The organism is Nonomuraea sp. B1E8, from assembly GCF_039871515.1.
Lineage (GTDB): Bacteria > Actinomycetota > Actinomycetes > Streptosporangiales > Streptosporangiaceae > Nonomuraea.
Genome location: NZ_JBDPLS010000005.1, coordinates 508,310 through 564,574, shown reverse-complemented (window position 1 = coordinate 564,574; position 56,265 = coordinate 508,310). Strand labels below are relative to the sequence as shown.

At 70.0% G+C, this 56,265-nt stretch carries 50 protein-coding genes (2 of these 50 only partly in view); 26 read left to right on the top strand and 24 right to left on the bottom strand.

What is annotated here, in order from left to right; all coding sequences use genetic code 11:
* Together ABGA98_RS20540 and ABGA98_RS20535 are read right to left on the bottom strand one after the other, a co-directional pair.
* A protein-coding gene (locus ABGA98_RS20540; protein ID WP_347619946.1) for a serine hydrolase domain-containing protein crosses the window boundary here: on the bottom strand, positions 1 to 638 show its 5' portion. 499 nt of this gene lie to the left of the window's left edge; the window shows 638 of its 1,137 coding nt (coding positions 1–638); the start codon lies at positions 636 to 638; its stop codon lies off the left edge, out of view.
* Between the two features lie 184 nt (positions 639 to 822).
* On the bottom strand, positions 823 to 1,521 hold the full coding sequence (locus ABGA98_RS20535) for a class I SAM-dependent methyltransferase (protein ID WP_347619945.1): 699 nt from the start codon (positions 1,519 to 1,521) through the stop codon (positions 823 to 825).
* A 253-nt stretch (positions 1,522 to 1,774) separates the two neighbouring features.
* On the opposite strand from ABGA98_RS20535, the gene ABGA98_RS20530 reads away from it, so the two are divergent.
* From ABGA98_RS20530 to ABGA98_RS20500, 7 genes are all read left to right on the top strand, one after another.
* Positions 1,775 to 2,584 carry a sugar phosphate isomerase/epimerase gene (locus ABGA98_RS20530; protein WP_347619944.1) on the top strand — a complete coding sequence of 270 codons (810 nt, stop codon included), beginning with the start codon at positions 1,775 to 1,777 and terminating at the stop codon, positions 2,582 to 2,584.
* Positions 2,581 to 3,354, top strand: a complete 774-nt coding sequence (locus ABGA98_RS20525; protein ID WP_347619943.1) for a class I SAM-dependent methyltransferase — start codon at positions 2,581 to 2,583, stop codon at positions 3,352 to 3,354. Before ABGA98_RS20530 ends, ABGA98_RS20525 begins: the two co-directional genes overlap by 4 nt.
* Entirely contained in the window at positions 3,351 to 3,959 is a 609-nt protein-coding gene (locus ABGA98_RS20520) for a TetR family transcriptional regulator (protein ID WP_347619942.1), read from the top strand. The genes ABGA98_RS20525 and ABGA98_RS20520 overlap by 4 nt, the downstream gene beginning before the upstream one ends.
* A 138-nt stretch (positions 3,960 to 4,097) precedes the next feature.
* On the top strand, positions 4,098 to 6,200 hold the full coding sequence (locus tag ABGA98_RS20515; RefSeq protein ID WP_347619941.1) for a (Fe-S)-binding protein: 2,103 nt from the start codon (positions 4,098 to 4,100) through the stop codon (positions 6,198 to 6,200).
* Positions 6,201 to 6,349: 149 nt separating this feature from the next.
* Positions 6,350 to 7,159, top strand: a complete 810-nt coding sequence (locus ABGA98_RS20510; RefSeq protein WP_347619991.1) for a hypothetical protein — start codon at positions 6,350 to 6,352, stop codon at positions 7,157 to 7,159.
* Entirely contained in the window at positions 7,156 to 8,223 is a 1,068-nt protein-coding gene (locus ABGA98_RS20505) for a glycosyltransferase (RefSeq protein WP_347619940.1), read from the top strand. The genes ABGA98_RS20510 and ABGA98_RS20505 overlap by 4 nt, the downstream gene beginning before the upstream one ends.
* Positions 8,224 to 8,271: 48 nt before the next feature.
* Positions 8,272 to 8,553, top strand: coding sequence for a metal-sensitive transcriptional regulator (locus ABGA98_RS20500; protein WP_132334374.1), 282 nt, complete (start codon positions 8,272 to 8,274; stop codon positions 8,551 to 8,553).
* A gap of 158 nt (positions 8,554 to 8,711) precedes the next feature.
* On the opposite strand, the gene ABGA98_RS20495 is transcribed toward ABGA98_RS20500, so the two are convergent.
* Positions 8,712 to 8,873: a hypothetical protein gene (locus ABGA98_RS20495; protein ID WP_165959714.1), complete on the bottom strand. Its 162-nt coding sequence runs from the start codon at positions 8,871 to 8,873 to the stop codon at positions 8,712 to 8,714.
* 214 nt (positions 8,874 to 9,087) lie between these two features.
* Positions 9,088 to 10,422, bottom strand: a complete 1,335-nt coding sequence (locus ABGA98_RS20490; RefSeq protein ID WP_347619939.1) for a hypothetical protein — start codon at positions 10,420 to 10,422, stop codon at positions 9,088 to 9,090.
* A gap of 54 nt (positions 10,423 to 10,476) precedes the next feature.
* Between ABGA98_RS20490 and ABGA98_RS20485 the strand changes: the two genes are divergently transcribed.
* Positions 10,477 to 11,379, top strand: a complete 903-nt coding sequence (locus ABGA98_RS20485) for a hypothetical protein (RefSeq protein WP_347619938.1) — start codon at positions 10,477 to 10,479, stop codon at positions 11,377 to 11,379.
* On the opposite strand, the gene ABGA98_RS20480 is transcribed toward ABGA98_RS20485, so the two are convergent.
* Positions 11,351 to 11,872, bottom strand: a complete 522-nt coding sequence (locus tag ABGA98_RS20480; protein WP_347619937.1) for a gamma carbonic anhydrase family protein — start codon at positions 11,870 to 11,872, stop codon at positions 11,351 to 11,353. The two genes, ABGA98_RS20485 and ABGA98_RS20480, sit on opposite strands and share 29 nt — an antisense overlap.
* A 150-nt stretch (positions 11,873 to 12,022) precedes the next feature.
* Here ABGA98_RS20480 and ABGA98_RS20475 point away from each other — a divergent pair, with 150 nt between their 5' ends.
* Positions 12,023 to 13,042, top strand: a complete 1,020-nt coding sequence (locus ABGA98_RS20475) for a hypothetical protein (protein ID WP_347619936.1) — start codon at positions 12,023 to 12,025, stop codon at positions 13,040 to 13,042.
* Positions 13,043 to 13,585: 543 nt separating this feature from the next.
* Here ABGA98_RS20475 and ABGA98_RS20470 read toward each other — a convergent pair.
* Both ABGA98_RS20470 and ABGA98_RS20465 read right to left on the bottom strand, forming a co-directional pair.
* Positions 13,586 to 14,338: a GntR family transcriptional regulator gene (locus tag ABGA98_RS20470; RefSeq protein ID WP_347619935.1), complete on the bottom strand. Its 753-nt coding sequence runs from the start codon at positions 14,336 to 14,338 to the stop codon at positions 13,586 to 13,588.
* Between the two features lie 152 nt (positions 14,339 to 14,490).
* A complete protein-coding gene (locus ABGA98_RS20465; protein ID WP_347619934.1) occupies positions 14,491 to 15,033 on the bottom strand; it encodes a VanZ family protein in 543 nt (180 codons plus the stop codon).
* A 101-nt stretch (positions 15,034 to 15,134) separates the two neighbouring features.
* Between ABGA98_RS20465 and ABGA98_RS20460 the strand changes: the two genes are divergently transcribed.
* Genes ABGA98_RS20460 through kynU form a run of 3 tightly spaced genes read left to right on the top strand, consistent with a single transcriptional unit; the run spans position 15,135 to position 18,560 of the window.
* Entirely contained in the window at positions 15,135 to 16,544 is a 1,410-nt protein-coding gene (locus ABGA98_RS20460) for an aldehyde dehydrogenase family protein (protein ID WP_347619932.1), read from the top strand.
* Positions 16,537 to 17,334 (top strand): fumarylacetoacetate hydrolase family protein, encoded by a 798-nt coding sequence (locus ABGA98_RS20455; protein WP_347619931.1) that lies wholly within the window; start codon positions 16,537 to 16,539, stop codon positions 17,332 to 17,334. The genes ABGA98_RS20460 and ABGA98_RS20455 overlap by 8 nt, the downstream gene beginning before the upstream one ends.
* Positions 17,331 to 18,560 carry a kynureninase gene (kynU, locus tag ABGA98_RS20450; protein WP_347619930.1) on the top strand — a complete coding sequence of 410 codons (1,230 nt, stop codon included), beginning with the start codon at positions 17,331 to 17,333 and terminating at the stop codon, positions 18,558 to 18,560. The genes ABGA98_RS20455 and kynU overlap by 4 nt, the downstream gene beginning before the upstream one ends.
* Here kynU and ABGA98_RS20445 read toward each other — a convergent pair.
* The gene (locus ABGA98_RS20445) at positions 18,553 to 18,927 is read right to left on the bottom strand and encodes an MmcQ/YjbR family DNA-binding protein (protein WP_347619929.1); all 375 of its coding nucleotides are present in this window, start codon (positions 18,925 to 18,927) and stop codon (positions 18,553 to 18,555) included. The two genes, kynU and ABGA98_RS20445, sit on opposite strands and share 8 nt — an antisense overlap.
* The gene (locus tag ABGA98_RS20440) at positions 18,924 to 19,991 is read right to left on the bottom strand and encodes a DUF2293 domain-containing protein (protein WP_347619928.1); all 1,068 of its coding nucleotides are present in this window, start codon (positions 19,989 to 19,991) and stop codon (positions 18,924 to 18,926) included. Before ABGA98_RS20440 ends, ABGA98_RS20445 begins: the two co-directional genes overlap by 4 nt.
* A 105-nt stretch (positions 19,992 to 20,096) precedes the next feature.
* Here ABGA98_RS20440 and ABGA98_RS20435 point away from each other — a divergent pair, with 105 nt between their 5' ends.
* Complete coding sequence (locus ABGA98_RS20435) at positions 20,097 to 20,900, top strand: FKBP-type peptidyl-prolyl cis-trans isomerase (protein WP_347619927.1); 804 nt, start codon at positions 20,097 to 20,099, stop codon at positions 20,898 to 20,900.
* 42 nt (positions 20,901 to 20,942) lie between these two features.
* Here ABGA98_RS20435 and ABGA98_RS20430 read toward each other — a convergent pair whose 3' ends face one another.
* Positions 20,943 to 21,851, bottom strand: a complete 909-nt coding sequence (locus ABGA98_RS20430; protein ID WP_347619926.1) for a M23 family metallopeptidase — start codon at positions 21,849 to 21,851, stop codon at positions 20,943 to 20,945.
* A 111-nt stretch (positions 21,852 to 21,962) separates the two neighbouring features.
* On the opposite strand from ABGA98_RS20430, the gene ABGA98_RS20425 reads away from it, so the two are divergent.
* A complete protein-coding gene (locus ABGA98_RS20425; RefSeq protein WP_347619925.1) occupies positions 21,963 to 24,662 on the top strand; it encodes a BTAD domain-containing putative transcriptional regulator in 2,700 nt (899 codons plus the stop codon).
* A gap of 52 nt (positions 24,663 to 24,714) precedes the next feature.
* Here ABGA98_RS20425 and ABGA98_RS20420 read toward each other — a convergent pair whose 3' ends face one another.
* Positions 24,715 to 26,061: an NERD domain-containing protein kinase family protein gene (locus ABGA98_RS20420; protein WP_347619924.1), complete on the bottom strand. Its 1,347-nt coding sequence runs from the start codon at positions 26,059 to 26,061 to the stop codon at positions 24,715 to 24,717.
* A 61-nt stretch (positions 26,062 to 26,122) separates the two neighbouring features.
* Between ABGA98_RS20420 and ABGA98_RS20415 the strand changes: the two genes are divergently transcribed.
* On the top strand, positions 26,123 to 26,737 hold the full coding sequence (locus tag ABGA98_RS20415; RefSeq protein WP_347619923.1) for a type 1 glutamine amidotransferase family protein: 615 nt from the start codon (positions 26,123 to 26,125) through the stop codon (positions 26,735 to 26,737).
* A complete protein-coding gene (locus tag ABGA98_RS20410) occupies positions 26,734 to 27,180 on the top strand; it encodes a helix-turn-helix domain-containing protein (protein ID WP_347619922.1) in 447 nt (148 codons plus the stop codon). The genes ABGA98_RS20415 and ABGA98_RS20410 overlap by 4 nt, the downstream gene beginning before the upstream one ends.
* A 94-nt stretch (positions 27,181 to 27,274) precedes the next feature.
* Here ABGA98_RS20410 and ABGA98_RS20405 read toward each other — a convergent pair whose 3' ends face one another.
* The gene (locus ABGA98_RS20405) at positions 27,275 to 27,715 is read right to left on the bottom strand and encodes a hypothetical protein (protein ID WP_347619921.1); all 441 of its coding nucleotides are present in this window, start codon (positions 27,713 to 27,715) and stop codon (positions 27,275 to 27,277) included.
* A gap of 455 nt (positions 27,716 to 28,170) precedes the next feature.
* Between ABGA98_RS20405 and ABGA98_RS20400 the strand changes: the two genes are divergently transcribed.
* Positions 28,171 to 28,434: a hypothetical protein gene (locus ABGA98_RS20400; RefSeq protein WP_347619920.1), complete on the top strand. Its 264-nt coding sequence runs from the start codon at positions 28,171 to 28,173 to the stop codon at positions 28,432 to 28,434.
* 219 nt (positions 28,435 to 28,653) lie between these two features.
* On the opposite strand, the gene ABGA98_RS20395 is transcribed toward ABGA98_RS20400, so the two are convergent.
* A complete protein-coding gene (locus tag ABGA98_RS20395; protein WP_347619919.1) occupies positions 28,654 to 29,247 on the bottom strand; it encodes a C40 family peptidase in 594 nt (197 codons plus the stop codon).
* Positions 29,248 to 29,607: 360 nt separating this feature from the next.
* Here ABGA98_RS20395 and ABGA98_RS20390 point away from each other — a divergent pair, with 360 nt between their 5' ends.
* Positions 29,608 to 29,868, top strand: a complete 261-nt coding sequence (locus ABGA98_RS20390; protein WP_347619918.1) for a hypothetical protein — start codon at positions 29,608 to 29,610, stop codon at positions 29,866 to 29,868.
* 373 nt (positions 29,869 to 30,241) lie between these two features.
* On the top strand, positions 30,242 to 30,583 hold the full coding sequence (locus ABGA98_RS20385; protein ID WP_347619917.1) for an STAS domain-containing protein: 342 nt from the start codon (positions 30,242 to 30,244) through the stop codon (positions 30,581 to 30,583).
* Here the strand turns inward: ABGA98_RS20385 and ABGA98_RS20380 are convergent.
* Genes ABGA98_RS20380 through ABGA98_RS20360 form a run of 5 tightly spaced genes read right to left on the bottom strand, consistent with a single transcriptional unit; the run spans position 30,580 to position 37,605 of the window.
* Complete coding sequence (locus ABGA98_RS20380) at positions 30,580 to 32,757, bottom strand: terpene synthase family protein (protein ID WP_347619916.1); 2,178 nt, start codon at positions 32,755 to 32,757, stop codon at positions 30,580 to 30,582. The genes ABGA98_RS20385 and ABGA98_RS20380 overlap by 4 nt on opposite strands.
* A gap of 13 nt (positions 32,758 to 32,770) precedes the next feature.
* Positions 32,771 to 34,132 carry a family 2B encapsulin nanocompartment shell protein gene (locus ABGA98_RS20375; RefSeq protein ID WP_347619990.1) on the bottom strand — a complete coding sequence of 454 codons (1,362 nt, stop codon included), beginning with the start codon at positions 34,130 to 34,132 and terminating at the stop codon, positions 32,771 to 32,773.
* A gap of 35 nt (positions 34,133 to 34,167) precedes the next feature.
* The gene (locus ABGA98_RS20370; RefSeq protein WP_347619915.1) at positions 34,168 to 35,577 is read right to left on the bottom strand and encodes a family 2B encapsulin nanocompartment shell protein; all 1,410 of its coding nucleotides are present in this window, start codon (positions 35,575 to 35,577) and stop codon (positions 34,168 to 34,170) included.
* Between the two features lie 19 nt (positions 35,578 to 35,596).
* Positions 35,597 to 36,535, bottom strand: a complete 939-nt coding sequence (locus ABGA98_RS20365) for a 4-hydroxy-3-methylbut-2-enyl diphosphate reductase (RefSeq protein WP_347619914.1) — start codon at positions 36,533 to 36,535, stop codon at positions 35,597 to 35,599.
* 20 nt (positions 36,536 to 36,555) lie between these two features.
* The gene (locus tag ABGA98_RS20360; RefSeq protein WP_347619913.1) at positions 36,556 to 37,605 is read right to left on the bottom strand and encodes a polyprenyl synthetase family protein; all 1,050 of its coding nucleotides are present in this window, start codon (positions 37,603 to 37,605) and stop codon (positions 36,556 to 36,558) included.
* A 232-nt stretch (positions 37,606 to 37,837) separates the two neighbouring features.
* Between ABGA98_RS20360 and ABGA98_RS20355 the strand changes: the two genes are divergently transcribed.
* The 4 genes from ABGA98_RS20355 (at position 37,838) to ABGA98_RS20340 (ending at position 40,844) form a co-directional block, all read left to right on the top strand.
* The gene (locus ABGA98_RS20355; protein ID WP_347619912.1) at positions 37,838 to 38,887 is read left to right on the top strand and encodes an NAD-dependent epimerase/dehydratase family protein; all 1,050 of its coding nucleotides are present in this window, start codon (positions 37,838 to 37,840) and stop codon (positions 38,885 to 38,887) included.
* A gap of 101 nt (positions 38,888 to 38,988) precedes the next feature.
* A complete protein-coding gene (locus ABGA98_RS20350; protein ID WP_347619911.1) occupies positions 38,989 to 39,450 on the top strand; it encodes an ATP-binding protein in 462 nt (153 codons plus the stop codon).
* A gap of 74 nt (positions 39,451 to 39,524) precedes the next feature.
* Positions 39,525 to 40,424, top strand: coding sequence for a dihydropteroate synthase (folP, locus tag ABGA98_RS20345; protein ID WP_347619910.1), 900 nt, complete (start codon positions 39,525 to 39,527; stop codon positions 40,422 to 40,424).
* A gap of 12 nt (positions 40,425 to 40,436) precedes the next feature.
* Positions 40,437 to 40,844: a DUF1992 domain-containing protein gene (locus tag ABGA98_RS20340; protein ID WP_347619909.1), complete on the top strand. Its 408-nt coding sequence runs from the start codon at positions 40,437 to 40,439 to the stop codon at positions 40,842 to 40,844.
* A gap of 103 nt (positions 40,845 to 40,947) precedes the next feature.
* Here ABGA98_RS20340 and ABGA98_RS20335 read toward each other — a convergent pair whose 3' ends face one another.
* The gene (locus ABGA98_RS20335) at positions 40,948 to 43,263 is read right to left on the bottom strand and encodes a glycoside hydrolase family 6 protein (protein WP_347619989.1); all 2,316 of its coding nucleotides are present in this window, start codon (positions 43,261 to 43,263) and stop codon (positions 40,948 to 40,950) included.
* Positions 43,264 to 43,621: 358 nt separating this feature from the next.
* Here ABGA98_RS20335 and ABGA98_RS20330 point away from each other — a divergent pair, with 358 nt between their 5' ends.
* Entirely contained in the window at positions 43,622 to 46,519 is a 2,898-nt protein-coding gene (locus ABGA98_RS20330) for a glycoside hydrolase family 48 protein (protein WP_347619908.1), read from the top strand.
* A gap of 23 nt (positions 46,520 to 46,542) precedes the next feature.
* Entirely contained in the window at positions 46,543 to 49,020 is a 2,478-nt protein-coding gene (locus ABGA98_RS20325) for a glycoside hydrolase family 9 protein (protein ID WP_347619907.1), read from the top strand.
* Between the two features lie 244 nt (positions 49,021 to 49,264).
* On the opposite strand, the gene ABGA98_RS20320 is transcribed toward ABGA98_RS20325, so the two are convergent.
* From ABGA98_RS20320 to ABGA98_RS20300, 5 genes are all read right to left on the bottom strand, one after another.
* Complete coding sequence (locus tag ABGA98_RS20320; protein WP_347619906.1) at positions 49,265 to 49,786, bottom strand: hypothetical protein; 522 nt, start codon at positions 49,784 to 49,786, stop codon at positions 49,265 to 49,267.
* Positions 49,783 to 50,847 (bottom strand): lytic polysaccharide monooxygenase, encoded by a 1,065-nt coding sequence (locus ABGA98_RS20315; RefSeq protein WP_347619905.1) that lies wholly within the window; start codon positions 50,845 to 50,847, stop codon positions 49,783 to 49,785. Before ABGA98_RS20315 ends, ABGA98_RS20320 begins: the two co-directional genes overlap by 4 nt.
* Positions 50,848 to 51,178: 331 nt before the next feature.
* Positions 51,179 to 52,399: a serine/threonine-protein kinase gene (locus tag ABGA98_RS20310; RefSeq protein ID WP_347619904.1), complete on the bottom strand. Its 1,221-nt coding sequence runs from the start codon at positions 52,397 to 52,399 to the stop codon at positions 51,179 to 51,181.
* Between the two features lie 10 nt (positions 52,400 to 52,409).
* Positions 52,410 to 53,381 carry a LacI family DNA-binding transcriptional regulator gene (locus tag ABGA98_RS20305; RefSeq protein ID WP_347619903.1) on the bottom strand — a complete coding sequence of 324 codons (972 nt, stop codon included), beginning with the start codon at positions 53,379 to 53,381 and terminating at the stop codon, positions 52,410 to 52,412.
* Positions 53,382 to 53,575: 194 nt separating this feature from the next.
* Entirely contained in the window at positions 53,576 to 55,732 is a 2,157-nt protein-coding gene (locus ABGA98_RS20300; RefSeq protein ID WP_347619902.1) for a transglycosylase domain-containing protein, read from the bottom strand.
* A 317-nt stretch (positions 55,733 to 56,049) separates the two neighbouring features.
* Between ABGA98_RS20300 and ABGA98_RS20295 the strand changes: the two genes are divergently transcribed.
* Positions 56,050 to 56,265, top strand: partial view of a hypothetical protein gene (locus ABGA98_RS20295; RefSeq protein ID WP_347619901.1) — the start only. Its footprint extends 996 nt past the window's final position; only the first 216 of its 1,212 coding nucleotides appear in the window; it begins with the start codon at positions 56,050 to 56,052; the stop codon falls past the right edge of the window.

The window sequence follows — 56,265 nt, the reverse complement described above, 5'->3', positions numbered from 1 at the left end:
TCGGCGGCCAGGCTGCGCTCCGTGAGCTCCTCGACGATCAGTCCGAGGAGGAAGTAGTTGGTGTTGGAGTAGGAGTAGCTCTGCCCCGGCTCTCCGGTGCGGGGCAGCGTCCGGGTCAACCCGATCATCTCCAGCGGGGAGTAGTTCGTGGTGAAGTCGAATGGGTCGAGCACCCCCGGCTTGAAATAGTTGGGGATGCCGGAGGTGTGATGGATCATCTGCTCCACGGTGATCTCATCGGCCCGGTCCACAAGATCTTTCTCGACCACGACGGGCAGCAGGTCGCCGAGCTTGTCGTCCAGGGCCAGCCTGCCCTCCCCGACCAGTTGCATGATGACGATCTGGATCATGGGCTTGGTCTGGGATCCGGCCCGGAAGCGGGCGTCGGCCGGGATCCTGCCGCCTGCGCCGTCGAGCAGGCGGGTGCCGGCCGTTCCCGTGTCGACCTTCTCGCCGTCGACGTAGAGCGCTCCGATCGTGCCCAGGACCTCGGGGCTTCTGGCCAGTTCCGAAAGGGCCTTCTGCACGTCGCCCAGCTCGGGTCTGGCTGCGTCGGCCGCGGTGGCGTGTGCCGGCGTGCCGAGGGCCAGCATCACGCATGCCAGGCCGGCCAGGCCGGCCTTTTTCGCACGATTCATTGGGAGAGTCCTTCTTACGTTGACGTGCTGAGCCAGGAGGATCTCCGCATCAGGCTCACGGAGCTCCTCCGCCTACGACGACCATGACTAGGCCTTGACCGGTTTCCTGGTCGTTTCCACCCGGATCGAACCGGCTCGCGCAGCCGTCAGGGACTCCCCGCCGTACGGGACGCGCCGGTCGGTTCTAGAAGTGGCGCCAGCGCAGCACGTTCGGATAGGGGATCTCCAGGCCAGGGGTCTCGGCGATGGCCTGCTCGGCCACGCCGGGCGCGAACTCGATGCGCAGCACCGCCTCCAGGTCCGCCCGGCGCTCGAAGGCCATCCTGAGGTCGAGCGGCCGCCGTTGCCAGCCGTGCCGGACCCAGAACGCCTCGACGTCGCGGGGCGAGTAGGTGGGTACGGTGTGCGAGAACCAGCGGCCGAACGACCCCCGCGTCGCGTCGAGGTCGAGCACGAAGGCCGCGCCGCCGCGGCGTACCACCCTGGACAGCTCGCGCAGCCCCGGCTCGCAGCCGGGGCCGAAGAAGTACGCCCAGCGCGCCATCGCCACGTCCACGCTCGCGTCGGGCAGCGGCAGGTCCTGGGCGGCGGCGGCGTGCACGGTCACGTTGGGGAGGCCGGCGCAGCGGCGGCGGGCCAGCGCGGCCAGGTCTCCGTGCGGCTCGACACCGATGACGCCGGACGCCGACGCGGCCAGGACCGGCAGGTGGTAGCCGGTGCCGCAGCCGATGTCGAGCACGGTCGCGCCGTCCCAGGGGCGCAGCTCGCGCATCGCCGCGTCGGCCGCGCCCTCGGGGTCGACGGCGCGGTTCTCCAGCTCGTAGACCTGCGGCGCGTTCCAGATGTTCGGGCTCGGGATCGCGCCTTTCGCTATCCGTGGCATGGTCCAACGCTAGGCGCATGAGCAACCTGCGGTGCGTGCCGCCGGGCGCGGCCCGCCGGAGGCGCCTTCGCGAACCGCCGGATCGGCCCGCCACAAGGGGTTCCGCGACCGGCTGGTCCGGCTCGCCGGAGGTGGTTCGCGCCCGGTGGTTCGGCTCGCCACAAGGGGTTTCGCGACCGCTGGACGCGGCTCGACATGGGCTCGTCCCGTCGGTGCGCGCGCCAGATCGGCGTGACCGGCTTAGGCTGGCAACGTGGCTGATGTCATCCGCGTGCCCAATGCGAAGATCGCATTGTCCACTGCTTCGGTATATCCGGAACGCACTCCAGACGCGTTCGAGCTGGCCGCGCGCCTGGGTTACGACGGCGTAGAGGTCATGGTCGGCGCCGACCCCGTGAGCCAGGACATCGACGTGATCGAGCGGCTCTCCGAGCACTACGAGCTGCCCGTCCTGGCCATCCACGCCCCCTGCCTGCTGGTCACGCAGCGGGTGTGGGGGCGCGACCCCTGGGCCAAGCTGGTCAAGGCGCAGAAGGCGGCCGAACGCCTGGGCGCCTCGACGGTCGTGGTCCATCCGCCGTTCCGATGGCAGCGCGACTACGCGCGCGACTTCGAGAACGGCCTGGCCAGGATGCGCGAGGAGACCGACGTCACCTTCGCGGTGGAGAACATGTTCCCGTTGCGCGCCAGGGGCAACGACGTGGTCCCCTACTCTCCCGACTGGAATCCGATCGACTACGCCTTCCCTCAGGTCACGCTCGACCTGTCGCACACGGCCGTGTCGGGTTCCGACGCCATGGAGATGGCCGTCAAGCTCGGCGACCGGCTCGCCCACCTGCACCTGGCCGACGGCGTCGGGATGACCAACAAGGACGAGCACCTGGTGCCGGGCAGGGGCAACCAGCCGTGCGCGCAGGTCCTCGAGCGCCTGGCGGGCAACGGCTACTCGGGGCTGGTCGTGCTCGAGATCAACACGCGCAAGGCGGCCAGCCGCACGGAGCGCATCGACGATCTCGCGGAGGCGCTGGCCTTCGCCCGGCTGCACCTGGCGGCCGCCACGTGAACACCGGGCCGATCAAGGATCTGGGCAGGGTGTTCGACCGGGTGGCCGACGCGTACGACGCGGGCAGGCCGTGCTATCCCGACGAGCTCTACCGCGCGCTCACCGAGGTGTCCGGCGTCGAGCTCGACGGTGCCACCACGGTCGACGTGGGCGCGGGCACCGGCATCATGACGCGGGCGCTCAGGGCGCGCGGCGCGCAGGTCATCGCGATCGACCTGGGCGCCGAGATGCTGGCCAGGCTGGTGTCGCGGGCGGGCGGCGAGGAGGGTGCGCCCGTCGCGGCCCTGCTGGCCGACGGCAACCGCCTGCCGCTGGCCGACGGCGTGGCCGACCTGGTCACGTTCGCCCAGTCGTGGCACTGGCTCGACCCGGTGGCGTCGATCGCCGAGGCGAGGCGGGTGCTGCGTCCCGGGGGCACGATCGCGGGCTGCTGGAACTTCGCCCACGCCGCGCAGGCCGGGTGGCTGGCCGCGTACGAAGCGCGGCTGGCGGAGGAGGTGCCCGCCTATTGGGGACCGGCGGTCGAGCGGTGGTCGGCGCCGCCCATCGCCGCCGCCTTCGAGGTGATCGAGGAGCGGTGGATTCCGTGGACGAGGCTGGTCGGCGTCGAGGACTTCCTGCTCGGCCTGCGCTCCCACTCCTACATGGCGGCGCTGTCGCCGCGGCGGGCCGATGAGCTGGTCGAGAGGCAGCGGGCCGAGTTGCGCGAGGTGTTCCCCGAGGGTGTGCTGTCGGTGCCGATGCGGGTCTACCTGGCGGTGGGCCGGTGACGCGGGGGAATGCCTCGGAGGAGTCGACGGCCAGGCGCCGTCCTGGACGCAGGCCGGGCTCGGCCGACACGCGGGGCGAGATCCTGGCGGCGGCGCGGAAGGTGTTCGCGGAGAAGGGGTTCGACAAGGCGACCGTGCGCGGCATCGCCAGGGAGGCGAAGGTCGATCCCGCTCTGGTGCACCACTATTTCGACACCAAGGAGGGCATGTTCGCGGCGGCCATGCAGTTGCCGATCACGCCGGAGATCGTCGTCCCCGTGCTGGTCGCCGGGCCGCGCGAGGAGCTCGGTGAGCGGCTCGTCCGGATGATCCTCGAGGTCACGGCCGAGCCGGAGACGCGCGAGCCGATGGTGGCGCTCATGCGCTCGGCCATGACCAACGAGCGTGCGGTCGTGATGTTCCGTGAGTTCATCTCGAACGCGCTGCTCTTCCAGGTGGCCGACCGGCTGCGGGTGCCGCATCTGCGGATCGAGGCGGCGTTCGCCCAGATGTTCGGCGTGATCATGGGGCGCTATGTGATCGGGCTGGAGCCGCTGGCGAGCGCGAGCCATGACGAGCTGGTCGAGTTGCTGGCGCCGACGATCCAGAGGTACTTCACAGGGTAGAGCATTGTTCTGTCAGCGGCGGTGACCATAGGGTATGTCGCGTACCCCGGCAATGTTACCCGTGGGTAGGATCGCAGTGGAGGGCTGCGAAGCGGGTGACCGTACGCTGACAGCCAACGTCGTCTGTGGGAGGACCCCGTGCTCTGGGTAGCCATCATCGGGCTTGTCATGACCGTCCTGGCGGTGGCCGTCGCCGGCCGCCGGGTGCTGTTCCTGTACAAGCTCGCGACCGTGGGGCCGCCTGCGCCCGAGCGCGTCGAGTACGCCAGGACACACGTGGCCGACGAGGTCAAGACGCAGCTCGTCGAGGTGTTCGGGCAGAAGAAACTGCTCAAGTGGACCGCGTCGGGCGTCGCGCACTTCTTCGTCATGTGGGCGTTCTTCATCCTGCTGACCGTCTACGTCGAGGCGTACGGCGCGATCATCCAGGGGGCGATCACCGGCACGCCCGACTTCCACATCCCGCTCATCGGCACCTGGGGCGTGCTCGGATTCGTGCAGGACTTCATCGCGGTGGCCTGCCTGCTCGGCCTGGTCGCCTTCGCGGTCATCAGGGTCAGGAACTCTCCCAAGGCGCTCGGCCGCGACTCCCGCTTCTCCGGCTCCCACCTCGGCGGCGCGTGGCTCGTCCTCTTCATGATCTTCAACATCATCTGGACGCTCTTCCTGGCCCGCGGCGCGGCCGCCGCCAACGGCAACTTCCCCTACTCCTCGGGGGCGTTCGTCTCGCTCGCGCTCGGCGACGTGCTGCCGGCGAGCACCCTGCTGGAGGAGATCGCGCTGCTCCTGCACATCGGCTTCATGCTGGTGTTCCTGGTCATCGTGGTGAACTCCAAGCACCTGCACATCTTCACCGCGCCGCTCAACGTGCTCTTCTCCCGCCGCCCCGACGGCATGGGGGCGGCGGTCGAGATGCGCGTCGACGGCAAGCCGGTCGACTTCGAGGACGAGGACCTCGACCCCGAGCGGCTCGGCCGCGGCAAGATCGCCGACACCACGTGGAAGGGTTTCCTCGACTTCTACTCCTGTACGGAGTGCGGTCGTTGCCAGTCGCAGTGCCCGGCCTGGAACACCGACAAGCCGCTGTCGCCGAAGATGCTGATCCTCGACCAGCGCGACCACGCCTTCGCGGTGGCCCCCTACCTGATGGCGGCGGAGGCCGAGCAGCACAAGGACACCGACGTGCTCGCGCTGCTGGAAAAGCCGCTGGTGGGCGAGGAGGGCGTGATCCACCCCGACGTGCTCTGGTCGTGCACCAACTGCGGCGCCTGCGTCGAGCAGTGCCCCGTGGACATCGAGCACATCGACCACATCCTCGACATGCGCCGCTACCAGGTGATGGTGGAGTCGTCGTTCCCGTCCGAGGCGGGAGTGATGGTGAAAAATTTGGAGAACAAGGGCAACCCGTGGGGTATGTCCGAGATGAAGCGGGCCGACTGGATCGAGGAGCTCGATTTCGAGGTCGAGGTGGTCGAGGACAAGATGCCCGCCGACGCCGAATATCTGTTCTGGGTGGGCTGCGCGGGCGCGCTCGAAGACCGGGCCAAGAAGACCACCAGGGCCGTGGCGGAACTGCTGCACATCGCGGGCGTGAAGTTCGCGGTGCTCGGCCCGATGGAGGCGTGCACCGGCGACCCCGCCCGGCGCCTCGGCATGGAATATCTGTTCAACATGCTCGCCCAGCAGAACATCGAGACGCTCAACGACGCGGGCGTGAAGAAGATCGTGGCGACCTGCCCCCACTGCTTCAACACCCTGGCCAACGAATATCCGCAACTGGGCGGCACGTACGAAGTCGTGCACCACACGCAACTGCTGGCGAAGCTGGTGGACGAGGGCCTGCTCACCCCGGTCACGCCGATCGAGGAGAAGATCACCTATCACGACCCCTGCTTCCTCGGCCGCCACAACAAGGTCTATTCCCAGCCCCGCGACATCATGGCGAAGGTGCCGGGCGTCAAGACCCAGGAGATGCACCGGCACAAGGACCGCGGCTTCTGCTGCGGCGCCGGCGGCGCCCGCATGTGGATGGAGGAGCGCATCGGCAAGCGCATCAACACCGAGCGCGTCGACGAGGCTCTGACCACCGATCCCGACACCGTCTCGACGGCTTGCCCGTTCTGCATGGTGATGCTCGGCGACGCCATCAGCGAGAAGAAGAACAGTGGTGAAGCCAAGGAGTCGCTCGAAGTCGTGGACGTGGCACAGCTGTTGATCAAATCGGTCAAAGGCGCGTCCTGACCAACCCAAGTCGGACTCCTCCACAGGCCATGTGGAGGAGTTCTGCACGTCAATAGGGGTGAGGAACAGCAAATCTGGCATCCACATAACGGGAAAATCACGGTAACCTCAACGTCGCATGGCTCTATTCGACGGGGAGGGGGCTCGTGATGGGCGTCGTGGTGACGGACGCCGAAGTCACTCTGGCCGACGTTCTCTCCCTCCGGCTCGCCATCGACGAACCACTGGAAGACGGCACCGAACTGGTGTTGAGGCACCGCACCACGGGGGTCGAACGCGACGTGCTGCTCGGCACGCCAGGCGCGCGGGCACGCGAGGCCACGCTCGCGGTCTCGCTCGCGCCGCTGGAGCTCAGCGCCGGACGATGGGACGCCTATCTACGCCGCGACGGCAAGCGAGTCAGGCTCCGCAGCGTCGATCCCGGCTTCTCGCTCGACCATCTCGACGCGTACGCGCTGTGCAGGCGCTCCCTCGCCTACCGCTCCTACCGCACCCGCAACGGCTACCTGGCGCTGAAGATCTCCGAAGCGGAGCCCGTGGCCGAGGTGCGGGCCATCTGGTTCAGGGAGGGCCGCTTCGAGGTGATGGGCCTGCTGGCCTACACCGGGCTGGAGGACGACGACTGCCGCCACGAGGCCACGCTGACCCTCGATCGCCGGCAGACGAGCGCCCGGGTGTCGGCCACGGCCACCGTGCAGGGCGTGCGCTTCCACGCGGCCGTCTCGCTCGTCGACGTCCTGGCGGCCGACCACGACGACGGTGCGAGCCACGCGAACGGCACCTGGGAGCCGGCGCTCCAGGTGGAGGGCGTGGCCACACCGATGAAGCTGGGCGCGCGGCTCGACGACGTCGACGGCAAACGACGCCGGCTGCACTATCCGTCGGCGACGGTCGACGGCGTGCCGATCAGACCCTGCTACACCTCCGACGACGAGTTGCGCATCGAGGTGGGCGGATGAAGGTCAGCCTGGTCCTCACGTCCGCCTACGGCATGCGCGGCGACGTGCGCGCCACGCTGAACCTCGCCACCGCCCTCGCCGAGCGCCACGACGTCGAGGTGATCAGCGTCAGGCGGCACAAGGAGAAACCGTTCTTCCCCGTGGACCCGGGCGTGTCCATGCGCAGCGTGATCGACGCCAGGCCGGGGGTCAGGCACCTGCTGCCGCACGGGCAGGTGCGCACCGAGGTGGCGCTCTGGCGGGTGCTGCGCAACCTCAAGACCGACATCCTGATCACCACCAGGCCGGGGCTCAGCGTCCAGGCGGCCAGGCACGCGCCGCGCGAGATCCTCAAGATCGCCAGGGAGTGGGGCCGGCCCGCCGTGCCGGGTCCCGTCAAACGCTTCTACCCGCGCCTGAACGCCGTTGTGACGGCCACGGACTCCGCCCAGGAGGAATGGGCCAGGCTCCTGCCCGGCGGGCCTCCTGTGCACGCCCTGCTGGACGCGCTGCCCGCGGGGCCGTGGCCGCGCTCGCGGATGGACAACAGGATCGTCGCGGCCGGCGGGCGGCTGGTGGCGGTCAAGGCGTACGACCGGCTGATCAGGGCCTTCGCCGTCATCGTGGACAAGCGGCCCGACTGGGCGCTGCGGCTCTACGGCGGCGGCCCCGAGGAGCGGCGGCTGCGCTCGCTCGTCAGCGAGCTCGGCCTGCACAACCACGTCTACTTCATGGGCACGACGCCCGACCTGGCCGGCGAGTTCGCCAAGGCGTCGATCGTGGCCAGCGCCTCGCGGGGCGATGACCTCGGCATGACGGTGCTGGAGGCCATGGGCTGCGGGGTGCCCGTGGTGGCGCTCGAAGGGACCAGGGGGGCGAAGGAGTTCGTCGCGACGGGCTACAACGGGGTGCTGGTGCCCGACGTCGAGGCCGACCCGCAGCCGTTCGCGGTGGCGCTGCTGGCGCTGATCGACGACGAGCGCAGGCGGCGCTCCCTCGCCGCGGGCGCGCTCGACACCGCGGTACGCCATGCGGCCGACGAGGTCGCCGACCAGTGGGAGAAACTGATCGCCGGCCTCCGGTGACGCCTTCCTGCACGCCCCGCCGATACGGGTTACGGGTACCGTAGAAGCATGCATGGGTACAGCGGAGACAAGCAGGCCTATCTGACGCGACTCAGGCGGATCGAGGGGCAGATCCGGGGCCTGCAGCGCATGGTGGACGACGATGCCTACTGCATCGACGTGCTCACACAGGTCTCCGCGGCCACGCGGGCGCTGCAGGCGGTGGCGCTGGGGCTGCTGGAGGAGCACATCTCGCACTGCGTGGCCGACGCGATCAACAACGGTGGCCCCGAGGCCGAGGCGAAGGTGAAGGAGGCCTCGGCGGCGATCGCCCGCCTGGTCCGTTCGTAGGGGACGGACGAAGGCTAGTCCGTACGTAATGAGACATCGTCCGTACGTAGGAGCCGGGGTGGCGGGATGACTAGTTATGTGAAACCCCGGAAACCTTCGTCCCCGACTCTTGGGAGTCAGGAGTCCGGTTCCCGGGGCCAGAAATTTACTGATCTTTACTAGTGACTCGCTGAAGTCCGCAATCCGAGCGCGTCGTCGAGTTCGTCCAAGGTCAGCCGCCGTTCACTGACTGCCACGGCGGTGAGCACCTCGGCGTAGAGCGCAATCTCGTCCAACGCGACACGGTCGTGGACCCGAGAGTCCAGGTCGTTGTGCCCCACCGCGTCGTCCTTTCCTTCCGCAGCCCACACCCTCTTCGAGGTTACGGCGAAGACCCTTCAGGCGACATGGCCCATCGGGGTCATTCCTTTCCGCGTCGCGGGCCCCCAGGAGGATCATTTCCCCAGGCAGAGATCACAATTCAGCGAATTTCCTGTTCGCTCAAGTGTCAGAACGATATAGGCGGAGTTAGGGTGAAATATCGGTATTAGTGCTTTACGTGTGACCTGTGTGGTGATCGTCGCGTTCGTGAATGATCTTACGCACGAGTGCCGCCTGCCCCGCCAGCCCCCGCTCCGGCATCCTGGCCCCCGTCAACCGGCTCCACGCCAGCCCCATGGCGTACGCCGCCCCGAGCACCGCCGCCGTGCTCCCGCGGTCGGGCGGCGCGATCCCCAGCACCGGCGCGGGCGCCGTCGACACCCCGCCAGGCCGCCCCTGCACGGGGAAGCCGTCGGGCTCGGTCCGCTCCCTGGCCGAGGTGCCGGTGAGCCCCGCCTGCCGCAGCGCCTCGTACGCCCTCCTGAGCCGGTGGTCCAGCAGCCCGGGCAGCACGCCCTTGGAGTCGGACAGATCGGCGAGGAGCACGGCCGCGGCCGCCGGCGGCTCGGGCGTGAACCGCAGCGCGTCCACGAGGTCGTAGACCGCGTGGGAGAAGTGCGCCGCCGGGTCGCTCTCCGCCAGCGTCGCCCGGCACAACCGCGCCGGGCAGCGCCGCAGCCACGCCTGGCGCAGGGTCTCCTCCTCCACGTGGGCGTCGTCGATCCCGGAATGGCGCAGCATGGGCTCGACCATCGTGAGCAGGGCGAGCGCCCTGGGCCTGAACCGGGTGTCGGAGAGCAGGATCTGGGCCGTGTCGGCCATCACGGCCGCCAGCCTGAGCGCCGCCCTCGGCTTCCCCGCCCGCAGCCGTTCGGCCACGAGCGTGGCGAGGTCGAGCAGCGGCGGCGCGGGCAGCCAGCGCACCCATTCGTCACCGGGCAGCGGACGGCACAGATATTCGCCGAACACCGTGATCAGCCGCTCGTTGCCGTCGAACGCCGGCGCGTACGCGCACCACATGATCGTGCCCCAGACGGCTGCGACGGTGCTCGGCACGTCGGAGGCGAAGATGTCGTCGAAGGCCGTCAGCGGGTAGTCGAGCTCCGACTTGAGCCCGCTCGCCCGCAGCAGCACCCTCACGCGTTCCGTGAGGCTCTCGGCCACGTCGGGGCCGATGAAGGCCTGGGTCGAGCCCGGCTCGGCGTGGAAGTCGGAGCCCTGGGGGATCACCTCGTCGGGCAGCACCGCCGCGGGATGGTGCACCTGGCGCGCCCGCGTGCCCCGCGGCGGCGGCGCCAGGAGCCAGCGGCCGTCGGCGGGATCGTGCAGGTGCCAGCGGGCGTGGGCGCCGAAGAGCCACCTGTCGCCATCGGGGGTCACGAGGATCCTGGCGGCCAGGACGTGGGCGCGGTCGGGTGGCGAAAGTGCCTGCCAGCGCCGGTCAGCGACCATGGCCCGGATCTCCGCCTCCGCGGAGGTGAACACATCCCAAGGTCGCACGGCCGTCATCGTACTTGCCGTACCCGGATCGTCCATCGGCTTTTCACGGCAGAATGTTCCCCTATGAGGGCGAAGGTAGCAGGCGTGCTGGCGGTCGTGTGCGTGCTCTCCGGCTGCGGCACGGGCACGGCGGCGCCACCGTCGCCGACCGGGCCCGGCGTGCTCACACTGGAGAACGCCACGCCGCCGGCGAAGGGCGGTGAGGTGGGCGAGGCCACGACGGAGTTCGACGACGCCGCCGACCTGTCGATGTGGACCAAGCTGAGCGAGACCGAGAAGGACATCGACCGGATCGCCAAGCTCGACGTCGACAAGACCGCCAAGGGCGCACTCTACATGGAGCCCAAGACCTCGGCCTGGTTCGACGGCTTCCGCGGCCCCTTCGTCTATCAGGAGCTGGCCGGCGACATCGTCATGCACGCCCGGGTCAAGGTCGAGGGCAAGGACGACGACCAGCCGAAGCGGAAGTTCTCGCTCGGCGGCCTGATGGCCCGCCAGCCCGGCTCGTACGCCAAGCCCAACTGGGTCTCGATCACCACCGGCACCATCGAGAAGCCCGGTCAGGTCGAGGTGAAGTACACCAAGGACGGCAGCTCCAAGCCGCAGGAGCTGGCCGTCAAGGACGGCTGGGTGGAGCTCGTGCTGGCCCGGGTGGGCCGCGTCTTCGTCGCCCTCTACAAGGAGGAGAAGGGCACGTGGAAGGTGGGGCAGCGCTGGCCGTCCACCCTCCCCGACGTGCTGCAGTGGGGCATCACCGGCTACACCGACTGGGACAGCTACAGCACGCTGAAGAAGGACGCCGACAAGGGCAACGCCAAGCAGATCACGGGCCAGCCCGACCTCAAGCTGACCGTCGACTATGTGCGTTTCCTGCGGCCGGAGCTGCCCGACTACGCCGACCCGCTCAACAACGCGTCGGTGACGGACGAGGTGCTGATCAAAGCGATGACGCCCGCCGGTGCCTGAGTGCCTTGGCCGCGTAGTTGTCCGGCGTGCGCGCGAAGGAGTCGCGGTCGCCGTCGGTGAGCTCGCGCACGATCTTCCCGGGCACGCCGGCGACCAGCACGCCCGACGGGATCTTCTTGCCGGGCCCGACGAGCGCTCCCGCGGCCACCAGGGTGCCCGCCCCGACGCGGGCGCCGCCCAGCACGATCGCGCCGATGCCGATCAGCGCGCCCGACTCGATGTGGGCGCCGTGGACCATGGCCTTGTGGCCCAGGCTGACCCGGTCTTCGAGGATCGCCGGCTCACCCGGGTCGGCGTGCAGGCAGCACAGATCCTGTACGTTGCACTTTTCGCCGATCTCGATCCGCTCGTCGTCCCCTCGGAGAACGGAGCCGTACCAGATGCTGGACGCCCGGCCCACCCGCACGCTGCCCACCACCACGGCACCAGGCGCGATGTACGCCTCGGGATGAATGTCCGGAGCTGCCCCGTTGTCCAACGCTGCTATGTACATCCGTCACATCGTAATTCCTCCTCCGGCTATGGCGTTCGGGTTGCGGACGTGGGCAGATGGCAGGAAAGTCGTTTCCTGACGTCTCGTCGTCAGACCCTCACAACCCGCAGTTTTCCCCCGCCTCACGCAAACCACCCTTAGGTAACCCCCATGACAAATCAGCACGAGAGCCTCCCCGATCTGATGCAAGAGGACACCTTCGAAGTCGTGATGCGCGGTTACAACCGCCGTCAGGTCCACGACTACATGCTCCGCGTCCGCAACCAGATACGTGATCTTGAAGAACGGCTGGCACGAGCGATCGATCAGGCCGAGCAGGGCCGCATCGAGCTGGCAGAGGCCAGGCGGCGCATGGTCGAGACGCCCCAGAGTTACGAGGATCTCAGCCCTCGCCTTGCGCAGATCCTGCGGCTCGGAGAGGAGGAGGCCGCGGCGAAGCGCGAAGACGCCGAGGCCGAGGCCGCCAGCGTGCGAGACACGGCCAAGACCGAGGCCGAGCACCTGGTGACGACGTCCCGCGAGACGGCCGACAAGATCCTCTCCTCCGCCCAGGCGGAGGCCGAGCGCCGGGTGAACGAGGCGACGCAGTCGGCGGAGCGGATGCTGGCCCAGGCGGGCGCCGACGCGGAGGAGCAGCTCACGGCTGCCCGCACCGAGGCGGAAGAGGCGCTCAAGGAGGCGAAGGCCGAGGCGGAGCGGGTGCTCGCCGCGGCCCAGGCGCAGTCGGAGCAGAAGCTGCAGAACGCCAACGCGAAGGCCGAGCAGCTGGTGACGAGCGCGCGCGACGAGGCCGAGTCGATGCTGGAGTCGGCCAGGCAGCGCACCGCCGCGCTGGACGAGCAGGCGGGCCGCCGGGTCGAATATCTGACCAACACGCACACCGAGGTCGTGCGGCGGCTGACCGAGGTCAGCACCGTGCTCGGCGACCTCATGCGCAGCGAGTCGGGCGCCGGGCCGCTGATCCCCGACGCCGCCATGCCGGCCGCGCCGCCGGCGCCGTCGCAGGGCGCGACGCCCGCGCCGCCGGCGGGCGAGACCCCCGCGCCTGCCGTGCCGCAGGACGACGTGCGGGTCATCGTCGACGAGGACGACTCGGACAAGACCCGGAAGGTCAAGGTCTCCGACGACACCGAGGTCAACGTCATCCGCCTCTCCGAGGCGAACAAGTAGGTCCTTTCCTGCCGGGGCGGGAGGACGACGGTGCGGAGCGGAAGCCCCCGCCCCCGATAGGGTCGGAGGCTTCCGCGCTCGTGGCCCCTCCATGCGTGGTGGCCCGGTGCCGGGGCCGCCGAGACGCTGGACCCGGCACCGGGCTGCTCGTGTGCCGCCGGCCGCTGCCGGCCGGCGTCAGGGAGGTGCGGGGCCGGCCCGCCACGAGTGCCGCTCGCCGGCCCTTCTCTCCTGGTCCCGGAGCTGGTCGCGCAGGCCGTCCGGGTCGTCCGCGTCAATGGTCATCGCGCATCCGGCCTCGCGCTGCGCCGCGCTGATCGGATGGTGTCTCGTGGCCCACCAGCGGCCCGCATCGCTCCGCCAGATGGTCCAGTGAGGGAACTCCCGGGCTATTTCCGCAAGATGCCGATCAAAGGACATCTCCGTCCACCTTCCCGGGCCCCCAGGCGAGGTTCCATCTCCTTAGAAGATGCGCCACCTCTCTAGAGAATTCTATGATCGTGACGGTCAGGTCAACCTTCCCGCTTGACAGATCGCCTTGACCTAGGCGTCGAAGTCGTACTGGAGTACATACGCGGCGGAGTCCAGCACCATCTCGTTGACCTCGACGGGCAGCCCTCCCGACGTGTACGCGGTCCGGGCGATCACGATCACGGGTGTGCCTCCGGGCAACTCCAGCAGGGCGCTCTCGCGCGGTGCCGGCATGCGGGCGCGCACCTCCTCGGTGAAGTGGGTGGGTGGCACGCCGAGGTCGCCCAGCCTGGCGTAGGCACCGCCGGGACCGGTGTCGGGGAGGGTGATCGCGCTGCCCTCCACCAGGTGGGCGGGGAAGAAGGAGGTGGACAGTTGCACGGGCCTGTCGTCGACGGAGTAGCGCCGCCTGCGCACCCAGACCTCCCGGCTGTCGAGGACGCCCGCCACCTCGTCGGACGCCCGCTCCAGCACCACCTCCACCCGGTCGACCTCGAAGGGACGGCCGCGCGCGTCGGCGTCCCAGATGGCCCGTCCCTGGCCCCATTGCTCGCGTGACAGGCGGCGTGAGCCGTGCCTGCGGATCGGTTTGAACAGCCGCACGTAAACCCCCGAACCTCGTTTGGGTACTGCCAACCCTTCATTGATCAGTACGGCAAGCGCTTGCCTGGCGGTTGCCCGTGCGATTGCGTATTCGGCCATCAGCGCGTTCTCGCCCGGTAGGCGGTCCCCGTCGCGCAGTTCGCCGGACAGGATCCGGGCGCGGAGGCCGTCGGCGATGCGGCGATAGATAGGGGGCTCGTGGGGTACCGGGGATTCAGACACGTATGATCACCCTCTGTCACCAACCAGGTAGTGGCGTCTCCAGAGAACTTGCCCCGTCTTGTCCACGATCGCACAGATACACAGGTTGGTCGCGGGCTTCTTTTGAGCGGATCGTGCCCGTGTGGTGAATTCCGCGATGATTTAGCGGACCGTTACCGCGATACGGTCACGCCCGGTATCCGATCGGCCCACCAGCGGCGAGTAACCAAAGCGAAGATCACAGCGCCCGCCGTGTTGAGAATGACGTCGTCCACAGAGGAGAAACGGCCCAGCCGCAGGGCGTACTGGAGCACCTCGACCAGGACCGAAAAGGCCGCCGCGACGGCCGCAACACGGACGGGCGAGGACATCGCCCGGCTGCGCACCGGCAGCAGCGCGCCGAGCGCCGCGAACACCAGGAGGTTGCCCCCGACCTGGACCGACACCGCCTCCCACGGCGCTGCGGCCAGGTCGGCGAGGTCGGTGAACGGGACGAGACTGACACCTGTCTGACCGGTGGACGGCGTGAGGATCATCCAGATCCACGGCGTGGTTCCGACCACGATGCCGACGTCGGCGATCGAGGTGCGCAGGGCCGCGGGACGCCCGGCACGGGCGCGGTGCCGGGAGAGGAGCAAGATTGCTAGCAAGGCCAGGGGGAGCGCAAACGTACCAGCAATAATGACTGGTCCCCACAATTCCCACGTCCGCGCCATCCGACCATGATGGCGAGTGATCAAGGGTTACCGGAAGATGTCCATCCGGACAGGGTCAGCCACCAGACCGCGATCTATACAGGGAGATAGAGGAGAGTGTTGTGCTGACCCATTTCATCGGTGGCCTGCCGGTGGCCGCGGGCCATCCGTTCCCCGTCCATGATCCGGTGACGGGCGCTGTGGTGCGGCAGGCGCACGAGGCCGACCCCGAGGTGGTCGACCGGGCGGTCCGGGCGGCCAGGGAGGCGGCGCGCGACTGGGCGGCGATGCCCGTCGGCGAGCGCGCCGGGTGGATGCGCCGCCTGGCCGAGGGCATCGAGTCCCGCTTCGACGACCTGGTGGCGGCCGAGATCGCCGACACGGGCAAGCCTTTCGACCAGACCCGCACGCTCGACATCCCGCGCGGCATCGCGAACTTCCGCGCCTTCGCCGAGATCGCCGCACAGCGCCCCGACGACGCCTTCCACCTGCCCGGTGTGCTCAGCTACACCGTGCGCAGGCCGCTCGGGGTCGTCGCGGTGATCGTCCCGTGGAACCTGCCGTTCCTGCTGATGACCTGGAAGCTGGCCCCGGCGCTCGTCTCGGGCAACACGGTGGTGGTCAAGCCCTCCGAGAGCACGCCGGGCTCGGCCGCGGTGTTCGCCGAGATCTGCGCGGAAGCCGGGCTGCCCCCTGGCGTGGTCAACATCATCTTCGGGTACGGCGCATCGGGCCAGCTCCTGGTCGAGCACCCCGACGTCGACGGCGTGACGTTCACCGGCTCGACCAGGACGGCCAGCACGATCATGAGAACGGTGGCCGACCGGGTCAAGCCGATCTCGTTCGAGCTGGGCGGCAAGAACGCCGGGCTCGTCTTCGACGACTGCGATCTCGACCGGGCGGTCGACGGCGCCGTGCAGTCGGTCTTCACCAACGGCGGGCAGGTCTGCCTGTGCACCGAGCGGCTCTACGTGCAGCGCTCGATCTTCGAGGAGTTCTGTGCCCGGCTGGCGAGCCGGGCCCAGGAGGTCGAGCCGCAGCCGATGATCTCGCTGGAGCACCGCGAGAGGGTGCTCTCCTACTACGCCCTGGCCCGCTCGGAGGGGGCCAAGGTGCTCACCGGGGGCGGCGTCCCCGCCTTCAACGACCACCGCGATTCCGGATATTTCGTGGAACCAACGGTGGTGACAGGCTTATCGGAATGGTCGAGGTTCAATAGGGAAGAGATCTTTGGGCCGGTCTGCCACGTCGCGCCCTTCGACAGCGAGACCGAGGCGATCGACCTGGCCAACAACAGCGATTACGGCCTGGCGGCCACGCTCTGGACCACCGGGCTCGACCGGGCCCACCGGGTGGCGCAGCGCCTGGAGGCCGGGCTCGTCTGGGTCAACACCTGGTATCTGCGCGACCTGCGGACCCCGTTCGGCGGCGTGAAGCTGTCGGGCATCGGCAGGGAGGGCGGCGTACAGTCGCTGGACTTCTACTCTGAACCCACCACTGTCACCATCAAACTGGAGCAACCCGATGCATGACGAATGGTCCCAGGCCGTGGACGCGCGAACCCAGGCCGCCGACCGGCTGCTGGAGGCCGCGCGTACGGGCAAGCCGTGCCCGCCCGTCAGGGACCTGGTCAGCACACCCGCAGACGCCTACGCCGTACAGGAGATCAACACCCGGCGGGCGATCGGCGAGGGGCGGCGGCCGGCGGGCAGGAAGGTCGGCGTGACCAACAGGGCGCTGCAGCAGCGCCTCGGCATCGACCAGCCCGACTTCGGCATGCTCTTCGCGGACACGTGCTACGGCGACGGGCAGCCCATCCCCGTGGACAGGTTCCTGCAGCCGCGCGCCGAGGCCGAGGTCGCGCTGGTGCTCGGCCGTGACCTGAGCGGCGGGCCGTTCACGGTGGCCGACGTGATCAGGGCGGTGGAGTTCGTGCTGCCCGCGATCGAGATCGCCGACTCGCGCATCGCCGACTGGGACATCACGCTGGCCGACACGGTCGCCGACAACGCCTCCGCGGGGGCGTACGTGCTGGGCGGCACGCCCGTGCCGCTGACAGGGCTCGACCTGCGCTCGGCCGCGATGACGATGAGCCGGGGCGGCGAGGAGGTCTCGACCGGCTCCGGCGCCGAGTGCCTGGGCCACCCGCTCAACGCGGCCGTCTGGCTGGCCACGCGGCTCGGCCGCACCGAATACGCGCTGCGCGCGGGCGACGTCGTGCTGACCGGCGCGCTCGGCCCCGTGGTGCCCGTCGAGGCGGGCGACGCGTTCGAGGCCCGCATCGACGGGCTCGGCTCCGTACGCGCGGTGTTTGCGGCGTGAGCACGCGCGACCGGGCCGTGCCGGGCGCGGCCGTCACCCGCGAGCGGTGCCTCGCGCTCGACGCCGGCGACCCGCTGCGGCGCTTCAAGGACGAGTTCGTGCTGCCGGAGGGCGTCGTCTACCTCGTCGGCAACTCGCTGGGCGCGCTGCCCCGGCGTGCCGTCGAGCGGGTGCGCCGGGCGGTCGAGGACGAGTGGGGCGGGCAACTCGTCGGCGGCTGGAACCACGCCGGGTGGTTCGGGCAGCCGCTGGCGGCCGGCGACCGGCTGGCCCCGCTGATCGGCGCCGGCCCCGGGCAGGTCGTGGTGGGCAACACCACCTCCATCGCGGTCTTCCAGGCGGTGGCGGCCGCGCTGCGGTTGCGCCCCGGCCGCCGGGTGATCGTGTCCGACGTACGGAACTTCCCCACCGACCACTACATGGTGCAGGGTCTGGCCGGCCTGCTCGGCGGCTACGAGGTGCGCGACGTCGCGGAGGGGCGCTTCGACGACGCGGCCGTGGTGCTGATGGCGGAGGTCGACTACGCCACCGGCGCCCGCCACGACGTGCCCGCGATCACCGCCGAGGTGCAGGCGGCGGGGGCGCTCATGGTCTGGGACGTGTGCCACAGCGTGGGCGCCATGGAGGTGGACGTCTCGGCGGCCGACTTCGCGCTCGGGTGCACGTACAAGTATCTGAACGCCGGGCCCGGCGCGCCCGCCTTCCTCTACGTCAACCCGCGCCACCACGCCGCCGCCGAGAACGTGTTGTCCGGATGGAACGGCCACGCCGAGCCGTTCGCGTTCGAGCCCGGCTACCGGCCGGCCGAGGGCGTCAGGCGGTTCGCGGTGGGCACCCCGCACGTGTTGTCGTTCGCCGCGCTCGACGCCGCGCTCGACGTGTGGGAGGAGGTGCCGATGGCGCAGGTGCGGGCCAAGAGCATGGCGCTGACCTCGCTCTTCGTCGACCTCGTCGGCGACGCGCTGGAGCTCGCCTCGCCGGCTGACGCCGCCGCGCGCGGCAGCCAGGTGAGCTTCCGCCACCCCGACGGCTATCCGGTGATGCGGGCGCTGATCGACCGCGGCGTGCACGGCGACTTCCGCGCGCCCGACATCCTCAGGTTCGGCTTCGCGCCGCTCTACGTCGGCTACGCCGACGTCTACGACGCCGCCGCCACCCTGCTGGAGGTGCTGGACAAGGAGCTGTGGCGGGACGAGAGGTATGCCAGGCGGCTGGCCGTCACCTAGTCGCGTCCAGCAGCTTGATCGCGCGTTTGGGGGCGATCGCGCGATAGCTCTCCTCCACCCAGTCGAGCAGCACCTCGGTCTCGGGCAACTCCGACAGGAACGGCACGGTCACCCAGCCCGCCTTGCCGAGCCCGTAGCCGCTGGGTCGCGCCCCCTCGACGGTCAGCGCGTGGCCGTGCGCCTCCGACAGCAGCTTCACGCCGAACGTCGGATCCCACTTCTCGGTCTGCTCCTCCAGGCCGAGGAAGAGGAACACCTTCTTGTTCACCTTGACCACCGTCTCGCCCCACGGATGGTCCTCGTGGCTCTCGGGCAGCCCGAGGGCGAACGCGCGCAGCTCCTCGCGTACGTCGTGCCAGTCGCTCATGCCCGCACGTTACCCCGGAACTCGTCGAGCTTGTGTTCGATGCGCTCGCGGATCAGGTCGCGGGCCTCCATCCGCGGCACGCCCGACATCAGCAGCCTGTCGTAGTCGGTGTCGAGATGCCGGATGGAGGCGATCACGGCGAGCGTGATGGCGTTCTCGTCGAGCGCCCTGGCCGCCGCCGACCTGCCCACCCGTCCGCTGCCGCGCTGGCCCGCGTGCTCGGCGATCTCCCGCGCCCGCGGCTCGGGGCAGCCGGGGAACAACCGGGCGATCTCGGCCGCCATCCTGGTCTGGAACTCGACGTCCTGCTCCGCCCTGCGTACGCGGTCGCGCTCCCTGCGGCGCAGGCGGACCTCCTCGTCGGCCAGGCAGCGCTCCTCGGCGGCGGCCAGCGCGGCCTCCTCCACCAGCAGGCCCATGCGCTGGTAGACCTTGCGCCGCCGGTTGTACCGGACGACCACCGCGGACAGGCCGCTCTCCTTCTTGGCCCGCCGGCTGAGCGCCGCGTCGCCCGCCGGCAGGAATGTCAGGTGGTCGAGGTCCGCGCAGGTCAGGCAGTGCGGCCGGTCGTCCTCCATGATCAGGTAGGGGCCGGTGTCGCCGCAGGCCGCGCACGTCCAGGCGTCGAGCGGGGCCACCGCCACCAGGTCGGGCGGCTTGCTCTGCGCCTCGGTGAGCCGCCGCACCCGGGCCTCGCTGAGATCGGGCGAGAGCCAGTGCACGCGGAACGCCTCCTGCCCGTCCCCCGACGTGAAGCGCAGCTCGCGGCGGTCGCGGGTGCCGGCCACGTAGGGCGTGTCGACCGGTCGCAACCCCTTGGCCAGGGCCCACTCCCGCAGCAGGGCGGCCGCGGTGAGCAGGCGATCCTCGCCGACGTCGGACAGCTCGGCCAGCGTGGCCGCCCTGCCCTGCCGCCAGACGTCGACGTGCCTGGTGTGCAACCAGCGCAGGCCCGTCACCACGTCGATGAAGGTCACGTATTTCCTGGCGGTCAGCGCGATCTCGGCCGCGTCGGCGACCCTTCGCGCCAGCTTCGGCCTGCTCGCCCTATCGGTTCGGCTCACGCACCCCAGTGTCCCGCGCCCTTTGTCGTGAGATGGCGAGAGCAGCGGCATTCCTTTTCGTCATAGCGGCAAGTAACTCCTTCGGACCTGGCCCTGGAGGAAATCGTGCGTCTGATCTGGCCCGCCCTGTTCATGCTGGCCACCTCGTGCGGCGCGGCTGAGGAGGGCACGCAGCCCGTCGTCTCGGGCGCGTTCGGCAGCAAACCGGTCGTCGCCATCCCCAAGGGAAACCCGGGCCACACGCCGCGCATCGCGGTGCTGTCCGTGGGCAGCGGCCGGCGTACGGTCCCCGGCGACGTGGTGCTCGCCGACGTCGACATCCGGCGCTGGTCCGGCAACCAGCCCTACCTCAGCACCCACGACGGGCACCAGCCTACGACGGTGGTCTTCGACGGCAGGCAGGTGTCGGAGACGTGGCGGCAGTCGCTCATCGGCCGTCCGGCGGGCAGCAGGGTCATGCTGATCAGCCCGGCGGCGGACGCCCTCGGCCCCGAGGTGCCGCTGACCGGCCTGGCCCCGGCGGACACGCTGGTGCTGGTCTTCGACATCCTGGGCGGCTATCCGCCCGACGCCCGGCTCGTCGGGCGTCCCCTGCCGGTCGTTCCCGCCGACCTGACGCCGGCCGCGCAACCGCGCGTCCTCATCGACGGCTCCGGGCCGCAGGTCGTGTCCGGCGCGAAGATCGTGGTCCAGTACGTGGCCGCCTCCTGGCCGTCGCGCACGGTCGTGGACTCGTCGTACCGGAGGGGCGGGCCCAGCGCGTTCACCCTGGAGGAGGGCTCCGTGCCCGCGGGCTGGACGGCCGCCCTGGACGGCCTGCGCGTCGGCAGCCGGGTGGCCGTGCCCTCCCCGGGGGCCGCGCCCATGCTCTACGTCGTCGACGTCCTCGACACGATCACGCAGGCGTAGGGCCGGGCGGCGCGCCACCACCCGGCCCGGTCCCGGTCGCCTCTAGTCGCAGTGCTCCCAGGGGCTGTCGTACGTGGTGCCGCCGGCCGAGCCGCCCCACTTGACGCAGGTGCTGGGCGCGGACGCGGTCACCGGTCCCGCGTAGTAGGAGAAGTTGCCCGAGTCGGTCTTCCTCGCGCTGCCCTGCACTTCCAGGTAGGCGCTGGTCGCGGTGGGCGTGCCGAGCGACTTCGCCTTCAGCGTGACGACGCAGTTGCTGCGGTTGCCGCTGTTGTAGAGCAGGTAGACGGTGCCGTTGCTCCCGAGCGCAGCCGAGTCGATCACGTTGAAGCCCGTGCCGCAGACCTCCTGCGGGCTGTACGGGTTGCTGGAGCCGCCGCAGTTCCTGGAGGTCAGCGTCTGCTGCGGGTAGCCGAAGGTCGTCCCGTCGAAAACGGCCCGCTGGATGTTGGACGGATAGCTGCTTCCCTGACGTACCTCGTAGTGGAGGTGAGGGCTGATGTTGTTGCCCGGCTTGCTGGTGTTGCCCACCGTGCCGATCTTCTGGCCCTGCGAGACGGACTGTCCCTGGCTGACCGAGCGGACGTTCAGATGGGCGTAGTACGTGGACCAGCCCGACCCGTGGTCGATCTTGACCAGGTTGCCGTAGCCGTTCGTCGAGCCCTGGTGCGCCGAGATCACCACGGTGCCGGCCGCGGCGGCCACCACGGTGTCGCCGAGGTCGGCGTCCGCGGTGCTGCCGCGGTTGAAGTCGATCTCGTACGACCTGTGCGCGCTGCTGGCGCTGGAGTTGCCCGTCCAGGACTGGCCGCAGGGGAACGGCAGCTGGAAGTTGGTCGCGAGGATCTGCGCCTGCTCCGACTCCGGCGCCGGGTCGGCCGCGGCGGTTGTCGTCGTTCCGAGGCTGAGTAAGAGTGCGACGCCCGCGACCATTGCTCCGCTGAGCTTCATGGGGTGATCCTTTCCCGTGGGATCTCTGAGACAAGGGTCTGCATAAGCCGCACATAAAACGTCCAGAACCAATACAAAAGCTGTCAGGCCTCTGTAGAGGAGCTGATGCGGATGCCGCTCACTTTCCACGTGCTCGGGCCGCTCGAAGTCCGGTCCGACGGACGTACCGTACGGATCGCCGGCAGGAAACCCCGGCTGCTGCTGGCCACGCTGCTGCTGGACGCGGGCCGGGTGGTCGGCGCCGACCAGCTCGTCGAAGTGCTCTGGCCGCATCGCCCGCCGCGTTCCGCGCAGGCCAACGTGCGCACGTATGTGAGCGTTCTCAGGTCGGAGTTAGGCCAGGGGCACTTACGCGCCGACGGCTCCGGCTACGCGATCGACGTGGCCGACGGCGCGCTCGACCTGCTGCTCTTCGAGGACCTGGTGGACCGGGGCGAGTACGCGGAGGCGCTCGCGCTCTGGCGCGGCGCGCCACTGTGCGACCTGCCGGGCAGCCCGGTCTGGGACCGCCGTCTCGAACTCCTCCACCAGGGACGCCTGCGGGCCGCGGAAGCGCTGATCGACCGGCGTCTCGAGCAGGGCGACCACGACGGCGCGATCTCCGAGCTGCGCGGGCTGCTGGCCGAGCACCCCTACCGGGAGGACCTGTGGGGGCGCCTGGTGCTGACCCTGCACAGGGGCGGCAGGAAGGCCGAGGCCCTGCGCGCCTACGCCACGGTCAGGGGCAGGCTCGTGGACGAGCTCGGCGTCGAGCCGGGTGCGGAGCTGCGCGGGGCGTACGAACTGGTCCTGGCGGACGACGCGCTGCCCGCCGCCCCCCGGCAGCTTCCGCCTGATCTGCCCGACTTCATCGGCAGGGCGAGCGCCCTGGCCGAGCTCGCGGAGCCGTTCTCCGTCGCGGTGATCTCGGGGCCGCCCGGCGCGGGCAAGTCGGCGCTGGCCGTGCACGCCGCGCACGCGCTGTGCGCGTCCTTCCCCGACGGGCAGCTCTACCTGGAGCTGGACGGCAGGGCGCCGGGCGACCTGCTGGCCGAGGCGCTCAGAGCGCTGGGCGTGGAGGCGGCGCCGCCCACGGTGCGCGAGCGCTCGGCGCTGTTCAGGTCGCTGCTGGCCGGGCGGCCGATGCTGGTGGTGCTGGACGACGCCCGCGACGCCGGCCAGGTGCGGCCGCTGCTGCCCGGCAACGGCAGCGCGGTCATCGTCACGAGCAGGCGCCGGATCACCGAGCTGCCGGGCGCGGTACGGATCCAGCTCGGCCGGCTCGGCCCGCGGGAGGCACTGTCGCTGCTCGGCAACATCGTGGGCGAGGACCGCGTGGCCCGCGAGCTGGAGGCCGCGCAGGCGATCGTGGCCGCGTGCGGGCGGCTGCCGCTGGCGGTCAGGAACGCCGGCGCACGGCTGGCCGGCCGGCCCGGCTGGTCGCTGGCGGTGCTCAGGCAACGCCTGGAGGACGACTGCCTCGGCGAGCTGGGAGACGTGCGGGCCACCCTGGACCACGGCTACGCGCGCCTGCCCGACGAGGCCGCCCGCATCCTCGGCACGCTGGGCAGGCTCGGCGCGCCCGCCCAGCCGGGGTGGGTGATCGACGCCGCGCTCGGCAGGCACGGCGCGCACGACGTCACCGACCTGCTCGTGGACGTCAACCTGCTCGACCTGGTCGGCACCGATCCGGTGGGCCAGCCGCGCTACCGGGTGCCCGACCTCGTCGGCCGGCACGCGCTCGAACGCGGCCCCGTGCTGTCCGGCGGGCCGGGAGAACGGGACGGGCTCGACGCCGTGGCCAGGGTGCTGGCCGCGTGGACGGCGACCACCGAGCACGCCATGGCGCGGCTGCCGACCACCGTGTTCAGCCTCACCGCCGCCAGGGCGCCGCGCTGGCGGCTGCCGGAGCGCACACTCGAACGGCTGACCGCCGACCCGGTCGCCTGGTTCGAGGCCGAGCACGAGGCGCTGGCGGGCGCGGTGGACGCGGCGGCCGAGCTGGGGCTGGCCGAGTCGGCGTGGGGGCTTGCCGCGGCCATGGTCCCCTGCCTCGACCTGCGCTGCGACCTCGGCACCTGGCGGCGTACCCACGCCTCCGCGCTGGCCGCCGCCCGCGCCGCCGGCGACACGTACGGTGAGGCCGCCATGCTGAGGGGCCTGGCCCAGGTCAGCCTCTACCAGGACCGGTACGAGGAGTCCGCGGAGGGCTTCACCCGATCCCTCCACATATTTCACGACTTAGGCGACAGCCGGGCCGAGGCCACCTCCATCTGCGGCCTCGGCGCGGTGAGCCAGTTCCGCGGCCGGTACGCCCGCTCCCTCGGACACTTCCGGCACGCCCTGGCCATCTTCCTGGCCACCGGCGACAAACAGGGCGAAGCGTACGCCCGCCAGGCCATCGGCCGGGTCTGCCTCACGTCCGGCGACCTGGCGCAGGCGTCGCAATCCCTGACCCAGGCCATGCGGCTGGCCCAGGAACTCGGGGACGCCCACCGGGAAGGATGCGTGTGCGTCCAGATGGGGCACCTGCACCACGCCATGTCGTTCCACCGGCACGCGCTGGAGATCTTCGAGTCGCTGGGGGACCGGCACTGCGGAGCGTACGCGCTGCAGAGCCTGGCCGGGCTCCAGGCCGAACGCGGGGACCTGGCGCGGGCCTCCACCGGGCTCGAACGCTCTCTGGAGATCTTCCAGGAGCTCGGCGACCGCAGCGGCGAGGCCTCGACCACCGAGCTGCTCGGAGAGCTGCACCGTTCGGCCGGGCGTACCGGGCTGGCGCTCGACTACCTCCGGCACGCCAAGGCGCTCCGCCGCAACCTGCCCGCCTGAGCCGGGTCGCTCCCGCCGCAACCGTGCTCTTCGACGGGACGCAGGCCGATGGTCATGAACGGGACACTATGCGACGTACGAGCCGTCTGAGCCGCGACTCCTGGAGCGGCGACGCCGTCAGGGCGTCGAGCGCCTCGGCGGCGGACGGCCGCTTGGCGGGGGAGTGGTCGAGCATCCTGCGGACCACCTCGGGCACGTCGGGCCCGTGGGCGTCGGCGCTCGTCGGGAGCTGGCCGGTGAGGAGCTGGTAGGCGATGGCTCCGGCGGCGTAGACGTCGGAGGCGGTCGTCATCCGATCGGGGCGTTCCTGGCACTCCGGAGCCGTGTAGTGGGCGTCGAGCACGTTGCCCAGCTCGTGGGCCACGGTGTAGTCGCGCGGCCCTGGCTTGGCGTAGTCGAACCCGGTCAGCACCGCGTGCCCGTCGTCGGTGACCAGCACGGACGCGGGCGTCAGCGCCCGGTGGACGACGCCGTTGGCGTGCGCGTGAGCCAGCCCGCTCAGCAGATCCTTGATCACACCGAGCCGGGCGCCCCGGCCCAGCGACAGGTGCAGGGCCTCGCCGTGCACGTCGTCGAGCACCAGCACGAACCGGCTCTCGTCGTCGATGGCGAAGAAGTCGCGCGGGCGCACCACGCACGGGTGGGGCGGGATGCGGGCCAGGGTCTGGTAGGCGTTGGCGATGCGCTGCCGCTCGGCCGCCCGCGCCTCGTGGTCGGCCAGCGGATCGGCCTGGTAGACGCGGAGCAGCACGGTCTCGCTGCCGGGCAGTGTCACGTTGAACGCCCGATATTCGGTGACCTTGGCGTCGCCGCCGAGTTGCTCCTCGACCTCCCAGTTGCCGTACCTGGGCGGCGCGGTGCTGCGGCGCACGGTCTGGTTGAGCGCGTCGAGGATCGCCGTCATGTACGGCCTCGCGTCGGGGCTGCACCCGCGCCTGACCCGCGAGACGTCGCTCAACGTGGCCAGCAGCCCCGGAAGGTCGGTGACGTTGACCGCGTCGCGCCCCGCGGGATCGACCAGCTCGGCGTCGGGTGAGGTGAGCACGACCAGGCAGTCGACGTAGACCCGCTCCAACTGCGTGGCCTGCGCCACCAGCAGCCCTTTCAGCGCCTTCGCGGTGCCGCGCAGCTTGGCCACGGGGGAGCCGAACGCCTCCCTGCGCGGCGGGAACCAGCGGGTGCCGGACACCTCGATGCGCCCCCGGGTGCCCTTGACGTCGACGACCACGAGCGAGTGGCCGGTCAGCACGATCAGGTCGACCTCGAAGACGTCGTGGCCGCGCGGAAGCTCGACGTTGTGCAGCAGCAACCAGTCGGCGGGCGCGTGATCTCGCAGGTAGGTGATCACCCGCCGTTCGGCGTCGTTGACTGGACGTCCTCCGCCGACGATCTCTGCCATGCGGACCATACTCCCACGGGAACTCATTGACAGCATGCTGTCCTAATGGCAGTATGCTGTCATGAAGCACATCCACCACGCCGTGTACGACACCTTCGCCGACTGGGAGACCGGTCACGCCACCGCCCACCTGCGCAGCGGGAGGTTCCACCGCGAGCCCGGCGGCTACGAGATCGTCACGGTGGGCCCGTCCGCCGAGCCCGTGGTCAGCATGGGCGGGCTGCGCGTCACACCCGACCTCGCGCTCGACCGGCTCACCCCCGAGGACAGCGCGCTGCTCATCCTGCCCGGCGCGGATCTGTGGGACTCCGGCGACGTGCTGGCGCCGTTCGCGCGCAAGGCCAGGGAGTTCCTGGACGCGGGCGTGCCGGTCGCCGCCATCTGCGGCGCCACGGCCGGGCTCGCCCGCGAAGGGCTGCTGGACGACCGCGACCACACCAGCGCCGTCGTGCACTACCTGCAGGCCCAGCAGGGCTACGCGGGCGCCGAGCACTACCTCGACCGTGACGCGGTGCTCGACGGCGACCTCATCACGGCCGGTCCGACGGAGCCGGTGGCGTTCGCCAGGGAGATCTTCCGGCGGCTCGACATCTACCGGCCCGAGGTGCTCGACGCGTGGTTCCGGTTGTTCGCCAGGAGTGACGCTTCGGCTTTCGAGGTGTTGATGGCGGCATGACCGAATCGGCCGACCTGCTCTCGGGCCTGGCGCTGGGGGCGTTCCGGCTCAACGGCCAGTTCCTCCAGGTGGCCGAGGGGCTCGCCCGGCCGGCGGGGATGACGGCGGCGTGGTGGCAGGTGCTGGGAGCCGTGCTGCGCGAGCCGCTGCCCGTCGCCGGGATCGCCCGGGTCATGGGGATGAGCAGGCAGGGCGTGCAGCGCATCGCCGACCTGCTGGTGGAGCGGGGGCTGGCCGAATACCGGCCCAACCCCGCGCATCGCCGGGCCAAGCTGCTCCAGCCGACGGCGGCGGGCCGCGAGTCCATCGCCAGGATCACCCCCGCGCACCAGGAGCTCGCCGACCGCCTCGTGGCCGAACTCGGAGTGGAAACCGCCCACGAATGCCTGGCGGCCCTGCGCCGGCTCTCCTCCGCCCTCCACCACCTCAACGAACACCCCTGACGCACCCCCGTGATGCGGCCTCGAGGGCCGGTTCCCCTCACCGGCCCGGAGAGCGGCCGCGACGGGTCGTCCGGGCGGGCGGCCGGCGTTCTCGTCACGCCGCCGGAGCCGGCGTCACCCGCAGTTTCCAGCGCGGTTTGAACACCGACAACGCCGTCGACGCGATGAGCATGACGATCTGCGCGCCCAGCGCGGCCGTCTGGCTCCACTGGTCCGAGGCGACGGCCGCCGTGCCCCCTTCGGTGGCGGCCGCCATTCCCTCCGGATCGAAGAGGAACATGCCCACGCAGATCACGGCCACCAGCAGCCCGAGCTTGATCGTCACCCAGTAATAGCGAAACAGCATCCAATGGCTGGTCAGGCCCAGCGTGATGCCGGTGACCAGTGCGGTGAGGCTGAGCGGTATGCCGCCCGCGAACACCAGGTTCGGCATCAGCCGGTACGCGGCGTGCGCCAGCCCTGGATCATTTGTCAGCGTCGCCGCGGTATTCAGCACCACCAGGCCCCACACCTCGCCGAGCAGCGCGACCGACACGATGATGTGGATGACCAGGACCGTTTTGCGGATAGGTGGCCGCATCGATCTCACCTGCCTCGGGGATCCGGTAACTCGATGACCATCGTCGCCGCTTCGCCCGCGCCGCACGTCCGTCAGGAGAGGGCGATCGCGGTACGCCGAGCGGCGTACCGCGATTCTCAAGTTTCGGGTGATCGTTGCCTAAAAGGATGTGAACGGGAGGCCCAGCGGCCACGCGGGCAGCCAAAACAAATATCCATGCCCGGTCTGCCCGCGGCGTATATATGTGGCGCGTCGGCGAAGAGCGGGAAAATCCGACGCCAAGAAACCGAGGTTTCCCCTTGACCTCCGGGAGGGCAATCCGGGTTGCGGTTTCCGCTGCCTGCCACGATTGTTATGGGCGGCACCTCACAGCCCTGCGAAAACGACTATGGCGCCGGAAATTCCGCGCCTATCCATGGAGGAAACCAAACATGATCCGTCGCATTCTGGCAGGGGCAGCAATCGCGGCCGCCGCACTCGGCTTCTCCGCCGCCGGAGCCTCCGCCGACGTTCCCAACCCACACAACGAGGGGCAGAACATTCTCAGCCAGCTGAGCGCCCTCGACGACCTGACCGCGCTGAACGACGTGCTCAACGACTCGGTCAAGTACAACAATGTCCTCTCCGCGCTCAACCTGAACGACATCGACGCCAGCGTCCTGAGCAACCAGAAGAACGTCGGCGACGACAACTGACGGTTCCTCACGTGCGTACAGGAAGCCGATCGGCGACTCCCGTTCCGCATAAGGGGAGCTCGCCCTGGCCAAGGTCGTCTTCCTGATGCCCTGAGGTGAACCGGAGAACGGGTCGTGGATATTCGCGAGTCCACGGCACGGGCTTGGTGGCCACCAGGCTTTCAGCGCCGCGCGGCCCTGGTCGATCGCTGCAGGACGACCGGGGCCGCGCGGCGGCGCCTACGCGCGTTCCCCGCCTGCGACGTTGGCCGCGCTCTCGCTCGGCCGTACGATTCCGAAGAAGGTGCGCCGGTCGAGCGGATCGATCCGTACGACAGCGCCGGTGTACGGCGCGTGCACCATCCGCGTCGCGTCCACCGCCACGGCCACGTGCTCGGGCCCGGAACTGCCGCGGTCACTGTCGTAGAAGACCAGGTCGCCGGGTTGCACGTCTTCCCTGGCGATCCGCACGCCCGACTGCCACTGTTCGTGCGTCGTCGTGCCGATCAGCACGCCGGCCCGTGCCCATGCGTACTCGGTGAGGCCCGAGCAGTCGAATCCCCTGATTCTGGCCCCTCTCCCGACTCCGTAGCCCGGCCCGTGCACCCCGCCGCCGCCCCACGAGTAGGGGACGCCGATCATCTCTATCGCCGCCCGGACGGCGATGGCGCCGGCCGGTGAACGTGCTGCCGCGCCGGCCGTTTCCGCCGCCATCCCGCAATGGCCCGGCGAATGTGCCCCGCATCTGTGGGCGGCCAGCGCGGGCGGGTGATTAGTGACGCCCAGAATGGTCAGGGCCAGCGCGGTCGCCAGCGGCGGTTGTGTTCTTTTCATGGCATATTCAGCGCTCCCGTGTCTCGTCGGTGGCACACCAGGACGTTCCGTCGGGAGCATTCCGCCATTCCTGTGGGGATGAAACACCTTTGGGACATGCGGGGCGCGCGTGTGGCGATAAGATGAAAAATCGCGTGCGTCCCACTCCGCATAAGTCGGGATAAGTCACGATCCGCCCGAACCGGCCGTGAAGGGCGGCCAAAGAAATGGGGCGCGCATTTGACTTCGACTTAGCTAATCCCGGTTGCGGCGTGCCGGTGGGCACGAGATTGTTATCCACGAAAATCTCGCGACCCTGTGCGAGCGAATCCGAAGACGCGCATTCCGCGCCGATTCCAACGAAGGAGAAGTAGAGAAATGATGCGTCGCATTCTTGCCGGTGCAGCCATCGCGGGCTTCATGCTGGGCTTCTCGGCCACGAGCGCCTCGGCCGACGTTCCCAACCCCTACAACAAGGGCAAGCAGATCCTGAGCCAGCTGAGCATCGCCGACGACCTCACGTTGCTCAACGACGTCGGCAACGACTCCCTGAAGTACAACAACATCGGCTCCGTCGGCAACCTGCAGGACATCGACCTCAGCGTCCTGAGCAACCAGGAGAACGTCGGCGACGACAACTGAGACGTCCGAGGCGGTGGCGGCTCCCCGCGTACGCCTGACACGAGGGCAGGCCGGTAGTCACGAAGCCGTGACGGCACCTTACCGGCAAAGCCCCTGGTCGGCGCGGCGCGAGAGAGAGCCCCGCCCACCTCATCGCCTCCGGACAGGCCGGTCCGTCATGCCCGCAGCCGGCGCGGGCACGCCCGTCCTGTCCGGAAAGCGTTAGCCGTCACAATTTCCCCGTGATTCGGTATTTTTACAGCGAAATTTACCTAGCCCCACAAACCTCGTGTAACCTTGGATCTGGTTAACCGCCAGACGCCCTGGCGGTCATACCTCGCAGGGAGCATTTCGGCATACAACCCCCGAGTTCGTGTTGGGGGGTGCGGGGAGCGTGAGCGGCGTCGAAGAGCTGCTGCTTTATCAGGACGAGCAGCTGAGCATCGTGGTGCGCGCGGCGCCAGGAGCGCCGGACGTCCTGTTGGTCGGCGAGATCGACGCCACCAACAGCTCCGCCGTGGCCAGCGCCCTGACCCGCTGCCGCCGGAGCCCCTACGTCGTCGTCGACACCGGCGAGCTCACCTTCATCGACGTCTCAGGCCTGCGCGTGCTCCTCATGCCCACCGTGCCGCCCTCGCAACGGTGGATCCGCCTGCACAACGTCACGCCGTACCAGCAGCGGCTGATGCGCATGATGGGGTGGTATTACCAGCCGCGCATCCACGCGCCCACCTAGCCCCGGGCGGCGGTGACGACGGCCGCCGAGGTGCCCAGCCCCGTGGGACCGCCGAGCCGCCACCGCGGCGGCGCCTTGTGCCGGCGCAGCGACTTCTCGTCGTAGCGGAAACACCCGCGATGCCAGTTGAGAATGGCGGCCAGCCAGTCGCGCAGCTCGGCCACGAATCCGTCGAGATCCCGCCTGGCCTCCGCGCCGAGGCCGAAGTCATCGCAGACGATCGGCAGCTCGTGCTCCACGATGTGCTCGAACTGCCGCACCCGCGACGCCATCAGGTCGCTGACGATGGCCACCGCCGCCGGGTAGTCGCAGTCGAAGAAGTTCTGGACCACCAGGACGCAGTTGTGCACCTCGCCCTCGAACTCGATCTCCTTCTGGTAGGAGAAGATGTCGTTGAGCAGGCACCCCGCGTCCATCATGGCGTTCTCCAGCGCCACCATCGGGCCGCTGGCACAGACCTCCTCCGGGATGCCCTTGGTGTGCCGCAGCCGGCACAGGCTCATCGTCAGGTCGGAGCCGAAGGTCAGCCTGCGCATCTCGATGTAGTCGACCGGGTCGGGGATGTGGTGGGCCAGCTCGTTGGCCAGCTCCCACAACCAGCCGTCGCACATGTCCTCGATCGCCTTACGCAGTTTGCGGCGGTCGTCGAGCGGCATCGGCGCCGCCGTGCGGGCCCACAGGTCGGCCAGCGAGCGCTCCAGCGCGCTCGCGGGCGGCGTCGCCGGCGCGCCGTCGAGCGGCATGAACGCCCCGAACCTGGCCACCGCCACCCTGGCGGCCGCGAGATTGCGCGACCCGCCGAAGACGGCGGGGAAGTAGTCGTCGCCGTACGTGCCCCAGGCCAGCCAGAACGAGGCCAGGTCCAGTTCCTCGGGCGTGGCGTCGGGATGCAGGCCCGCCGCGCAGAGCGGCAGGTCGTAGTCGACCAGCTTCTCCTCGTCCCACACCGCCGAGCCCACCACGCCAGGCTGGGCCTCCAGCATGCCCATCTCCGCGCACCACGCCACGGTGTTGCGGCGGGAGGCGTCGAGGTGCGGCGACAGCCGCAGCTCGAACGGCACGTAGAGCTCGGGCACGATCGACGGCCCCACCTTCTGGTGCGGCACGTGCGCGAAGTTCCGCAGCCGCTTGGCGCCCAGCAGGTCGACGAGCGACGACATGCCCAGCGGCCGGCTCGCCGTCGCCCGCTTGTTCATGTACCTGCTGGAGCGCATGTGCCACTCGTGCCCGCCCGACTGCCAGTCCTGCAGCCCCTTGACGTACGCCAGCACGCCCGCCGCGCTCAGCGGGTCGATGGCGTGCTCCACGAACAGCGGCCCGAGCTCGGTGCACGTGGTGTGCTCGAACTGGTGCAGCCGCGAGGTCAGCAGGTCGTTGACCGCATCGGCGGCCTCCTGCGTGGTGCAGCCGAGGAACGTCTCCAGCACCAGCACCCCGTTGCTCAACTCGCCTTCGTCCCTGACCTCCCGCTCGTACGAGAACAGGTCGTTGCGCAGGTGGACGGCGTCGGAGAAGGCGTCGCGCAGCACCCGCATCGGCCGCGACGCGGCGATCCGCGCCGGCACCTCGGCCCCGACCGCGTGCTCGACCAGCCCGGCCGACCAGGGCGCGCCACCGACCTTGCGCCGCATCTCGATGTACTCGACCGGGTTGGCCACCCGGCCCTTGTTGATGTTGGCCAGCTCCCACAACGACTCGTTGAGCAGGTTGCGCGTGCTCTCGGCGAACCGGGACCGCCAGTCGTCGGACATGCCGGGCACCGTACGGACCCACAGGTCGGCCAGCCCCGCCTCGACCGGGTTGGCCGGCTCGGGCATGGACAGGTCGGCGCCCATCGGCATGAAAAGCGGCAACCGGTCGAGATAGGCCCGGCCGCCCGCCAGGTCGCCGGTGCGTTTGAACACCTCGAGGAAGTGGTCGTCGAAGAAGAAGACCCACACGTACCAGTCGGTGATCAGGCAGAGCTCGGCGCCGTCGCAGTCAGGGTGGGTATAGGCGCACATAAGCGGATAGTCGTGGGCGTCGAGGTCGGCCTCCTCCCAGACGCCCGAGCCTTCGAGCATGCCCATGTCGCGCGCCCACCGTGTGGAGTGGTCGCGCGCCTGCTCAAGATGCTGGTTGAGCCGGGCGGGATACGGCATGTAGAAGTCCGGCAGTTCGAACGGCTGGCTCATGGTCACTCCTTCATCAACGGGCCACCTCGACGTTCTCCAGCACGCCGAGCGCGTCGGGCACCAGGACCGCCGCCGAGTAGTAGGCGCTGACCAGGTAGGAGGCGACGGCCCGCGAGTCGATGCCGGTGCACCGCACGCTGAGCCCCGGCTCGCGCTCGTCGGGGACGCAGCTCGGGCGCAGGCCGACGACTCCCTGGTCCTCCTCGCCCGTGCGCATGACGAGGATCGAGGTGGTGCCCGCCGGGCTGATCGGGATCTTGTCGCACGGCAGGATGGGCACGCCGCGCCACACGGTCAGCCGGACACCCTCCAGCTCGGTGCTGCCGGGGTAGAGGCCTGCGGCGGTGCATTCGCGGTGGAAGGCGGCGATGGCCCTCGGGTGGGCGAGGAAATAGCGGGACTTCTTCCTGCGGCAGAGCAGCTCGTCCAGGTCGTCGGGCCCCGGAGGGCCGGTGCGGGTGTGGATGCGCTGGCCCGGGTCGGCGTTGTGCAGCAGGCCGAAGTCGCGGTTGTTGACCAGCTGGTGCTCCTGCGACTCGCGTACGGACTCGACCGTCAGCCGCAGTTGTTCCTCGGTCTGGTCCATCGGCTGGTTGAACAGGTCGGCGACCCGGGTGTGCACGCGCAGCACGGTCTGCGACACGCTGAGCTCGTATTCGCGCGGGCCAGGGTCGTAGTCGGCGAACGTGCCGGGCAGCGCGGGCTCGCCCCGGTGGCCGGCGGCGACGGCGATCTCGGCCTCGCCCTGCCTGTTCTGCGGTCTGGCCTGGCTGATCCGGTGGCGGGCGAGTTGCGCGCTCACCGCCGGCGACCGGTCGGCCAGCGCGCGCAGCTCGGTCCAGGGCAGGGCGAGCACCGTGCACGCCGTCGCCGCCTCCAGCGTGAACCCCCACGGCCCGCCTTCGCTCCCGGCGTGCTCGCCGCCCGCCAGTGTGCCGAGCGCGACCGGGTCGCCGTACGGGCCCGTGCCGACCTTCGCCGCCTTTCCGTACGCGATCAGCAGCAGCTCGTCGGCCGGTCGCCCGGCGCGTACGATCGTCTCGCCCTGCGCGTATTCCCGCTGCTCGAAGCGGCCCGCGAGCTCGTCGAGCGCGGGGTCGTCCGCGAGCCCGCGCAGGAGCGGCAGCTCTGCCAGGCTCGGCGGGACGACGCGGAAGCGGGTGCCCGTGGTGACGAAGCCGACCCGGCCGCCCCCGACCGCGTACGTCAGCCGCCGGTTCACCCGATAGACGCCGGCCGCGACGTCCACCCACGGGAGCACCCGCAGCAGCCAGCGCGGAGAGGTCTCCCGCGTCTGCGGAGGCGTCTTGGTCGTCGTCGCGAGCGTGCGGGCCGCCGCCGTGTCGAGGCTCAGCCGCTGGTCGGTCTCCGTCAACACGATCACCACCAATCACTGGGACCCGGAGCGGGTCAGCCGTTCCTGCCGAGCTCGACGTCCTCCAGGAGCCCGAGCGCGTCCGGCACCAGCACGGCGGCCGAGTAGTAGACGCTGACCAGGTAGGAGATGACGGCCTTCTCGTTGATGTTCATGAAGCGCACCGACAGGCTGGGCTGGTATTCGTCGGGGATGCCGGTCTGGTGCAGGCCGACGACGCCCTGGTTCTCCTGGCCGGTGCGCATGAGCATGATCGACGTGGTGCGGGCGCCGGTGACGGGGATCTTGTTGCACGGGAAGATCGGCACGCCTCGCCAGGCCGGCACCCGGTGCCCGTTGACCTCGCTCGCCTGCGGGTAGACGCCGCGCTTGCTGCACTCCCTGCCGAAGGCGGCGATGGCCTGCGGGTGGGCCAGGAAGAACGCGGGCTCCTTCCACACGACGGCCAGCAGGTCGTCGAGGTCGTCGGGGGTGGGCGGGCCTGAGCGGGAGCGGATGCGCTGGCCGAAGTCGGCGTTGTGGAGCAGGCCGAAGTCGCGGTTGTTGACCAGTTCGTGCTCCTGGCGCTCGCGCAGCGCCTCGATCGTCAGGCGGAGCTGCTGGTCGAGCTGGCTCATCGGCTGGTTGTACAGGTCGGAGACCCGGCTGTGCACGCGCAGGACCGTCTGCGCCACGCTCAGCTCGTATTCGCGCGGGCTCTGCTCGTAGTCGACGAAGGTGCCGGGCAGCACGGCCTCGCCGGTGTGGCCGGCCGACATGTCGATCGCGGCCTCGCCGTAGTCGTTCTGGGCGCGCTCGACGCTGGAGCGCCGGCTCTCCACGTGGGCGCGCAGCTCGGGCGAGCGTTCGAGGACCTGCTCGAAGTCCTGAAGGGAAAGCGTGAGCACGGTGGTGGCGGTCTTGGCCCTGGCGGTGAACGCGAACTCGCCGCCGCCCGTCAGTGCCTGCTCGCCGAGGTGGTCGCCGTCGGCCAGGACGCCGAGGTTCTGCTCGTCGCCGTAGGCGCCGCGGCTGACCTTGCCCACCCGGCCGTGGGCGATCAGCACGAGCCGGTCGATCTGGGCGCCCTCGGTCACGATCTTCTCGCCGGCCTCGACCTCCTGTTGCGCGAAGCGATCGGCCAGCGCTTGGAGCACCTCCATGTCGTCGAAACCGCGTAGCACGGGCAGTTCGGTGAGCTCGGCCGGGATGACCCGGACGTTGGATCCGGTCGTGCTGAACGTGATGCGGCCGTCTCCGAGGGTGTAGGTCAGCCGCCGGTTGACCCGGAACACGCCCCCGGAGCACTGCACCCATGGCAGCAGCCGCAGCAGCCACCGCGAGGTGATCTCCTGCATCTGCGGAGGCGTCTTGGTCGTGGTGGAGAGCTGCCGTGCGGCGTCGGTGCTGAGGCTGAGCTGCCCGGCGCCGTCCTCCGGGGCGTGGGACTGGGTCGTTTCTGTCATCTTTGCACCACCAATCTCGTTAGGGTTCGCGGGCGGATCTGAGCTCGGGCGGAAGCGAGAACGTGAGGGTCTCCTCCGTCAAGGTCACCTGCTCGACGTCGGCGTATCCGCGGGCGGCGAGCCAGCCGAGTAACTCCTCGACCAGCCCCTCCGGCACGGACGCGCCGGAGCTGACCCCGACGGTCCGCACGCCCGCCAGCCACCGCTCGTCGGCGTCGCAGGCCCGGTCGACCAGGTGGGCCGCGCCGGCGCCCGCGTTGACGGCGACCTCCACCAGCCGGCGGGAGTTGGAGGAGTTGGCCGAGCCGACGACGATGACCAGGTCGCATCTGGAGGCGATGCTGGTGACGGCCTCCTGGCGGTTCTGGCTGGCGTAGCAGATGTCGTCGCTGGGCGGGTCGGCCAGGCCGGGGAAACGCTCGCGCAGCTCTTCGACGGCGCGCATGGTCTCGTCGACGGCCAGCGTGGTCTGCGACAGCCAGCCCACCGGCGCCGAGCCGTCGGCGGTCACGTCGCCGGTGCGGGCCGGGTCGACGACGTGGATGCGGCCGGGCGCCTCGCCGACCGTGCCCTCGACCTCCTCGTGCTCGGCGTGGCCGATGAGCACGATCTCGTAGCCCGCCTCGGCCATGCGCACGGCCTCCTTGTGCACCTTCGTGACCAGGGGGCACGTCGCGTCGATCGTCGCGAGCCCGCGCAGCCGCGCCTCCTGCTTGACCGCGGGCGCGACGCCGTGGGCGGAGAAGACGACGAGCGCGCCGTCGGGGACCTCGTCGAGCTCGTCGACGAAGACCGCGCCGCGCCCGGTCAGGTCGCGGATCACGGACGTGTTGTGCACGATCTGCTTGCGCACGTAAACGGGTGGTCCGAAGCGATCAAGCGCCTCTTCGACGGTGCTGATCGCGCGTTCGACGCCCGCGCAGAAGCCGCGCGGGGCAGCAAGAAGTACCCGTCCCATCGGGATGCCCCTTCAAATCGTCACTTGGTACGGTGTGCGAGCTGATCCGCCAGGACGGTCAGCGCCTGCGCCGCCTCCGGCTTGATCTGCGCCGCCGTCAGCGCCGCCATGGCCAGGCCCACGCGCTCCTCGATCATCGACTCGACCCTGGCCGGCGCCCCCGTGTCGGCCAGGATCTGGCGTAGCTCCGCCGCGCGCTCCTCGGACAGCTCCGGGTCGCCGTGCCAGCGTCTGAGATGGGCGAGCTGCGCCGGTGAGGCGTGCTGCACGGCGTGCGCGTACATCACCGTGTGCTTGCCCTCGCGCAGGTCGTCGAGCGCCGACTTGCCCGTCTCCGACGACGTACCGAACGTGCCCAGCATGTCGTCGCGCAGCTGGAACGCCTCGCCCAGCGGCAGCCCGAAGGCGGAGTAGGAGTCGAGCAGTTCCAGCGAGGCGCCGGCCAGGGCGCCGCCGATCTGCAACGGCCGCTCGACGGTGTATTTGGCGGTCTTGTAGCGGATCATGGTGAGTGCCTCGTCCACGCTCGCCCCCGAGCGGAGCTGGCCGAGGATGTCGAGATACTGGCCGCTGATCACCTCGGTGCGCATGGCGTCGAACAGGTGGTGCGCGGCGCGCAACCGCGGCGGCTCGGCCCCGCACGACGACAGCAGCGCGTCGGACCACGCCAGGCTGAGCGTGCCCAGCAGGATGCCGCCCGCCTGCCCGAACGCCTCCGCGCCAGGACCCCTGTGCAGCTCCGCCAGGTTTCTGTGCACGGTCGCCCGGCCCCGGCGCAACTGGCTGCCGTCCATGATGTCGTCGTGGATGAGCAGGCCCGCGTGGCACAACTCCAGGGCCGCGCCGGCGCTGATGATCTCGTCGCAGTCGTCGCCGCCCGCACCGCGCCAGCCCCAGTAGCACAGCTGCGGCCTGATGCGCTTGCCGCCGCTCAGGATGAAGTCGGTCAGCAGCCCGTAGGCCGCCTCCACCCCCGGATCGGAGACGGGAGCCCGCCAGTCGTCAAGGAAGGCTGCCAACCTGCGATCAATGCGTGCAGCGAGGTGGTGCTGGGTGAAGCTCACCGGCATGCGAACGGCTCCTTATCGCTCCGACCGAGTCGCTACCAATAGTTAGTCACCCCATACAGAGAGTGTAAAGTGTCTTTTGGTACTGGCGTTGCGATCGACCATGTCTCTACCGGTCGCCGACGCGCAGCCCACTCCGCCGGGGCCCCAGGTGACCGGCCCGCCCGGCGAGGCCGGCCCTCCGGCACGCGGGTCAGGCGGGTTTCGCGCTCCCGGCGTGGGGCAGCGAGGTCGCATGAGAGTCGTGGTGGTGGGAGCCACAGGAAACGTCGGCACCAGCGTGGTCCGCGCGCTCGTCGCGGACAGCGGCGTGACCTCGATCGTCGGGGTCGCCCGCCGGCTGCCCGGATGGCGGATCGACCGCACCGACTGGCGGCAGGCCGACGTGGCGAGCGACGACCTGGTGCGGATCTTCGACGGCGCCGACGCGGTGGTGCACCTCGCGTGGTTGTTCCAGCCGACCAGGGATCCGGCGACGACCTGGCGGGCCAACGTGCTGGGCAGCATGCGGGTGTTCAGGGCGGTGGCGGAGGCCGGGGTGCCCGCGCTGGTCCACGCCTCCTCCGTGGGGGCGTACTCACCGGGGCCCAAGGACCGGCCGGTGGACGAGAGCTGGCCCACGCACGGCTGGCCGGGCGCGGCGTACGGGCGGGAGAAGGCCTACGTCGAGCGGGTGCTCGACGTCTTCGAGCACGACCATCCCGGCATCCGCGTGGTGCGGATGCGGCCCGGCTTCATCTTCCAGCGGGCCGCCGCGACCGAGCAGCGCAGGTTGTTCGGCGGGCCGTTCGTGCCCCGGCGGCTGATCAGGCCGGGGCTGATCCCGTTCGTGCCGGACATCCCCGGGCTGCGGCTGCAGGTGCTGCACGCGCGGGACGCGGCGGAGGCGTACCGGCTGGCCGTCACCAAGGAGGTGCGCGGCCCGTTCAACCTCGCCGCCGAGCCTGTGCTCGACCCGCACGACCTCGCCGAGATGCTCGGCACCCGCACCGTGCGGGTGGCGCCGCAGGTGGCCAGGGCGGTCGTCGCGGCCGGCTGGCGGCTGCGGCTCGTGCCCGCGGCGCCGGGGCTGCTGGAGCTCGCCCTCCGCATCCCGGTCATGAACGTGCGGCGCGCCAGGGAAGTGCTGGGCTGGACGCCGGAGTACTCGTCGCAGGAGGCCATGCGGGAGTTGTTCCGCGGGCTGCGTGAGGGCGCCGGCATGGACACCGGACCGCTCGCTCCCGATCGCGGGCCGGCTCGCCGGATGCGCGAGCTCGCCACAGGCGTAGGAGGACGCAGCTGAAACGATGACCCGTACGGACCACATCAGAACAGACCGTCAGCGAAACGTCGTGCCCCCCATCACCATGCGCGTCGGCGACCAGGCGAGGCGGGAGGCCTGCCATGCGCACCCTGTTGACCCAGCCCTTCACGCGCGACGACGTGCCCGAGTTGCGCCGGTCCGTGGCCCGCTGCGCGGAGCGCTCGGGGCTGAGCGGCTCGCGGCTGGCGGACTTCGTGCTGGCCGTGCATGAGAGCGTGGTCAACGCCGTCGAGCACGCGGGCGGGCACGGGCACCTCAGGCTGTGGACGGCCGACGGGTTCATCCTCGCGGAGACCACCGACGGGGGTACGGGCATCCCCGGCCGCTACGTCGACGGCCACCGCCTGCCGGCGGACTTCGCCGCGACGGGCAGGGGGATCTTCCTGATCCGCGAGCTGTGCGACGAGGTCGACTTCCGTACCGGCCCGTGCGGCACCACCGTCCGGCTCACCATGCGGTTAAGGCCGCAGGTTCGCGAAGCCAGGGAGCGGTTCAGGATCGCGGTCTCCGATCGGTCGCGGTCCGGACGCTTCCGCGCCTGACCACGTGGTGATCCCGAGCCGTCTGACCTGGCGGAGGGCCGGGTAGGCTCGGGGGGACGGAAAGGGACCACCACGTGAGCGCCGACACACCCAAGCTCGGGATCATCTCCCCGGTCCGGCGCATCGGGCGGCGGGAGTTCGACTTCGAGCGCCAGGTCGCCATCATGGCCATCGTCAACAGGACACCCAACTCCTTTCACGACCGGGGCCGCACCTACGCGCTGGACAGCGCCGTCGCGGCGGCGCGCAAGGCCGTCGCGGACGGGGCCGACTGGGTCGACGTCGGCGGGTTCGCCTTCAGCGCCGACCAGGAGCAGATCCCGGCCGAGGAGGAGATCGAGCGGGTCGTTCCCGTGATCGCCCAGGTCAGGGCCGTCACCGACGCCGTGATCTCCGTCGACACGCACAGGGCGCAGGTGGCGCGGGCGGCCATCAGGGCCGGCGCCGACGTCATCAACGACACCAACGGCCTGCGCGAGCCGGGCATCGCGGAGACCGCGGCGGCGACCGGCGCCAGCGTGGTGGTCACCCACAGCCTCGGCGGGCCCGGCCGGCGGATCGCCCGGCCCAGCTACGCCGACGTCGTCACGGAGGTGGCCGACTTCCTGCGCGAGCGGGTCGAGTTCGCGCTGAAGGCGGGCATCCCGGCCGACCGGATCATCATCGATCCCGGTCACGACCTGAACAAGAACACCTACCACTCGCTGGAGCTCACGCGCAGGCTCGGCGAGATCACCTCGATGGGCTATCCCACGCTGGTGGCGCTGTCCAACAAGGACTTCATCGGCGAGACCCTCGACCGCCCGCAGGGCGAGCGCACCGAGGGCACGATCGCGGCCAACGTCGTCGCGATCGTCAAGGGCGCCCGCATCCTGCGCGTGCACGACGTGGCCGCGACGGTCGCGTCCGTACGCATGACCGAGGCCGTGCTCGGCTGGCGCGGCCCGATCGCCCCCGCCCACAACCTGACGTGAGGAGACTCGCACGTGACCGAGCGCAAGCCACCGGGGATGCCTTACGAGAGCTGGATCGACCGGCAGATCCGTGAGGCGGAGGCGCGCGGCGAGTTCGACGACCTGCCCGGCAAGGGCAAGCCGCTGCCCGGCCTCGACCGGGATCCCGGCGACATGTGGTGGATCAAGCAGAAGGTGGAGAGCGAGGGCCTGTCGATGCCCCTGCCGCCCACGCTGGCACTGCGCAAGGACGCCGAGCAGGCGCTGGCCGAGGCGCGAGGCGCGCGCTCCGAGGCCGAGGTCAGGAACATCATCGAGGACGTCAACGGCCGCATCCGCGAGGCGATCAGGACAGGGCTGTCGGGCCCGCCGCTCAACCTGATGCCCTACGACGTCGACGAGATCGTGTCCGAGTGGCGCAGGGCACGGGGCGTGACCTGAGCGGGTGACGATCAAGGGGCCCGGGCGCACTCGCGTGCGCCCGGGCCCCCGTCAGGCGGGCGGAGGGATCCGGGTCAGGCGGGTCCCACCGGCCTGCCAGGCATCAGTTGATCGGCGGGTAGGCGTTGGCCAGCAGCTCGCGGAACTGCGCCGAGAACCACCGACCCGAGATCGGGGCGTCCGCCAGCGCGCCCGACATGTTGTTGCCGTTGAGGTCGTTGCCGGTGTAGGTCGGGTCGCACATCCGGTCGAACCTCTTGCCCTCGTCGTTGTCGATCTCCTCGCTGGAGCCGTCGGACTCGCCAGGAGGCTTGACCCAGACGTAGGCGTCCAGGCCGCTCGCCGGGCTGGCGGTCGGCCGCTCGCCCATGCCGGCGCCGCTCTGGTTGCACCAGTTGCCGGCGTGGATGCGCCGGTCGGCCCGCGACTCTTCGACGAACTGGTTGACGTTGGTCGAGGAACTCGGGCCGGCCGGGCGGTCGGAGCCGCCCCAGCCGTTGCGCGAGGTGTCGATCAGCATGCCGAGCCCGCTCCTGAAGCCCTTGGCGATCAGCGCGTCGCGCAGGGCACGGGCGAAGGTGAGCTCGTCGATGTAGTAGTTCCAGTCCACCCAGTCCGACTGGCGCACGGAGGTGCCGTTCACGTTCGTGTTGATGGTGAAGTGGGGTTCCGTGGTGATCGAGTAGTTGGCGGTGTTGACGATGAAGCCGTCCACGCTGTCCACGCCGGCCTCGGCGCCCGCGACGGTCTCGTAGAACAGGTCGACCGCGGGCTGGAAGTTCGAGTCCCAGCCCAGCCAGGCGTGGTGGGCGGCGTCGACGTAGGTGTAGACGTTGGAGATGGCGTGCAGCTGGTCGAGCGCGTAGCGGACGCCGTCACGGTAGCCGCCGGGGCCGTCCGCCTCGCGGCAGTCGGCGAACTGGTCGGTGTTGGTGATCAGGTTCGGCAGCGAGTCGGGCTCGATGATCGTGACGATGCGCAGATCGGCGTACTGCGGGTCGTCGAGGATGTCGGCGATCGGGTTGATGTACTCGTTCTTGTAGCGGTTGAACCCGTCCTCCGAGATGCGCAGCTCGCCGTTGGAGGCCAGCGCCGAGCAGTCGCGGTTGGGCAGGTTGTAGATGACGACCTGGATGGTGAGCGGCGCGGAGCCGTTGGCGGCGTCCTGGCTGACGGCCTCGTCGAGGTGCTCGCGCAGGCTCATGGCGTCGGCGGAGCCGCCGATGGCGGCGATCCTGTCCATCCACACGGCGGTCGAGACGTCGGCCACCGCGGATCCGCCGGGCTCGGCCGCGGCCTTGGCCGACCAGTTGGGGTTCACGTAGCCGGTGGCGCCGGCGTACGGGTTCTCGACGTGCGGGCCGGGGTTGGTGCCGCCGTCGTTGTCGGCCTCGGTGGCGGTGACCGTCCTCGAGGTCAGGCCGGCGGAGGCGACGGTGAAGGTACGGGTGCCGTTGGCGGTGTCGGAGTCCTGGGCCGCGGCCAGGGTCACGGTCTGCGGGGTGTTCCAGTTGGAGGTGGTGAAGGTCAGCGAGCCGCCGGAGCCGACGGTCAGGTCAGCGTCGCCGCTGCCCGCCGTCGAGGTGACGGTCACGCTCGACGAGGGCTGCTCGGCCAGGCGCACCGTGTACGTGCCGGTGGAGCCCTCGGGTACGGTCACCGACGTCGGCGAGACGATGATCGACTGCTCCGTGGTGGCGTCGTCGTCGACCTCGGTCGCGGTGACCGTGGCGCCGGTGACGCCGGTGCCGGTGACGCTGAAGGACGCCGTGCCCGCCGTGGTGTCGCTGTCCTGGGCCGCGGCCAGGGTCACGGTCTGCGGCGTGTTCCAGTTGGACGGGGTGAAGGTCAGCGAGCCGCCCGAACTCACGCTCAGGTCGGCGTCACCGTTGGTGCGGGTGGTGGTGACGGTCACGTTGGAGCTGGGGGCCGCGGAGAGCCGGGCCGTGAACGTGGCCGTGTCGCCCTCGTTCACGGCGACCGCGCTGGACGAGGTGACCACCGACGGATTGGCCGGGGTCGTGTCGCCGCAGGTGGTGCCGTTGACGGTGAACGACGTCGGGTCGGGGTTGCTGCCGGACCAGGTGCCGTTGAAGCCGACGGAGACGGACGCGCCGGCGGCCAGGTTGCCGTTGTAGGACATGTTGGTGCCGGTGACGCGGGTGCCCGACTGGCTCCATTGGGCGCCCCACCCGCTGGGGGTGTACTTCTGGCCCGTGGTCGGATAGTCGAACGCCAGCGTCCACGAGCTGAGCGCGTCGCCGGTGTTCTTCAGCGTGATGTTCGCGGTGAAACCGCCCTGACCTGGGCTGCTCGTCCACGAATTGGCAGAGTAGGTCACGTCGCAGGCGACCGCGGCGCTCGCGGCCGTGCTCTGGCCGACGACGAGTCCTAAGGCCGCGACGCTCACGGCGGTCATGGTCACGGCCCATTTGCGGAGGCCGCGTTGGAGTCTCACGAGCGATCATCTCCAGTGCTAGATGGCTGGGAGCGCTCCCATGGTGAGCCGGACTCGCAGCCGTGTACAGAGGGCCGCTTCCGCCGGCCTCATTGCCGCCCCGCATGCTCGCCGAATACCATGGAACGAGGATGAAACTTTCATCCCGGGCAGCCTGGTGAGAGGAAACACGGGGGTTACCCGGAAGCCGTTCCGTTGACATACGCCGGGGTGCATCCACAATCCATCGTGGGAGCGCTCCCACACCCCCTACTCCCATGGAGACCCCGTGAAGTACAGACCTCCTCTCATCCTGACGCGCTTATCGAGGCGACTGGCCGTGGCCACGACCCTCGTCCTCGTGGCGAGCGCGACCGCGGCCGTGGCCGCCGCACCCGCCCAGGCGGCCGTGGCCTGTGACGTCACCTATACGGCCAACCAATGGACGAGCAGCCCAGGCCAGGGCGGTTTCACCGCGAACATCACGCTGAAGAACACCGGCGACGCGCTCAGCTCGTGGACGCTGGCGTTCGACTATCCGACCACGGGCCAGAAGTACACCCCCAGCGGGTGGGGTGCTAACTGGAGCCAGTCGGGCACCCGCGTCACCGGCACCAACATGCCGTGGAACGGCAACCTGGCCGCAGGCGCTTCCGTCTCCGTCGGCTTCAACGGCACCTGGTCCGGCAGCAACCCCGACCCGACGTCGTTCACCGTCAACGGCACCACCTGCGGCGGCGAGGGCTCCAACGAGGCGCCCACCGTGTCGCTGACCTCCCCCTCGGCCGGCCAGACCTACACCGCCCCGGCGAGCGTGGCCATCGCGGCGAACGCGGCCGACTCCGACGGCACGATCTCGAAGGTCGACTTCTACCAGGGCTCCACCCTGCTCGGCTCCGACACCTCGGCGCCGTACGCCTACAACTGGACCGGCGTGGCGGCCGGCAGCTATTCCATCACCGCCCGCGCCACCGACAACGGCGGCGCGACCACGACCTCGGCGCCCGTCGGGATCACCGTCTCGCAGAACACCGGCCCCGCGCTCGTCGTCAGCCCCACCAGCCTGTCCGTGCCCGAGAGCGGCACCGCGAGCTTCGGCGTGAAACTGTCGCAGGCGCCCTCGTCCAACGTGAGCGTCTCCGTCGCCCGCGCGAGCGGTGACGCCGACCTCACCGTCTCCAGCGGCGCCACCAGGACGTTCACGCCGTCCAACTGGAACACCGAGCAGAACGTCACGCTGGCCGCGGCCGACGACTCCGACACGACGAGCGGCTCGGCCGTCTTCCGGGTCAGCGCCACCGGCTACGACCCCGTCGACGTCACCGCCAACGAGGCGGACGACGACGTCGGCGGCGGCAACGAGTACGTCCAGCGCTTCGTCGAGCTCTACAACGAGCTCCACGACCCGGACAACGGCTACTTCTCTCCCGAAGGGGTGCCGTACCACTCGATCGAGACGTTCATGGTCGAGGCGCCGGACCACGGGCACGAGACCACGTCCGAGGCCTACAGCTACTACCTGTGGCTGGAGGCGGTCTACGGGCAGGTCACCGGCGACTGGTCGAAGTTCAACGACGCGTGGACCTCGCTGGAGACGTACATCATCCCGTCCACGGAGGACCAGCCGACGAACTCCTTCTACGACCCGTCCAAGCCGGCCACGTACGCGGCCGAGCACCTGGAGATCAGCAACTACCCGACCGAGATGGACACCGGCGTCACCGTGGGCACCGACCCGCTGGCCAATGAGCTGCAGAGCGCGTACGGCACCCGCGACATCTACGGCATGCACTGGCTGCTCGACGTCGACAACACCTACGGCTTCGGCCGCTGCGGCGACGGCACGTCCAGGCCCGCCTACATCAACACCTACCAGCGCGGCCCGGAGGAGTCGGTCTTCGAGACGATCCCGCAGCCGTCCTGCGACACGTTCGAGCACGGTGGCCCGAACGGCTACCTGGACCTGTTCATCGAGGACAGCGCCTACGCCAAGCAGTGGAAGTACACCAACGCCCCCGACGCCGACGCGCGGGCCGTGCAGGCCGCGTACTGGGCGCTGACCTGGGCCAAGGAGCAGGACAAGGAGTCGGAGATCTCCGCGACGGTGGCCAAGGCCGCCAAGATGGGCGACTACCTGCGCTACGCGATGTACGACAAGTACTTCAAGCAGCCCGGCTGCACCAGCCCCTCGTGCCCGGCGGGCTCCGGCAAGAACTCCGCCGCGTACCTGCTGAACTGGTATTACGCCTGGGGCGGCGCGACCGACTCCAACGCGGGATGGGCCTGGCGCATCGGCTCCAGCCACAACCACGCCGGCTACCAGAACCCGTTCGCGGCCTGGGCGCTGGCCAACGTGGCCGAGCTCAAGCCGAAGAGCGCGACCGGCTCCTCCGACTGGAGCACCAGCCTGACCCGTCAGCTGCAGTTCTACACCTGGCTGCAGTCGGACGAGGGCGCCATCGCCGGCGGCGCGACCAACAGCTGGGAGGGCCACTACGGCACCCCGCCGAGCGACCTGCCGAAGTTCCACGGCATGACCTACGACTGGCAGCCGGTCTACCACGACCCGCCGTCGAACCAGTGGTTCGGCTTCCAGGCGTGGACGATGGAGCGGGTGGCCGAGCTCTACAACGTCACCGGCAACGCCGACGCCAAGGCGCTGCTCGACAAGTGGGTGGAGTGGGCGCTCGACAACACCACGGTCAACGCCGACGGCAGCTACGAGATCCCGTCGACGCTGCGGTGGAGCGGCGCGCCCGCGGGTGACTTCTCCGCCACGTCCGGCATGCCGCCGGCCAACCCGGACCTGCACGTGACCGTCCTGGACCACACGCAGGACGTGGGCGTCGCGGGATCGTACGCCAAGGTGCTGATGTACTACGCGGCCAGGGCGAACCACGCCGAGGCGCGTGACACGGCCAAGGCGCTGCTCGACGGCGTCTGGGCGAACCGCGACGAGGCGGGCGTGTCGGTGCCGGAGACCAAGGCCGACTACCGCCGCGTCACCGACCCGGTGTACGTGCCGCCGGGCTGGAGCGGCGAGATGCCCAACGGCGACCCGATCAACGAGGACTCCACGTTCCTGTCGATCAGGTCCTTCTACGAGGACGACCCCGACTGGCCGAAGGTCGAGGCCTTCCTGAACGGCGGCGAGGCGCCGGTCTTCAACTACCACCGGTTCTGGGCGCAGGTGGACGTCGCCGTCGCGCTCGCCGAGTACGGGCGGCTCTTCCCGTGAGGAGGACGACTCTGATAGCGGCGGTGTCGCTGGTCCTGCCCCTGGTGACAGGGGCAGGGCCGGCGGCCCGCGCCGCCGAGCCCGCCTTCGCCTACGGCGAGGCGCTGCAGAAGTCGCTGTGGTTCTACGAGGCCCAGCAGTCGGGCGAGCTGCCCGACTGGAACCGCGTCTCCTGGCGCGGCGACTCGGCCGTGAACGACGGCGACGACGTGGGGACGGATCTCACGGGCGGCTGGTACGACGCGGGCGACCACGTCAAGTTCGGCTTCCCGATGGCGTTCTCCGCCACCATGCTGGCCTGGGGCGCGGTCGAGTACCGCGACGCCTACGCGGACTCCGGCCAGCTCACCCACCTGCTGAACAACCTCAAGTTCGTCAACGACTACTTCATCAAGGCCCATCCGTCGCCGAACGTGCTCTACGGGCAGGTCGGCAACGGCGGCACGGACCACGCGTGGTGGGGTCCGGCCGAGGCGATGGGGATGGAGCGGCCGGCGTACAAGATCGATGCCTCGTGCGGCGGGTCGGACCTGGCGGGGGAGACGGCGGCGGCGATGGCGGCCTCCTCGATCGTCTTCCGCCCGACAAATCCGGCGTATGCCGACACGCTGGTGACGCACGCCCGGCAGCTGTACTCCTTCGCCGACACGGTCAGGAAGAAGTACACCGAGTGCATCACCGACGCCTCCAGCTACTACAACTCCTGGAGCGGCTACAACGACGAGCTGGTGTGGGGCGCGATCTGGCTCTACCGGGCCACGGACGACGCCTCCTACCTGGCCAAGGCCGAAGCCGGCTACGACAACCTCGGCAACGAGCCGCAGACCAGCACCAAGTCGTACAAGTGGACGATCGCCTGGGACGACAAGTCCTACGGCGCGTACGTGCTGCTGCACAAGCTCACCGGCAAGCAGCGCTACCTCGACGACGCCAACCGCTGGCTCGACTGGTGGACGGTCGGCGTCAACGGGTCGAAGGTGGCCTACTCGCCCGGCGGGCAGGCCGTGCTCGACCGGTGGGGCTCGCTGAGGTACGCGGCCAACACGGCGTTCGCGGCGCTCGTGCACAGCGACTCGATCACCGACGCGACCCGCAAGGCCCGCTACCACGACTTCGCGGTCAGCCAGATCGACTACGCGCTCGGCGACAACCCGCGCGACTCGTCGTACGTGATCGGCTTCGGGAACAACCCCCCGCGGAACCCGCACCACCGCACGGCGCACGGCTCGTGGACCGACCAGATCACCAACCCCGAGCAGACCCGCCACACGCTGTACGGGGCGCTCGTCGGCGGCCCGCCCGACCCGAACGACGCCTACACCGACGAGCGCGACGACTACGTCATGAACGAGGTCGCCACCGACTACAACGCCGGCTTCACCAGCGCGCTGGCCCGGCTCTACCAGGAGTACGGGGGCGCTCCCGCGGCGAACTTCCCGCAGGAGGAGACCCCGGACGGGCCCGAGATCCTCGTCGAGGCCGGCGTGAACGCGTCGGGCTCGACCTTCACGGAGATCAAGGCCATCGTCCGCAACCGGTCGGCCTGGCCCGCCAGGGTGCTGTCCGACGGCTCGTTCCGCTACTACTTCACCCTCGACGGCTCGACGACGGCCTCGCAGATCAGCGTGTCGTCGGCCTACACGCAGTGCGCGGCGCCCACACTTCACCCCACGGGCGGCACCACGTACTACGTGCGCATCGACTGCTCGGGCGAGGACATCGCCCCGGCAGGACAGTCGCAGCACCGCAGGGAGGTGCAGTTCAGGATCTCCAGCGCGGGCACGTGGGACCCGGCCAACGACTGGTCGTACCAGGGCATCCCCACCACGCCCGGCGCCACGCCGGAGAGAACAGAACGCATCGCCCTCTACAGCGGCGACTCCAAGATCTGGGGTGAGCCCCCGGGTCCGGACGTGGAGGACGACACTGCGCCCAGCAAGCCCGGCACGCCCGCGGTCTCCGCGATCACGGGTTCGAGCGCCAGGCTCGGCTGGACGTCCTCCACGGACAACGTGGGAGTGGCCGGCTATGACGTCTACCTGGGGTCCACCAAGGTAGGCACGGCCACGACCACGTCCTACGACCTGACCGGGCTCACCCCTTCCACCGCGTACACCGCCCACGTGGTGGCCAGGGACGCGGCGGGCAACACCTCGCCGCCGTCGGACGCCACGACGTTCACCACCTCCGACACGCCCGCGCCCGCCGACGGGTGCGTGGCGGAGTTCGAGGTGACGAACGCGTGGGGCGGCGCTTACCAGGCCGAGGTGACGGTGCGCAACGGCGGCACGGAGGCGATCGACGGCTGGAGGGTCGCCTGGACGTCGCAGAGCTCGATCACGCAGCTCTGGGGCGGCAGGCACACAGTCTCCGGCTCCGCCGTCACCGTCGAGAACGAGGCGTGGAACGGCTCGCTCGCTCCCGGCGCCACCACCACGTTCGGCTTCATCGCGAACGGCACGCCCGCCACACCCGATCCGATCACCTGCACCGCCATCTGACCCCGGGTCGAACCCGTCGGCCCTCGGCTGCGTATGAGGAGGTGAGGCGAAGCAACACTCCTGCCTTGTGACACATCCCGCCCGGATGGGACGGACGCGGCCCGATACCTCCAGTCGGCGCCGCGTCCGTTCGTGTCCGTCACCTGTCACCTGTCACTTGGCCCTGTCACTTGGCCCTGTCACTTGGCCCTGTCACTTGGCCCTGTCACTTGGCCCTGTCACTTGGCCCTGTCACTTGGCCCTGTCACTTGGCTGAGGTGGCCTGGGCGAAGCGCTGCTTGGCCGCCTCGATGGCGGCGTCGTCGGAGAAGTCCGCGAACGCCTGCTCGTGGTAGCGCGGGGGGATGAGTCGCCTGACCCGCTCCGGGTAACCCGCGCCCGCCTCCGGCACCTTGACGACGGGCGGGATGCCGAGGCGTACGGCGATGGGCCCCGAGGCGCGCACGGAGACCGGCCATTCGCTACTCTCGCCGGTGATGGCGCAGAGGTGACGGGCGTAGACCCACTTCACCTCGACGAGGGAGGACGCGCCGGCCGGTTCGGTCCCGAACGGCTCCACGGCGCACACGACGTCCGACTCGAAGGTGTGGCCGTGTGCGTGGTGCTCGCCGGTCGACGACCGTTCCAGGATCAGGGTCACCTGGGCGGCGAGCTCTTCGTTCAGCTGGGCGGAGGGCTGCCTGCCCGCGAAGAACATCACCCCGGCCAGGGTCAGGCCGGCCAGGGTGACGCTTGCCGCGACAAGCCCGCGACGCGTTCTGATCACGGGCTGGTGCAGGTCAGGGTGGGTGCGGGGTTGGGGATGGAGCCGGTCGCGTTGAAGCCGAACGAGGTGGTCGCGTCCGGTGCGAGCTGGCCGTTGTAGGTGGCGTTCTTGACGGTGACGTTGGGCGGTTGCCCGGACAGGACGCCGTTCCACGGTGTGCCGTCGAAGCCCTGCCCGCCGCTGTAGGTCCAGGAGACCGTCCAGCCGTTCATTGCGCTGTCGCCCGTGTTGCGCACGGTCACCTCACCCTGGAAGTGGCCGGCCCAGCCGTTGTCGGTGGCCTTCCACGTCGCGGTGCAGCCGCTGTCGCCGGGCGGCGGGTCGGTCGGCGTGACCGTGGGGTCGGGGTCGGGCGTGCCGCCGCCGGGGCCGACTCCGGTCACTTCGCCGTTGCCGCCGTCGAAGACGACGTCGGAGCAGCTGTAGAAGTTCTCGTTGCTGTCCGAGCGGATCCAGTGGGTGAAGATGATGTGCCGCCCGCTCTTGCCGGACGGGAGCTGGGCGTTCCAGTAGTAGTAGCCGAGCCCGCCGGGGCCGCCGTTCTTGGGCGGGTTGGTGACGGTGCCGAACGGTTCGAGGTCGGACCACTTGAGCGGGCCGTTGGGGTTCCAGCCGTTCTTGGTGATGTAGTAGTCGAAGTCGCCCGGGTGCTCGGCCCAGTTGCTGTGCCGCATCTGGATGTTGGCGCCCGCGGTCAGGTGGGTCAGCGGCCAGTCGTTGCGGACCGCGTTGTAGGCCGAGAAGTCGTAGGGCCCGCCGGTGCCTCCGCTGCAGATCTGCCCGTCGGGGATGAATCCGGTGGTCCGGCCCGCGCCGTCGGAGCGCAGCACGGCGAACCAGTTGTACAGAGGGGTCGTGCCGCTCTGCGCGACCGCGTCGGCGCAGGCGGGGTTGTAGGGCTGAATCTGGCCGTTGTCCCGGAGGCCGTCCTGCCAGCACAGGAACGTGCGGCTGCCGGGGAACATCGTCACGCCGTGGGCCTGTGCCGGTGAGGGCACCATCAGGACACTCGTGATCAGAACCATGACGGCGGTGAGCGCCGCCGACTTGAACAATCTCATGGGGGGATTCCTTGCGCTGACGACAGAGGAAAGCCTGCCCATGACCAGCCCGCCCGGCCAGCGCATTGAATCACGGGCCCGGCCGATCCGACAACGCGGCGTGAAACTTTCAGCCGATCTTGGTCATGGTTCTGCTGGTCGCCGCCGCCCGGGTGCTTGCCGTACATCGGGGCCGTCGGGAGGCTGCCATACTGGGAGCGCTCCCAGTACACTTCCTCAGCAGACAGGACGGGAGCACATGCCATCAGGCTCGCGCGGCCGTGCTTTGCGAGGGGCGCGGCCGCGCGTTGGAGGGGTACGGCTGGTGCTGCCGTACCCCTCATCAACGCCGTCAGTTCGGGCCGAGTGCGGCCTCGATGTCGTCGAGCCTGGCCTCCAGCTCGCTCAGGCAGGCCGGCGCCAGCCGGCCCTCCCGCAGGCGGTCGGAGAGCTTGCCCCGCAGGCGCTCGGTCCCGCTCGACGCCGCGGGGCCGTGCGGCGCGACGAGGCCGTTCAGCACCTGGTTGAGGTCGAGCACGACGTCGGCGTCCGTCGCGCCGCACGGCGTCCTGTCCTCGAGCGTGGTCCTGAAGCCGGCCACCGCCTGCTCGACGGTGATCGCCGAGGATGGCGAGCTCTCGACCAGTGGAGACGCGGGGGACGGCCGCGGCTGCGCGGCCTGCTCCGGAACGTGGAGCTCCGACTGCTGGAACCAGAGCAGGATCGACAGCGCGACCGTCGCGGAGCCCGCGACCGTGAGCGCGCGCCTGACATGCCGGCCCACGGTGGCCGCGCCCAGCGCGCCGGTCAGCGCCGCGACGATCTCCGCCGCGCCCGGCCGCTCCTCGGGCCGGTGCGCCAGGCAGCGCTGGCACAGCGTGGCGACGGCGTAGGGCACGCCGGGCACCCGGGGCGGCGGCGCCGTCCTCCTGGCCGCCTCGATCTCCTCCCACGTCGTCTCCGGGTACGGGGTACGCCCGGTGAGCATGGTGTGCAGCAGCACGCCCAGCGCGTACACGTCGACCGCGGGATGCGTGGGCGCGCCGTGCAGCCGCTCGGGGGCGACGTAGGGCGGGGTGCCGCGCTCGTCGTCGGGGTCGCCCGCCCAGGCCGCGATGCCGAAGTCGAGCAGCTTCGGGCCGTCGGCGGTGAGCAGCACGTTCTCGGCCGTGACGTCCCTGTGGACCAGGCCGCGGGCGTGCCCGGCCATCAGCACCCTGGCCAGCCGCAGCGCGATCGCGGCGGCCTCGGTCCACGGCAGCGGGCCCTGCTCGACGCGCTCGGCCAGCGGCGTGCCGTCGAGCAGCGGCATCACCACGAACGCCGCGACGCCCCCGCCTGTGGTGACGGTCTCGCCGTAGTCGTAGATCTCGATGGAGTCGGGGTGGATGAACCTGGCCGCTGCGCGCGCCTCGCTGCGTACGCTGACGCGCTCGCCGTGGTCGGCATGGAGCGACGAGGTGAGCACCTTGACCGCGACCATCCGGTGCAGGGACTGGTCGAAGGCACGCCAGATGACCGACATGCCCCCGCGGGCCAGCGGATCCAGCAGCAGATACCGGCGGGCCAGCACATCCCCAGGCTCAAGCCGACTCACGGACGACCAGTTCCGTGGGGAGAACGGGGTCGATGCCCGCGGCCCCTGTCAGGAGCAGCCGGGTGGCGACCGTGGCGAGCTCCTCGACGGGCTGGCGGACGGTGGTCAGCGCGGGGACGGTGTGCCTGGCGACCGGGGCGTCGTCGAATCCGATCACCGCAACGTCGGTCGGCACCTTGCGCCCGGCCCTGCGCAGCGCCTGGATCGCGCCCGCCGCCATCAGGTCGGAGGCCACGAAGACGGCGTCGAGGCCCGGGGCGTGGCGTAACAACCACTGCATGGCGTGGGTGCCGGAGGCGGCGGTGAAGTCACCGTAGGCCACGGGCACGTCTGGTGCGCCCGCCGCCCGCAGGGTGCGCACCAGGCCGTCTAATCGGTCGCGCGCGGCGGGCAACGAGGGCGGCCCGCCGATGGCGGCGACGTTGCGGCGGCCGGTCAGCAGGAAGTGCTCCGCCGCCTGGCGGCCGCCGTCGATGTTGTCGACGTCGACGTAGGGGAGTTTGAGGTCGTGAGGCGGGCGGCCGATGTTGCGCACCGGGATGCCCGCGGTGGACAACTTGATCGCCAGTGGGTGGCGCTCTCTCGCGCCCACGATGAGCACCGCGCCGGACAGGGCGGGCAGCGTGGACGACGTGGGGGTGACGGTGGTCACCATGAGATGGGTGCCGTGTTCGGCGATCACGCTGCCGGCCGCGGACAGGAGCCTGGCGTAGTAGGGCTCCGAGAAGAGCCGGGGAAGGTGGTCACAGATCACCGCTGTGACACCGTCGGCCATGGTTTTGGCGGCCGTTCCCCGTGGTGCGCGTTGCCGTACGTAGCCCATTCGGGAGACGGCGTCGTAGACTTGGCGGCGGGTCGAAGTGCTGACCCGCACCGAGCCGGTGAGGACTCGTGATGCGGTCGCGGGGGAAACCCCTGCAGCGGCCGCCACCTGTGCCAGTGTGGGCTGCTCGGTCATGGAGCACCTCGCGGAAAGATCCTGGGAGCGCTCCCACGTTACCAATGTTTCGCCGCTGTTAATAGGGCCTTTGCAAGGAGTGCGTCCTGCTGTACGGACGCACTCCGGATTGCTCAGCCAGGCACGCCGGTGGCCGTCGAAGCCTTCCGGGCCGCCGGATTTCCGACGGCCCGATTACGCATTTCCGGCCTTCCCTATGGGCTGACCCCGAGGCCGACGGCAGCGTCGTCCAGTTCCGGATCGGTGGCCTCGTCGCCGGAGTCCGGCTCCGACCGGTCGGACCGCGAGGGCTGGCAGCTCGAACCGCAACCGCCGAAACGCGAGGTGTTCATCGGGTGGAATTCGGTCTCCGGCACGCCCTTCAGCGCCAGGAGCATGGTGTCCTTCCAGATCGGCCCCGGGATCGACGCGCCGAACACCGAGCTGTAGTAGCGGCCGCCGATGGTGACGCCGTTGAGCTTGTATTTCTGCGCGCCCCGCGTGTCACCGATGCTGACCGCCCCCGCCAGATCCGGGGTGAACCCGGCGAACCAGGCGGCGGCCTGGTCATCCGTGGTGCCGGTCTTACCGCCCGCCGGGCGGCCGATGCCGCCGACGCCGCGCATCGTGCCCTTGGTGAAGACCCCCTCCAGGATGTACGACGCGGCGTCCGCGACCTCGGGATCCAACACCTGCTTGCACTCGGGCTTGTACGTCTTCGTCTTGCCGTACCGGTCAGTGATCTTGCTGATGGCCATGGGCTTGCAGTATTTGCCCCGGGCGCCGATCGCCGCGTAGGCGGTGGCCACGGTCACCGGGTCCATCTCGTTGGTGCCGAGCGTGAACGTCTCGAACTCCGTCAGCGGCAACCCGTCGGAGCGCTTGATGCCCAGCGACTTGGCCGTCTTGACCGTGTCGCACAGCCCGACCTTCTGCTCCAGCGCCACGAAGAAGGTGTTCACCGAGCCCCAGGTGCCGGTGGCCAGCGACTTGAAGCCGCCGCCGCCCCCCTCGGCGTTGGTGACGGTGTGGGAGGGGTCGCCGATGTTCTCGCCCTTGCAGTTCTTGAACGAGGAGTAGTAGGGCGCGCGGTAACCGCTGCCGGTGGAGACCCCGTCGTGGATCTTCATGCCCTCCTTGAGCGCGGTGAGCAGCGTGAAGACCTTGAACGTCGAGCCCGCCTGGAAGCCGGTGCCGCCGCCGTGCACCGCGTCGGCGACCACGTTGTACGACATCTCGTTCTTGCGCTTGTTGTCGCCGTACGTGCGGCTGGCGGCCATCGCCTTGATCGCGCCCGTGCCCGGCTCCACCAGGGCTTCGGAGGCGACCGCCTTGTCCGACGCGTACACGTGCTTCCTGATGGCCCGGTCGGCGGCCTTCTGCATCTTCGGGTCGAGCGTCGTCTGGATCGTCAGGCCGCCCCGGTTGAGGAACTGGGTCCTGGCCTTCTTCGTCGCACCGAAGATCTTGTTGCTGAGGATCTCGTTGCGCACGTACATGCAGAAGTAGGGGTAGGCGCTGGCCCCGCAGCCGCCGGGCAGCGGCTGGCCCTTGTCGAAGCCGAGCTTCTCGGCCTTGGCCTCCTTGGCCTGCGCGGGCGTGATCTTGCCCAGCTCGGCCATCCTGTCGAGCACCACGTTGCGCCGGTGCAGCAGCCGCTCGCGCTGCTCCCTGCCGAGGTTGGGGTCGGTCGCGTTGGGGTCCTGCACCGCGCCGGCCAGGGTCGCGGACTGCACCAGGTTCAGGCTGGCCGCGTCGACCCCGAAGAAGCGCTTGGCCGCCGCCTCGACGCCGTAGGCGCCGGCGCCGAAGTAGGCGATGTTGAGATATTTCTCGAGGATCTGGTCCTTGGTGTACTTCTCCTCGACCGCCATCGCGTAGCGCAGTTCCCTGAGCTTGCGCGCGTAGCTGGCCTCAAGCGCCGCGTTCTTCTCCTTCTCGGTGGTCGCCGAGTTGAGCAGCACCTGCTTGACGTACTGCTGGGTGATGGACGAGCCGCCCTGGGCGATGCCGCCGGAGCTGAGGTTCTTGGCCAGGGCGCGCAGGGTGCCCTCGATGTCGATGGCGCCGTGCTCGTAGAAGCGGAAGTCCTCGATCGAGATGATGGCCGTCTTCATGATCTCGGCCACGTCGGCGAGCTTGACGTTCTCGCGATATTCCTCGTAGAACTGGGCGATCTGGTTGCCCTTGGCGTCGAGCACCGTCGTCTTCTCCGCGAGCGGGGGCTCCTTGAGCTCCTCGGGTTTGATGCCGAGCTCCTCCGATGCCGAGACGAACATCGCTCCCGTGCCTCCGACCGCCGGCAGCGCGATGGCCGCGGTCACCACACCTGCAGCCACCGCCGCACCGGTCAGGCGCGCGATACTCGACATACGGGACATGCTGGCAATACCTCCCCCTCTTGGCATTCGGGTGCATCCTAAACCCAGCCATGACGTGTTCTATGTAAAAACTTGGACCCTGTGAGACGGGAGTTTGTTCGCGCGGCGCGGCCGGTTTTCCCGTGTCTGTAGGCATATCTGACGTTCGTGCTGCATGGGCCCCCTGTGCGGGCTGTGGCGATCTTTCTCCTCGCGATCGGCCGATTTCCCCCAGCCGAGGGCAAAGAAGCGTGTTGTCTGGCGGTCCCCGGCCACCCGTCTGGCAACGTCGGCCAGGGCGTTTCCTGCTGGCCTTGGTGGAGGGTCTTATGCGTGGTGTCGGACATGGCGCGGACTTCGACCGTCTGCTCTCGGCCGCCAGGTCATATTGGGGGGACATTCCCGGCGGTGACGGCTGCGTCGTGGCGGAGGCGTACGACGACGACATCCGGGTCGTGACGCGCACGCTGCTGGTCGCCAGGGCCGTGTGCGACCTGATCTCGGCGCGGCTGGTCGCGCTGACCGGCCCCGAATGGCGGCGCCTC

What these genes read in the sequence shown, in the direction of transcription:
- ABGA98_RS20535 (WP_347619945.1), bottom strand. Translation starts at nt 1,521, where the DNA reads ATGCCACGGATAGCGAAAGGCGCGATCCCGAGCCCGAACATCTGGAAC.
- ABGA98_RS20510 (WP_347619991.1), top strand. Translation starts at nt 6,350, where the DNA reads ATGGGCGTCGTGGTGACGGACGCCGAAGTCACTCTGGCCGACGTTCTC.
- ABGA98_RS20505 (WP_347619940.1), top strand. Translation starts at nt 7,156, where the DNA reads ATGAAGGTCAGCCTGGTCCTCACGTCCGCCTACGGCATGCGCGGCGAC.
- ABGA98_RS20500 (WP_132334374.1), top strand. Translation starts at nt 8,272, where the DNA reads ATGCATGGGTACAGCGGAGACAAGCAGGCCTATCTGACGCGACTCAGG.
- ABGA98_RS20490 (WP_347619939.1), bottom strand. Translation starts at nt 10,422, where the DNA reads ATGACGGCCGTGCGACCTTGGGATGTGTTCACCTCCGCGGAGGCGGAG.
- ABGA98_RS20485 (WP_347619938.1), top strand. Translation starts at nt 10,477, where the DNA reads ATGAGGGCGAAGGTAGCAGGCGTGCTGGCGGTCGTGTGCGTGCTCTCC.
- ABGA98_RS20480 (WP_347619937.1), bottom strand. Translation starts at nt 11,872, where the DNA reads ATGTACATAGCAGCGTTGGACAACGGGGCAGCTCCGGACATTCATCCC.
- ABGA98_RS20475 (WP_347619936.1), top strand. Translation starts at nt 12,023, where the DNA reads ATGACAAATCAGCACGAGAGCCTCCCCGATCTGATGCAAGAGGACACC.
- ABGA98_RS20465 (WP_347619934.1), bottom strand. Translation starts at nt 15,033, where the DNA reads ATGGCGCGGACGTGGGAATTGTGGGGACCAGTCATTATTGCTGGTACG.
- ABGA98_RS20455 (WP_347619931.1), top strand. Translation starts at nt 16,537, where the DNA reads ATGCATGACGAATGGTCCCAGGCCGTGGACGCGCGAACCCAGGCCGCC.
- ABGA98_RS20445 (WP_347619929.1), bottom strand. Translation starts at nt 18,927, where the DNA reads ATGAGCGACTGGCACGACGTACGCGAGGAGCTGCGCGCGTTCGCCCTC.
- ABGA98_RS20430 (WP_347619926.1), bottom strand. Translation starts at nt 21,851, where the DNA reads ATGAAGCTCAGCGGAGCAATGGTCGCGGGCGTCGCACTCTTACTCAGC.
- ABGA98_RS20425 (WP_347619925.1), top strand. Translation starts at nt 21,963, where the DNA reads ATGCCGCTCACTTTCCACGTGCTCGGGCCGCTCGAAGTCCGGTCCGAC.
- ABGA98_RS20420 (WP_347619924.1), bottom strand. Translation starts at nt 26,061, where the DNA reads ATGGCAGAGATCGTCGGCGGAGGACGTCCAGTCAACGACGCCGAACGG.
- ABGA98_RS20415 (WP_347619923.1), top strand. Translation starts at nt 26,123, where the DNA reads ATGAAGCACATCCACCACGCCGTGTACGACACCTTCGCCGACTGGGAG.
- ABGA98_RS20410 (WP_347619922.1), top strand. Translation starts at nt 26,734, where the DNA reads ATGACCGAATCGGCCGACCTGCTCTCGGGCCTGGCGCTGGGGGCGTTC.
- ABGA98_RS20400 (WP_347619920.1), top strand. Translation starts at nt 28,171, where the DNA reads ATGATCCGTCGCATTCTGGCAGGGGCAGCAATCGCGGCCGCCGCACTC.
- ABGA98_RS20395 (WP_347619919.1), bottom strand. Translation starts at nt 29,247, where the DNA reads ATGAAAAGAACACAACCGCCGCTGGCGACCGCGCTGGCCCTGACCATT.
- ABGA98_RS20390 (WP_347619918.1), top strand. Translation starts at nt 29,608, where the DNA reads ATGCGTCGCATTCTTGCCGGTGCAGCCATCGCGGGCTTCATGCTGGGC.
- ABGA98_RS20380 (WP_347619916.1), bottom strand. Translation starts at nt 32,757, where the DNA reads ATGAGCCAGCCGTTCGAACTGCCGGACTTCTACATGCCGTATCCCGCC.
- ABGA98_RS20370 (WP_347619915.1), bottom strand. Translation starts at nt 35,577, where the DNA reads ATGACAGAAACGACCCAGTCCCACGCCCCGGAGGACGGCGCCGGGCAG.
- ABGA98_RS20365 (WP_347619914.1), bottom strand. Translation starts at nt 36,535, where the DNA reads ATGGGACGGGTACTTCTTGCTGCCCCGCGCGGCTTCTGCGCGGGCGTC.
- ABGA98_RS20360 (WP_347619913.1), bottom strand. Translation starts at nt 37,605, where the DNA reads ATGCCGGTGAGCTTCACCCAGCACCACCTCGCTGCACGCATTGATCGC.
- ABGA98_RS20355 (WP_347619912.1), top strand. Translation starts at nt 37,838, where the DNA reads ATGAGAGTCGTGGTGGTGGGAGCCACAGGAAACGTCGGCACCAGCGTG.
- ABGA98_RS20350 (WP_347619911.1), top strand. Translation starts at nt 38,989, where the DNA reads ATGCGCACCCTGTTGACCCAGCCCTTCACGCGCGACGACGTGCCCGAG.
- ABGA98_RS20335 (WP_347619989.1), bottom strand. Translation starts at nt 43,263, where the DNA reads ATGACCGCCGTGAGCGTCGCGGCCTTAGGACTCGTCGTCGGCCAGAGC.
- ABGA98_RS20315 (WP_347619905.1), bottom strand. Translation starts at nt 50,847, where the DNA reads ATGAGATTGTTCAAGTCGGCGGCGCTCACCGCCGTCATGGTTCTGATC.
- ABGA98_RS20305 (WP_347619903.1), bottom strand. Translation starts at nt 53,381, where the DNA reads ATGACCGAGCAGCCCACACTGGCACAGGTGGCGGCCGCTGCAGGGGTT.
- ABGA98_RS20300 (WP_347619902.1), bottom strand. Translation starts at nt 55,732, where the DNA reads ATGTCGAGTATCGCGCGCCTGACCGGTGCGGCGGTGGCTGCAGGTGTG.